Genomic DNA, 57,671 nt, shown 5'->3' with positions numbered 1-57,671 from the left:
TATATAGAAAGAGAAGAAAACGATACTGACATTGTATACTCCTTTATGTGTAAAGATAATGATGGAAGAGAATGCAAACTGTCAATTATAACTCGAAAAAAGCAAGACTTCAGGAAACAGTTATATATTAACTATGATGATCATATTATAGTTTATAATATTATTACAGTATAATAAGGTTCTAAGATACTAAGGTTCTGAGGTTCTGAGGTTCTGAGGTGCTAAGTTTTTATATAGCAAACCCGACAGTTTTTTTAAAACTTGTCGGGTTTATTATTTTATTTGATACTATAAGATTTAGTAACTTAGAACCTTAGTATCTCAGAACCTCAGAAGCTACAAAGATTCAACATCCTTAATAAACTCATCATATTCTAAATAGAACATTTCGAGAGCGTGCATATTTTCGTTGAAAAAATCAAAAATAGTATCCCAAGTGTTTTTATTGCTGAAACCAACGCCAAGTTTTTCAACCCAAATTCTGCTGATGGTTTTACCGCTTTCTAAAGTGTGATTTTTCTCAAAGACTAAATCTTTAATAAATTCTTCCTCTAAAATGTTTTTTAAAGCTTCTAGTTTTTCGAAATACGCAATGCGTTTTTCATCACTTCGCTGTTCAATGTCAATTAAAACTTGAGCCTTTTTGTTGTCAACATAAAACTTAAAAGAAAAGTCTTTGATCTTTGTATCATAAAGTACCCATTTACGAGGATATTTTTCGGCAAAAGCTACCCAAAATTCTCTTTTTATTCTTTGCGATTCTTCTTTGCTGTACATTTTTTTAGGCTTTAATAATAGAAAACTTGTGGTACTGCGTTTTCTGGAGTATATTTATGTTTTATTTGAAAGTACAAAAATAAGCTTTGATTATGAATTTTCAAGACTTTTTGAAATATGTTCCCAATATAATTCCTGTAGAGCTGCCAGCAGTAACCTCACATTTAAAAATGGCTCCCAAAGAACGTATAGAAGGATTAAAAAATCTTGATATCGAAGCGTTGAACGCCAGAATGGCTGGAGTAATGATGCTGTTTTATCCAAAACAGGAAAAAACACATTTGGTGTTGATTGTTAGAAATGCTTATGATGGAGTTCATTCAGCTCAAATTGCCTTTCCAGGTGGAAAGTACGAGAAAGAAGATCTGAATTTTGAAACGACTGCACTTAGAGAAACACATGAAGAGGTTGGAGTTGCAAGGGAAAAAATTGATATCATTAAACCTTTCTCCCCAATGTATATTCCTCCAAGTAACTTTTTAGTGCATCCTTTTTTGGGTATTGCAACAGAAGAGCTTTCTTTTTACCCCGATATAAGAGAGGTAGCTGGAATTATAGAACTGCCTTTGTCTGTTTTTTTAAATGATGATATTATTATCGAAGCCAGATTATCAACTTCTTATGGGGCAAATATTTTAGTTCCAGCCTTTAATATTCAGAACCATATTGTTTGGGGAGCCACAGCGATGATTTTGAGTGAATTGAGAGATGTTTTGCAAGCAGTTATTGCAAAATAAATTTGATAAAGTTTATTTAATGATTTGATATTCATTTGGATAACTCTTAATTGGAGAAATTGTTTTATACTGTTGCTAAAAGAATAATTTTTGTATGTTTGCGACCTAACAAAAAAATAAGATAAATTAGTTATGGGATTGTTTAAGCGAAATCCTTTTGGGCATATATTATTCATCAAGAAATGGTTAATCCGAGTTCTAGGTGCGATGACTCATAAGAGATATAGAGGTTTTAACGAATTGCAGATTGAAGGATCTGAAATTATTAAAACACTTCCAGACACTAATGTTTTATTTATATCCAATCACCAGACTTATTTTGCAGACGTTGTCGCGATGTTTCATGTTTTTAACGCCAGTTTATCTGGGCGTCAGGATACAATTAAAAATATTGGTTATCTGTGGCAGCCTAAAATGAATATTTATTATGTTGCGGCAAAAGAGACTATGCAAGCTGGATTGCTGCCGAGAATTTTGGCTTATGTCGGTGCAATTACCGTTGAACGAACATGGCGCGCAAAAGGTGTTGATGTTACCGAAAAAAGAGAAGTAAATCCAAACGATACTGAAAATATTAGAATTGCGCTTGAAGACGGTTGGGTGATTACTTTTCCTCAAGGAACTACAAAATCATTTAAGCCTGTTCGTAAAGGAACTGCACATATTATTAAACAGCACAAACCGCTTGTTATTCCGATTGTAATTGACGGTTTCCGCAGATCATTCGATAAAAAAGGGCTTCGAATGAAGAAAAAAGGAATTTTACAGTCGTTCATTATCAAAGAACCTCTTGATATTGATTATGAAAATGACACTATCGAACAAATCGTAGAAAAAGTAGAATACGCAATAGAACAGCACCCATCATTTTTAAAAGTTATTCCTGCCGAAGAAATCAAAGCACAAGAAGAATTGAATAAAATGAGGCAATGGGATTATTAAAAGTTGATTATGTTTTGTTTCAAGTTTAAGGTTTCAAGTTGAAAAAACTTAGAATCTTAGTATCTCAGCGTCTTAGAAACTTTTTCAGAAATCTATCTTTTTCAACTCTTTGTAATTTGCGTACAATCTTCTTAGAAGAGTTCCGTAGATAATTCTATAGAAACACCAGAACAATCCGAAGAAACCTAAGATTACTAAGAATAGAATCCCGATTGTTACAAACATTGCTTTTCCGTTCATGGCAAGTTTGTTTCTTAAAAACTCCATGTCTGGATTGTAGACAAAAGCAATAAAGAAGCTCAAAATGGCTGTAATTACAATCATTCCTAAATTGTACCAAACATAATATTGTACTGTTTTACGAGTTCTTAAAATAGCGCTCATTAGAGATTTTGTGGCTATTGTGGTCGAAATGGTTTTATAATTTTTATAGAAAATGTAAACAAAAATTAAAACGACAACATAATTGAAATACGTTAAAAACTCTAAAGCTGTTACAATTTCAGGATGGTTCATTTTGTGCAGTACATCATCTGTATTGATAAAAATGTTTGAAAATGTCCAAAATGAAATCTCCAAAATACTGATAATCAAAATCCATTTTACAATGGAAGATGACTTTCTGTGAATCATCTTGTAGATTTCGTTTTCAGAAATTTGTTGAAAAGAACCTGAGTTCTTTTGCCAGTCTTTTTTTAGTAAATCCAGTTCTTTCATAATAATTTTTAAGGATTTAGTATTTTTTTAAGTTTCCCTTTAATTCTGTTCATTTTCACACGCGCATTCACTTCGCTGATTCCTAAGGTTTCAGCTATTTCTTGATAATCTTTGTCTTCTAAATACATAAAAACTAATGCTTTTTCGATGTCATTTAATTGATAAACTGCCTTGTACATCAGTTTTATCTGTTCCTCTTCTTCATAATTGTAGTCAACATCTTTTACAAAATGCTGATGATTTTCATAATCTACGGTCGATATAGTTCTTTTGGTTTTGCGGTATAAGGTAATCGCTGTGTTCAAGGCAACACGATATGTCCAAGTCGAAAATTTACTGTCGCCTCTAAATTTTGGATAAGCTTTCCAAAGCTGAATGGTAATCTCTTGAAAGAGATCTTTATGAGCATCTTCGCCAGCAGTATATAATCTACAAATCTTGTGGATTATATTCTGATTTGCCTGCAGCTGCGCAACAAATGACTGTTCTAGATTTTCGCTCATAATGTATTAGTAGTTATGAAATCATTTTTGTTACAGTTGAGTTTATTTTTTTTGCCATAGATTGAACAGATTTTAATGATTTCTATTTTTAGACTAAATGATTAAAAGAGATTAGAAATCATCTTCAATCATTTAAACTATGGCAAAAGAAATTATAGTTGCCTTGTTTTATAATAGTTAATCGTCAAATCGATGAACTTACTATAGCTTTTCATTCCGTCTTTTTGGTTATTTGTTTTTAAAAAACTATCCCATAGAAAATGAAAACCTTCGTCTATAAATGTGTCGTATTTTTTCCAGAAATCTTGGTCTTCTTGGTAGTTTTTTAAAATTCCAGTATTTACTTGTTTTTTTAGTATTTCAAAAATTTTCTCGTTTTTAAACTGCCAGATTCCGAGACAATAGCGTAATGCAAAACTATATCCTGCATATTGATAATATAAATTGTCATTTTTGACAGAAGCCAAAAGACCAATAAAATTGCATTCACTTTCACTTGCAAAACCAATCTGATGTGCCATTTCATGAGATGTAGTTAGCGGAAAAGTGTACATTGGCAATAAGTCGTTAATTTGCGCTTCGTTTGTAAATGGATTTAAATAACCGCCAAATCCCATATAAGTTAAAGGAAGGCTAAATAGTGATTTTTTTACGCTTAATGTTTTGTATTTAAAATAGGGATGTTCTTTTGCTAAATTATCATAACCGTTTATAATCATGTTAAATGACTCTTTTTGTGAATATGGAAAGACAATTTTAGAGCTTTTATTTTTTGTGATTTGAAACTGAACTTCATTCGTCTTTGCAATTAATCTTTTAGTGAAAGCCAAAAGATCGGCATCGGTATATTCTCTTTTGATTTCCATTTTTTCAAAAAGAGGTTTGCGATAATAATTGAAAGCCCAAAGCAGATGGAAGAAAAAGTAAAAAATAGAAATTTTGCCTATTATTTTTAAAAGATGATCTTTCCAATTAGTCTTCCATGTTCCCTTTATTTTCCAAAACCAGCTAATTATAGAAATCATCAAAATAGCATAAATTATGTCGCCGACAGAAAACGGAATATTACCTAAAACTGTTCTAGAAAAATGTGAAATCCTGACGAATAAATTTTTACTGTAAAAACCTTCAACAAAATCTGGAAAGTATGGAAGGATTTTATAAAAAATGATTTGAATAATTAGAAATAAAGGTAAAACGTATTTTGATTTCACAAGGTAAATTTTAGATACGTAAATATAAACACAATTATTTATAACTAAAAAAGAATAGTATTTGTGAATTTTGATTTTAAAGTGGATAATTAGTGCTAATTCGTGAAATTTGTGGCGAAAAAAAATATAAACTTTGTAACTTTGAAGCTCTTAATTGTTAAACATCAAACATAATATAATGAGTCAAGAAATTAGAAATCTGGAACCAAAAGCACTTTGGAACAAATTTGCAGATTTAAATGCTGTTCCTCGTCCATCGAAGAAAGAAGAGCGTGTAATTGAGTTTATGAAAAACTTTGGAAACAGCTTAGGTTTAGAAACTTTCGAAGATGAAATCAGAAACGTAATCATTAGAAAACCGGCAACTCCAGGAATGGAAAACCGTAAGCCAATTGTAATGCAAGGACATTTAGATATGGTGCATCAAAAAAATGCAGATACTGTTTTTGATTTTGATACTCAAGGAATCGACATGTATGTGGATGGTGACTGGGTTCGCGCGCGCGGCACAACACTTGGAGCTGATAATGGGTTAGGAGTAGCGACTATTATGGCAATTCTAGAAAGCAAAGATATTCCGCATCCTGCAATTGAAGCTTTATTTACAATTGATGAAGAAACAGGAATGACTGGAGCTTTAAATCTAAAAGGCGGAATTCTGCAAGGTCAGATTTTATTGAATTTGGATACAGAAGAAGATGATGAAATTGATATTGGATGTGCTGGTGGAATTGATGTAACGGCTACAAGAACATATCATGAAGAAGAAGTTCCAGAAGGTTCTGTTGGTTATACTATTACAGTAAAAGGCTTAAACGGGGGGCATTCAGGAATGGATATTCATAAAGGTTTAGGAAATGCCAATAAAATCATGAATCGTTTATTGTTTGATGCATTTGAAAACTTTGGTTTACAGATTGTAGAAATCAACGGTGGAAGTCTTAGAAATGCTATTCCAAGAGAAAGTGTTGCTAAGGTAATTATTTCTCAAATGTTTGATGAGGCTTATGTTTATGATATGCAGGAGATTATTTCTGATATCAAAGCTGAATATAAAACAACTGAACCAAACTTATCAATTGAAATCGTAAAAGGTGATTTACCGGAAAAAGTAATGGAACTTGGTGTTCAAGAAGGAATCATCAGAGCGATTTACGCAGCGCAGAATGGAGTTTATAGAATGAGCGCAGATATGGCCGATTTGGTTGAAACTTCAAATAATATTGCTCGTGTTGTTATTAAAGATGGTGAAATTTTAGTTGGATGTTTAACACGTTCTTCTGTTGAATCTTCAAAATTTGATTTGGCTAATTCGTTACGTTCTGCTTTTGAGTTAGTTGGATGCGAAGTTGAGCTTTCAGGTTCTTATCCAGGTTGGACACCAAACGTAAACTCTGAAATTTTAGAAGTTCTAAAAGAAATCTACGAAAAACAAAACGGAGAACAGCCAAAAGTTGTGGCTTGTCACGCTGGTTTAGAGTGCGGAATTTTAGGAACAAATTATCCTGATATGGATATGATTTCTTTTGGTCCAACAATTCACGGAGCGCATTCTCCAGACGAAAGAGCAAGTGTTTCTTCTGCTCAAAAATACTGGAAATTCGTATTGGAAATCCTTTCAAATATACCAGTTAAATAATATTAGTTTTCAGTCACAGTCTCAGTACTCGGTTTTGTAAAACTGTATACTGGGACTGTAAACTGAGACTAAACTAAAAAGTCCCCGTCTATTATTAGCAATTCGACACCTTTAGTTGTAACAGAGCGATGAGAACTCATATCGTCAGAAACAATATAAGTCATTCCTTTTGTTAATGTCATTTTTTCACCGTTATCTAATTCGCTGATGAAATCTCCTTTCAAGCAATGCACTATGTGTCCTTTTTGGCACCAGTGATCGGCAAGATAATTTTTACTGTAAACGACTTTTCGAACACGTAAACCTCCTAATTGTATGGTCTGCCAATAAGCAGTTCCAGTTTCTCCTGTGTGTTCTATTTTTTCGATTTCACTCCAATCAATCGTCTGAAAAGGTATTGTAGACATTTTTTTTGTGGTTTTGTTGGTTAGTAGTTATATTTAAAACAAAAAAAATCCTCAATTTTAAAAATGAGGATTGATTTTTTATGTTGTGAGTTTAATTTCGTTTCAAAACTTTATACTGTTCGTAACAAGCACTGATTGCATCCATAATCTGAAGATCGTTTGCAGATTGAATGAAAGAATCAGAATAGTTGCAACGGTGCATAATTTCAGGAATTTCATCTTTGCTGATACCTAGTAACACTGCAACCGTTTCGCGATCGTATTTGGACTCTAAAAGCGTTCGTACAGTATCGTCTTTTTTCATTTCCTTTAGCTTCTTGAGTTCCTTACCATTCTTTCCAAAGAAATTATAAAGCATATCGGCGGGGTTAAAAATCGAACCGAGAACCTTTCCAAAAGCATTTGGCGCATATTCTCCCGCTTCATAACCTTGCGTAAGACCAGAAATACTGTAGCGATAGTTTTCTTTAGTTGGAATCAATTTAGAGTCAATTTCAAGATATCCTGTTAGAGAAAAAGGAGCAATAACAACTTCTTCCAAAGCAATTGCTTTTTCAGTAAGTTGAATTCTAGTTACTTTATTTTTTATCCAGTCATTTGTGACCCTGATTCTTAGCGATTGAAATCCTAGAATAGAAAAATGAAGCGTATCATTGACTTGCACATCAATTTCAAAATACCCTTTTTCGTCAGATTTTGCACCACGTACTTTATTGGTGTTAATGATATTTACTCCAGCAAGTGGCTGTTTGCTGTCGTCATTAATAACGTAACCTGAAACTCTTTGTGGAACTGTTGGTTGTGTATCTTGCGCATCTTGTGCAAAACCAATGTGAGCGAGAAGTGTAAAAAAGAAAACTGCGAAATATTTCATATCCTGATTTAAAGCACTAAAAGTAGTAAATCGGGATTAAATATCTCATAGTCTTGGAATTTAATTATAAGAAAATTAACAAAGGCATTGATAAGATTATTAGATATAAGAAAAAATCCCAAATTCCGTATAAAATTGGAATTTGGGATTTTGTATTTTAAGAAATTGAATGATTAATCTCTTCTAGATCTTCTTGGTCTTGAGCTATCGCCGAAGTTTTCTGAACGTCTTGGAGCTCTATCTGAACCACCCTCACTTCTTGGAGCAGAGCTTCTGAAACCACCTTCTCTTCTAGGAGCTGAGTTTCTATCACCTCTAAAACCTCCGTCACGAGATCCGCCTTCGCGTGATCCGCCGTCTCTTGAAGAATTTCTATCGCTTCTGAATCCGCCTTCACGTCTTGGAGCGAAGTTTCCTTCTCTTCTGCCAGAATCACGTCTTCCGCCACGGTTGTTGTGGTCACGTCTTCCGCCACCATCATTTTTAGAAATCTCAACATTGATACGACGACCTTCTAATTGTACGTTGTTTAAAACGTCCATTACTTTGTCTGTATGCTGTGGATCTGTATTGAAGAAAGAGAATCCTTCTTTAACATCTACTTTAAAGATATCATCACGACCTAAATCTAATGTTTCTTTCAAGTAATCTTTTAATGACATCCAGTCGAAGTTGTCTCTAGAACCGATGTTTACAAAATAACGAACTGCTCCGTTATTGCTGAATTCTCTTGGTTCAGAATCACCTCTTTCGCGTCTTTCTCCACCTACAGAAATATCTCTATTTTTCTTGTAATAAGTGATGAAACGGTTAAATTCTACTGAAACCATTTTCTTAATCAATTCTTCTTTAGATAAATCTTCAAGAACATTGTTGATTGCTGGTAAATAGTTGTCAATTTCGTGATCAACCTCAGTATCTTTAATTTTGTTTGCTAAGTGTAATAACTGAATTTCGCAGATTTCGATTCCAGATGGAATAGTTTTTTCTTCGAATTTTTGTTTGATGATTCTCTCGATAGAAGAAATCTTACGTAACTCACTTTTTGTAACAATTACAATAGAAGTACCTAATTTTCCAGCTCTACCAGTACGACCAGAACGGTGGTTGTAAGTTTCGATTTCGTCAGGTAATTGGTAGTTCACAACGTGAGTTACGTTGTCAACGTCAATACCACGTGCAGCAACGTCAGTAGCAACAAGCATCTGAATTTGTCTTCCACGGAACGATTTCATTACACCATCACGTTGTGCTTGAGATAAATCTCCGTGTAACGCAGCGGCGCTATATCCATCTTCAATTAATTTCTCTGCAATAGCTTGCGTGTCTCTTTTTGTACGACAGAAAACTACAGAAAAAATATCAGGATTAGCATCGGCTAAACGTTTCAAAGCTTCGTAACGATCACGAGCATTAACTAAATAAAATTCGTGAGAAACTGTAGATGAACCTGAATTTTTAGTTCCTACAGTAATTTCTAGAGGATCGCTCATGAATTGTTTTGCAATTCTAGCAACCTCTTGTGGCATAGTTGCAGAGAACAACCATGTGCTTTTTTCATCTGGAGTATCTGATAAAATAGATACAATGTCATCATAGAATCCCATGTTTAACATTTCGTCAGCCTCATCCAAAATACAGTAATCTATATTTTTAATGTTTACTAGACCTCTGTTAATCATGTCTTGCATTCTTCCTGGAGTTGCCACAATAATTTGTGCACCTCTCTTTATTTCTCTTGCTTGCTCTGTTATACTAGCTCCTCCGTAAACTGCTACCACATTAATACCTTTTTCGTATTTTGAGTAGTTTTTAAGTTCGTTAGTAATCTGTAAACATAACTCGCGTGTTGGCGATAAAACTAATGCTTGTGTATTTCTGTTGTCGGCATCAATTTTTTGAATTAGCGGAAAACCGAAAGCTGCCGTTTTCCCTGTCCCTGTTTGAGCCAACGCAACCATATCCGTGTCTTTTTCCAATAATAGGGGAATCGCCTTTTCCTGTACCTCTGACGGATTTTCAAATCCTAGATCTAAAATCGCCTTCAGTAACGATTCATTCAATCCTAATTGTTCAAATTTATTCATATGTGTTTTAAAATAGGGTGCAAAATTACTGCTAATTATTCAGATAAACTAATGCAATTTTAAGAATTATGTATTTGTTAAGAATTGATTATCAAAAAGTTACATTTTTGTTGAAATAAATTTTCGTGTTAAATGAAGAAATATGCCAAAAAACACGTCTCAAAATCTAAAATTTAGCTAATAAAATGTTGTATTTTAAACAATTATTTTGTGGTGCTCAGAAAATCAATGAGTTGCTTAACTGCTTTTCCACGATGGCCTATAGTGTTTTTGGTTGTTAAAGGCAATTCTGCAAAGGTCTCATTGAAATTTTCAGGTTTAAAAATAGGATCGTAGCCAAAACCATTTGTACCAGTTTTGGTTAAGGTGATTTCTCCTTTTGCAATCCCGGTAAACAAATATTGCTTTCCATTCAGGTTCAAAGTGATAACGGTCTTGAACTGGGCGCTGCGATTTTCTTCATTTTTTAATGCGTCTAAAAGCTTGTTCATGTTGTCGTCTGCATTTTTTTGTTCACCTGCATATCGCGCAGAATAAACTCCTGGCTCTCCATTTAATGCATTTACTTCTAGACCTGTATCATCTGCAAAACAATCATAACCATATCTTTGAGTTACATAATTTGCTTTTAAAATAGCATTTCCTTCTATGGTGTCAGCTGTTTCTGGAATATCTTCCAAACAATTAATATCTTCTAAACTCAATATTTTTATGCTTTCAGGAAGCATGCTTTGAATTTCGGCGATTTTATTTTTGTTGTTTGAAGCGAAAACGAGTTTCATAAGTATAATGTGTTTAAATGATTTTCAACACAAATTTAGAATTCTTATATTTGATATGTTAGCTAAAATTCAAATAAATGCAATTATCAGTACTTTATAAAAAAATCTTGCCTTTTGTAAAGCCGTATCGAAAAATGGTAATTGCAACTTTACTGCTAACTTTCTTGGGTTCGTTTGCGGCGCAGGTAAATGCTGTAATCTTAAAATATACTGTAGATACTATAAACAATTTAATGGTTGCACACGAACCTTTATCCAAAGGATTTCATTTACTCGGAATCATTAGTATCGTTTTGTTAACTAAAGAGTTGGTTAATTCTGTGGTTCAATTTGGACAGAAATTCTACGGAGAAAAACTCCGTATTTTCATTACGCGTGATATTTCGCAAACTATAGTAGAAAAAATTCTAAGTTACCGAATGGAGTTTTATACTTCTGATGAAAATGAAAGCGGAAAACTGCAGACCAGAATTGATGCTGGAATTAGTAGTTTGACCAGATTGGTTCAAAACTTCTTTATTGATATTCTGCCTTTGTTTGCCAACGCTTTTGTGGCTTTAGTAATTATGTTTTATGCCAATGTTTATGTGGGTTTGGTGAGTTTATGTATTATTCCGATTTATTTTTATATCAGTCAATTGCAGGCAACGAGATTGAGCGGATTTAGACGAAGAATGCGCAATTATCGTGAAACTAAAAACAATGGAATCATCAGTTTAATTGAATCGATAACGGTAATAAAATCTTTTGTACGTGAGTCTACAGAAGCCGATCGACACGAAAAAATTCAGTTTGAAATGACCGAAAATCAGCTGCAGACAAGAAAGACTAGCTTTATTTTTGAAAGCATTAAAAGCTTTGTCGAACAGATAGGAGTGGTAATTATCATTATTCTGACTGCTTATTTTGTTTTGAATAATCAAATGACAATTGGTGCCATAATGTTTCATATAATGCTGTTTAATAATGTTTCGTCGCCAATTAGGCAATTACACCGAATTTATGACGAGGTAAATGACGCTTTGATTTATTCTGAAGGATTCTTCGATATTTTAGAAGCAGAAAAAGAAGTGGAAACAAGCGGTGATTTTATCCCGGAAAAAGTTGTTGGATTGATAGAAGTAAAAAATGTAGATTTTGTATATCCAAACGGAACTCAGGCGCTTTACGATATTAATTTCACTGTAAAACCAAATGAAACAACAGCTTTGGTTGGATTAAGCGGAGCTGGAAAAAGTACGATTATTAATTTATTGGATAAATTTTACTTGCCTTCGTCTGGTCAGATATTTTTGGATGGAGTTGATTTGGTGGAATACAATACAGATTTTTTGCGTAAAAATATTGGTCTAGTACTGCAAAAAAATCATATTTTTAAAGGTACAATTGCAGAGAATATTTTATACGGAAAACCTGAAGCTTCCAAAGAAGAAGTTATAGAAGCGGCAAAACAAGCCTATATTCACGAACAGGTAATTCAGTTGCCAAAAGGATATGATTCTGATGCACATTTGCTTTCAGGCGGCCAGCAACAACGTATTGCAATTGCTAGATTATTTCTCAAAAATCCACCAATCATTTTCCTCGATGAACCAACAGCAAGTTTGGATGCTATTGCAACAGAGCAAATTAAAAAATCGTTAGATGCCATTAAAAAAGATAGAACCGTGATTATTATATCGCACAGTATTTCCCAGATTATTGATGCTTCTAGTATTATAGTTTTAGAAAAGGGAAGATGTGTAGAAAAAGGAACTCATGACGAATTGTATGATAATAAAGGAACATATCATCAGATATTCATGGCAATGGCAAACAGTTTAAATATCGAAAAAATTACACAGACTTTTGATTGAGATAATGCAAGGTAAATTTCTCAGTTATAAAAACCACAAGGGTTCCAAAAGTATAAGCCATGATATCTTCCCAAAGAAATCCCTGACCTAAAACATATCTTCCAAAAAGTGTTTTTCTGAGTTCTATCATCCATTCGCCTTGATACAATTGTAGAAATTCAATTCCGTAACAAATCAATAAAGAAAGCAACGCAATTCCGAAAGCATTTTTAAACGGAAGAAATATCCGAATTAAAAAATAAATCATTATAGCATACAGAAAATCGCCTATCCATAGAGGGATAAAAGAGATTTTTCTGGAAAGGATTCCGAGGAAAATGATACTTAGAAAAACTATCAAATAGTAGATTCTGGTTTTGTTCAAGTTGAGATTGGGTTTTGGTTAAAGCAAATGTATGTAATCAGTTGTAATTTTTCTTTGTCAAAGTTTAAAAACAAGAGTGTAAGAAATGTTTAGTTTTACACAGAATAGCCACGATTTTTGTCATTTCGACGAAGGAGAAATCTTCACAAGTAACTCCGCATCGAAAGTCCAATCTTTGTCGAGCTTCTTACGGAGATTTCTCCTTCGTCGAAATGACAAAAATGCGTAAAAAGCAACTTTATCATTTATTTTTTATTAAAATACCTTATAACTTTAGTCTTAAACTTTGACAAAGAGGAAAGAGGTATAGAACATGAATAAAGCCTAAATAAAATGGTACACCAATAATCCACATTTAGGTAACAAAAAGTACAAAAACTTAAAGGATTCACTTTATTTTATAAATTTATCGATTAAACAAACTATCAACCACATGAAGGCAAAATTTTTTACCCTGATTGCAGCTTTGTTTCTCTTAGGAAATCAAGGTTATTCTCAAAAAGACAAAACGTTTAATATTAAAAAACAGTTAGATTATTGCGCAGAACAAGCTTCTAAAACATTAAAAGTAATTCCAAACGACGGTACTTCTCCGAGAACAGTGCCAAACGGAAGTAAAGAATGGAAATTTGTCGGTTATAAAGACTGGACAAGCGGATTTTGGCCTGGAGAATTGTGGTTTTTATATGAAGCTACAAAAGATAAAAAATGGGAGAAAGACGCCGATAAATTCAGTCGTTTTTTAACGCCTCTATCTGTAAGTAAAGCTGCGGATCATGATTTAGGTTTTCAAATTTTTAATAGTTTTGGAAATGGGTACAGATTGACTAAAAATCCAGAATACAAACAGATTGTTTTAAGAACTGCTGATACATTGGCAACACTTTTCAATCCAAAAGTGGGAACAATCCAATCTTGGCCTCACAATAAAATGGGCGGACACAATACTATTATAGATAATATGATGAATTTGGAGCTTTTGTTTTGGGCTTCAAAAAATGGCGGAAGTAAAAATTTATACGACATAGCTGTAAAGCATGCCGAAACCACAATGGCAAATCATTTTAGACCAGATAATACTTCATATCATGTTGTGATTTATGATTATGAAACTGGAAAAAAGATAAAAGGAAGAACAGCGCAAGGATACAGTGATGATAGTATGTGGGCACGCGGTCAGGCTTGGGCGATTTATGGTTTTACAATGACGTATAGAGAAACAAAAGACGTTAAGTTTTTAGATTTTGCCCATAAATTAGCACGTGTTTATTTGGATAAATTAACTACGGAAGATTTAGTTCCGTATTGGGATTTTAATGCGCCAAATATTCCTAATGAACCTCGAGATGCTTCGGCGGCGGCGATTGTTTCGTCTGCACTTTTAGAATTAAGTTCGTATACAAAAGACAAGAATTTAAAAACTGAATATTTGACAAAAGCTAAAAAGATGATCGTTTCGCTTTCAGATCATTATCAGAGTCATGATGTCAATTCGGCATTTTTATTGCATTCAACAGGACATAAACCAGCAAACAGTGAGGTAGATTGTTCTATAAATTACGCAGATTATTACTATCTTGAGGCATTATTAAGACTTCAAAAACTAAAATAGAATATTATGCTAAAGAAAATAAGCCAGATTGCCTTTGCAATAATGATGGTATTGATGCTTGCAAGCTGTAAAAATACCAAACAGAAACTTCAAGAGTATGTCGTTACGTACAACAAAAACATTGCTCCAAGTTTTAGAGCCGAAAATGTAACGCTTACTACAGCAAGAGGTTACATTAATGATAATAAAATTGAATTGAGATTTGAAACTGGCTTAGACCAAAATGAAGGCAATAAATTAGCTTCTTCTATATCATTTGTAAAGTTAATAAGATCTATGATTGAAAAAGATCAGATTCCAAGACAATTAATAGAAGAGGGGGTACAATTTGATGTTTACTTTTTGGCAAATGATAATACTGTTTTAGATAAAGAGGTGCTTACAGGGGAATCTCTTAAATATATTTTAAAATAATAAATCACATTTTTATAGGAAACGGATCATTTGGATTCTTACATATTAAAAGTCTCTTTAAAGTTTATTTAAAGAGACTTTTTTGTATTTACAGTTAAAAATTAAGTGTAAAGGAAACGTTTTTATTCTTACAAATATTTCCTTTTCACGAGTATAATCAGTTTGAATTCAAAGAATTACAGGTGTTTTTTTGTAAAAGTATATTGGTTTTATGTTATAAATTAATTATGTTTGAGTTAAAAAATAACTATTAAACCAAAAATTTATGAAAAAAATTACCCAAATCGCATTTGCGCTAGCTTTTGCATTATTTTTAATTAGCTGTAAAAACACCAAACAGAAAATTCAGGAACATGTAAGTAATTACAATAATTCATCTTCTATAAAAGGAAGCGGTATTACTAGTACAACAGCAAAAGCTTTTCTAAACGACAATAAAATTGAAATCAGAATTGAAACAAATTTAGAGGAAAACGATGCAAATAAATTAGCCTACAAAGAATCTTTTCCGGGCTTATTAAAAGAGATGATTAAAAACGATCAGATTTCATCTTCTCTTATTGCAGAAGGTGTAAAGTTTGACGTGTATTTCTTAGCTTATAATAATGCTATTTTGGCTCAAGAATTAGTAGATCAAGAAGAATTAGCCGTTTTAGAAGGAAATGCAAGCGCAGGTAAAGAAACAGCAAAATTGTAATTAAAATAGATTTTTAGAAAAAGCCTCTTCAATTTTGAAGAGGCTTTTCTGTTTATGAGAATTGCGTAACGTTTTTCAAATTGTCTGGAAAATAGAGTTCCGATAAATTAGTAAACTCATCTCCACGCATAAATATGTTGATATCAACATCTGCAAATGAGGTTTTTCCGGCAGCAGCTAAAAGTTCGTTTGCCGCATGAAGCGTGTTTTTATGAAAATGATACACTCTTTCAGATTTATCTGTAACAACCAATCCTTTCATCAGCATTTTGTTTTGCGTTGCTACTCCTGTTGGACATTCATTATTATGACAGCGTAAGGCTTGTATACAACCTAAAGAGAACATAAATCCTCTTGCGCTGTTACACATATCTGCACCTAAAGCAATGGCATGTAAAATAGAATAACCAGAAATGATTTTTCCGCTTCCAATAATGCGCATTTTATCACGAATGCCTAAACGTACCAAAGTTTTATTCACAAAAATCAAAGCAGGCTCAAAAGGCATTCCTACACCATCTGCAAATTCAAGCGGAGCAGCTCCAGTTCCACCTTCTGCACCATCAACGGTAATGAAATCTGGATATGTATCTTCATTGATCATCTCTTGGCAGATTGCTTCAAACTCCTCAGTATTACCAATACATAATTTAAATCCGATTGGTTTTCCGTTAGATAACTCGCGTAATTGTTTAATAAATTGAATTAATCCATTGGCATCAGAAAAAGCATGATGGCCTGGAGGAGAAAGAATCATCGTATGTGGCACAACGCCTCTAATTTTAGCAATTTGTTCTGTGTTTTTAGCTGCAGGCAATACACCTCCATGACCTGGTTTTGCACCTTGAGAAATTTTAATCTCGATCATCTTTACATTTGGAAGATTTGCTTTTTCAGAGAAATTTTCAGGACTAAAATTTCCTTCTGCATCACGACAGCCAAAATATCCTGTACCAATCTGCCAGGTAATGTCGCCGCCTCCTGCAAGGTGAAATTCAGTTAGTCCACCTTCTCCTGTGTTTTGATAGAAATTCCCCTTTTTTGCTCCAATATTAATGGCACGAACTGCATGTTCGCTCAACGAACCAAAACTCATTGCCGAAACGTTAAATAAAGAAGCAGAATAAGGCTGTTTGCAATCTTTTCCTCCAACTAATACACGAGGTAATTCTTCGTTTACTTTTGCAGGGAAAATAGAATGCTTTATTCCTTCGTAGTTTTCTGTATTTAAGTTTAATTGTGTTCCAAATGGAGTGCTCGAATCAATATTTTTGGCTCTTTGGTAAACTAACGAACGCTGGTTTCTTGAAAAAGGTTTTCCGTCTGTAGATCTTTCAATAAAATATTGCTGAATCTCAGGTGCAATCATTTCAAATAAATATCTGAAATAACCTAGAACAGGGAAGTTTCTTAAAATAGCATGTTTTTCTTGAGATGCATTATAAACTCCTACGATTAGTAAGATTGGGATAATAAATACGAGTAAATAACCTCGTCCAGTATAGTAATAAATTGCTGCAACAATTAGAAACAATAAGAATCCGTAAATAAAAAATTTTTTTCTCATGATGTATCTTTGTAATATGTGATTTTTTTTAGTTTTTTTCCAAACAGAGAGTTAATTAAGTTTTTAACTTTGAGGTTTGTCTATAAAAAAGAAATCAGATCTAATCTTTAAAATATTCAAAACCAATAGTGTTTATATAGCCCCATTTTCCTTTTAATTTGACTTTCAGCAAATCGTCATAAGAATAATTTAAAAAATCATATTTCGGTTTGATTTCGGTTCCTGTTTCTAAATCAAAATAACCATACTTTCCTTTGTCTTTGATGAAAATATTACGATATCCTAATTTACTGTAATCTTCATAAATTGGTGGTAAAAGGACATTATTATTAAAATCAACAACAGTAATTTTATTGCCATTTTTTGCTAAAAAGAACCTTGGAATCATAGCCGGCTCATCAAAACGAATATCAATTATGGTATCGTATTGAGGTACGATCAATTTTTCTATTTTATATTTCAGCAATTCATCAATTTCAACGAATCCAGATTTGCCATTTTTATAAATTTTAACCAAATTAGAAAATGCTCCCCAGATTTCATAAGGTTTAGTTGAAAAGGAATCTATCTCCGTTTTGTTGTTTTCCAGTATTTGTCGTTTGTTCTGTTTTATATAATCCCATTTTTCGTTTTCCAATTTTTTCAGATCATCCGGAAAATAACCCATCACGTATTCGTGATTTTTCGAATCGTAATCTGTTTTATTTATTTTTTTGACACTAAACTGAGCATCAATGATAAAGTAGTCATTCCCAATTTTTGATAAGTAATAATATTCTTTAGAAGAATTTTTACTGTATTCATAATTTTCAGCAATGCTGTCATAAATCATGGGAACTACAATTTTGTTTTTGCTGTTTATAATACCATATTTGTTTTTGTTTTTAGCAATTAACAAGCCCTTGTGTATCAATTCTAATTTTTCATATTGAGCAGGGATAATTACTTTGTCATCGTTACTTATTAAGCAATATTTTTTATTAATGATATTGATTGCTACATACTTATTGAAAAAATTGTCTTCATTGAAAAAGTTTACAGAATCATATTTCGCGGGTATATATAATTTTCCTTTACTATTTGAGTACCCCCATTTGTCTTTAATTCTATAAGGAACTAGATTTTTTAAATCTATTTTTAATTGTATTTTGTTGAATAATTCGTTCCAGTTTTTATCATCATGTAAACTTTCTAAATCCGTATCTTTTTTTAAATGATCGACATTTGTCCAGCCTCCATCTATTGCTTCGTTTAAATATTTAAATGCTTTACTTGGAATATTTGCCAAAGCAGCGGTACATGCAGCATTGTAAATGTCTACATATTCATCCGTATTTATTTTAAAAGCTTCTTCGTATAATGCTAAAGATTTATTGTAGTCTTTAGACTGATATAAAGAATTGGCTTTTTTTATTGTTTCCGAGTAATTCTGTGCATCTGCTTTATAAAAAGTAAAACAAAAAAGCAGAAGTAAAAGAGGTATTCTCATTTAGTTTCAGTGTATAAATATTAAAAGTTTAATTGAATCTTAAGCGTACATAAACGTGCTTGATTCCTTTTTTGTCTGACTCTCTTTCGTCGATTTCCAGAATATCAGTTAATGATTTAAGCATTGGTGTCAATTTAGAGAAACCATAGTTTCGAGGGTCAAATTCAGGTTTTTTCTTTACGATTAGATTCCCGACATCACCCAAAAATGCCCAACCATCATCATCTTCAATGTCTTCGATAGTAGCTTCAATCAGCTCAATAGTCTGTTTGTCAATTTTATGAAGTGCTTTTTCGGCAGGTTTTTCAATTGGCTTTTTGGTATCAGTAGCGGTTGTTTTAGGCTTTTTCTTTTGAATAGCTCCATCCAAAACCTCAATATAAATAAATCGGTCGCAGGCCACAATAAACGAGTTCGGTGTTTTCTTTTCTCCAATACCAATTACTTTCATACCCGATTCACGAAGTCTCACAGCAAGCCTTGTAAAATCGCTATCGCTGGAAACAATGCAAAAACCATCCAATTTACCAGAGTATAGCAAATCCATTGCATCAATAATTAGAGCAGAATCTGATGAATTTTTTCCAACTGTGTAACTATATTGTTGAATAGGAGTAATAGCATGTTCCAGTAAAACGCCTTTCCATCCATTTGCGTTTGGCTTTGTCCAATCGGCATAAATCCTTTTTGTAGTTGGCGTTCCAAGTTTTGCAATTTCTTCCATCATGCCTTTTACATTGCTATATGGCACATTGTCTGCATCAATAAGGACTGCCAGTTTTAAATCTTTTGAATTGCTTAAAGGCATTTGTTAAATATTTAAAATTTAATACTCTCAAAGTTAAAATTAAAATTGGTTTTTATAAGAATTGAATGATGAATATGTGTAATTGTTGGCACTAATTAGTTTCATTATAAATAATATTTGATCTTTAGAAAAATAATTAAAGATAAGTTTGTCTTTTATTTAAAACCTGTATATCTTTGTGTGGAATTAATTAGAGATGTATGTTTTCAAAAGCGTGTGAGTACGGAATAAGAGCTTCAATATTTATTGCAACCAAATCTTCTAAAGGAATTAGGGTTGGAATAAAAGATGTTGCGAAAGAAATTGATTCGCCGGAACCATTTACAGCCAAGATTATGCAGATTTTAACCAAAAGTGGCATAATTCATTCAACAAAAGGAGTTGGGGGCGGATTTGAAGTTTCGCCCGAAGCATCGAAAACAATAAAATTAATTCAAATTGTAGATGCTATTGACGGAAATAAAATATACAGCGGTTGTGGAATCGGATTGAAAGAATGCTCAGAAGAACATCCTTGTCCCGTTCATCACGAATTTAAGAAAATAAGAGGACTGCTGTTAGAAATGCTTAAAAACACAACTTTAGAACAGTTAGCTTCTGATGTAAAATCGGGAGATTTCTTTCTTAAAGCGACAAATGCGAACAATTAATATTATTAAATATCTTAAAAATGAATACAAAAACCAAAATTTCAGTACTAATCCTAATGGGATTTTTAGCAGTTACTTCTTGTGGTAAAAAAGAAACAACTCCAGCTGAACCGACAGAAACAACCGAAACATCTACTGAAGGAGAACAAGCTCCAACAGTTGCAGCCACAGAGGAAAATGTTTTAGTTATTGAAGGAAATGACCAAATGCAGTTTAATGTAAATGAATTGAAAGCTGTTGCCGGAAAACCAATCAAATTGACTTTGAAACACGTTGGTAAAATCCCGAAAGAAGCAATGGGACACAATTTAGTGATTTTGCGAGAAGGAACAGATCAAGCAGCTTTTGCTTTAAAAGCGAATGATGCTAAAGCAACTGATTATATTCCAGAATCTGAAAAAGCTTCAATCATTGCACACACTAAATTAATTGGTGGTGGAGAAGAAGATACAATCGAGTTTACAATTGATAAAAAAGGATCATATCCATTTATTTGCTCTTTCCCTGGTCACGTGGCCATGATGAAAGGTGTGCTAATTGTTGAGTAAATAAACAAAAGCTCCAAATGCTGTAACTGGCTTTGGAGTTTTTTTAAAAACTAATAAAAGACAAAAATATCTTTTATTGAATAAAAAAAGAATGAAAAGAGAAAAAAAATTATGGCTGGTTTTTGCATTGGTAATGAGTATATCATTTGCAGTGCTGGGTTATTTTGGTTACGAAATCTATCAGCAAGCACCACCAGTCCCAAAAGAAATTGTAACCGATTCTGGTAAAGTTGTTTTTAGCGAAAGCGAAATTAAAGACGGGCAAAATATCTGGCAAAGTATAGGTGGCCAGGAAGTGGGATCTATCTGGGGACACGGCGCTTATGTGGCCCCAGACTGGACCGCAGATTGGTTGCATAGAGAAGCCGTTTTTATCTTGGATATATATGCCAAGAAAGATTTTAATCAAAAATATGATGAATTAGACGCCGAAAAGCAATCGGCTCTTAAGGTCCGTTTGCAGAAAGATTTAAGAACCAATCGATACGATGCTGAGACAGGAGTGCTTACCATTTCTGAAAACCGTTTGGCCGCAATTGAGTATTTAAGCGAATATTATGAAGGGCTTTTTACAAATGATCCTCAATTTGATAAGTTGAGAGAAGAATATGCGATTCCGAAAAATTCGATTAAAGATGTAGAGAGAATGCATAAAATGAATGCCTTTTTCTTCTGGGCAACATGGGCAACAGTCACCAATCGTCCTAATGGAGATATTTCGTATACACACAACTGGCCGTCAGATGAATTGGTTGGAAATACTGCCACAACAGAACTTTTAGCTTGGTCTGGAGTAAGTATAATTTTACTGATTTTGAGTGTTGGAATTTTAGTTTTCTATCATGCAAAATCAGGTGAAGAAGAAGAATTTCCGCTTCCAAAAGAAGATCCGCTTATCAAGCAGGGCAAAACCAAATCTATGGGCTTGGTAACCAAATATTTCTGGATTGTAAGTCTGCTGATGGTTCTGCAGATGGTTTTCGGAATCATAACAGCACATTATGGAGTAGAAGGGCACGGTTTATACGGAATACCGATTGATAAAATTCTGCCTTATGCCGTAACACGTACATGGCACACACAATTGGCAATTTTCTGGATTGCAACAGCTTGGTTGGCAACTGGATTGTACATTGCTCCGGCAGTTTCTGGTAAAGATCCTAAATTTCAATGTTTTGGTATTAATTTTCTCTTTATTGCCTTGTTGATTATTGTTTTAGGATCAATGGCTGGACAATGGTTTGGAGTAATGCAGAAATTAAATTTAGTTCAAAATTTCTGGTTTGGACACCAAGGCTACGAATATGTTGATTTAGGACGTTTTTGGCAGATTTTCCTTTTAGTTGGACTGTTTTTATGGCTGGCTTTAATGATTCGTCCGTTACTTCCAGTTTTAAAGAAAAAAACAGAAGAGAAAAACCTAATCATTTTGTTCTTAGTTTCTTGTACTGCAATTGCTATGTTTTACGGAGCTGGATTAATGTGGGGAAGACAAACCAATTTAGCTATTGCCGAATATTGGAGATGGTGGGTAGTTCATCTTTGGGTTGAAGGTTTCTTTGAAGTGTTTGCAACAGTTGTAATTGCATTCTTGTTTGTTCGTTTGGGATTATTAAAAACTAAAACGGCGACTTTAAATGTGCTTTTTGCAACCATTATTTTCATGTCTGGAGGTATTTTAGGAACATTCCATCACTTGTATTTCTCAGGAACGCCAACAGCAATTATGGCTTTAGGAGCAACATTTAGCGCTTTGGAAGTGGTTCCGCTGACTTTAATAGGTTTTGAAGCGTATCAAAACTATAAAATTTCAAAATCAACACAATGGATTGCAGATTACAAATGGCCGATTTACTTTATGATTTCGGTGGCATTTTGGAATTTCCTTGGAGCAGGTATCTTCGGATTTATAATTAATCCGCCAATTGCCCTGTATTATGTTCAAGGATTAAATACAACGCCTTTACATGGACATACCGCATTGTTCGGAGTATACGGAATGTTAGGAATTGGTCTAGTATTGTTTGTATTAAGAAGTTTGTACCGAAACGTAAGTTGGAACACTAAACTGCTTAAAATCACTTTCTGGTCTTTAAATATTGGTTTATTCCTAATGGCAATCTTGAGTTTGCTTCCAATTGGAGTTTGGCAGGCTGTGGAAAGTATTAATCACGGAATGTGGTATGCTCGTTCATCAGAATTAATGCAGCAGCCAGCAATGATTACTTTAAAATGGCTTCGCGCTATTGGAGATTCAATTTTCGGAATCGGGTTTATAACAATGGCCTGGTTTGTATTTGAACTGACATTAAAAAACAAAAAATAAAAACACACAAAAACAAAATAGATTATCATGGAAAATTTAAAAAACAAAACAATAGGATCATTTGTGGCTGAGGATTTTAGAACCGCTGCAGTTTTTTCAAAATATAGAATAGATTTTTGCTGCAAAGGAAACCGAACAGTTACTGAAGTATGTGAAAAACAAAATATTGATGCAGATGCTTTATTAGAAAGTGTTTCGGAAGTTTTAAAATCAGAAAACAACGGAAGCATTGATTTCAATTCATGGCCATTAGATTTATTGGCAGATTATATTGAGAAAACACATCACCGCTATGTGGAAGAAAAAACGAATGTTTTACTGCCGTTTTTAGATAAATTATGCAAAGTTCATGGAGCAAATCATCCTGAGTTATTCAAAATCAATGAGTTGTTTATTGGCTGTGCAGGAGAATTATCTCAGCACATGAAAAAAGAAGAATTGATTTTATTTCCATTTGTAAAAAGAATGGTGAAAACAAAAGATACAGATGGAGTTTTACATCAGCCATCTTTCGGAACCGTTTCCAATCCGATTGCGATGATGATGCGCGAACACGATAATGAAGGCGAACGTTTTAGAGAAATCGCTGCGTTGACCGATAATTATACTCCGCCAGCAGACGCTTGTACGACTTACAAAGTGACTTTTGCCATGCTGAAAGAGTTTGAGGTAGATTTACACAAGCACATTCATTTGGAAAACAATATTTTATTTCCAAAAGCTGTGATTTTAGAAAAAGACTTTGTTGAAGTAGAATAAAGGTTAATTTTAATAGTTCGAAAACATCGGTAATAATCCTCTAAAATGATAATTATCGGTGTTTTTTTTAACCATATAAGTAACATAAGTTCATTTAAAACAGACTTATAATTTCTTATATTACTCATATGGTTTAATAATTTTATAGGTTTAAAAGTTGCAATATGAATTCTCAAAAAGCTTGGATACTTTGCTGTTTTTTTAATTTTCTGATTACCTGTGTTTTCGGATTATTAATGCGGTTTATGTATCTGTTTCCTTTAGATTTTTTAAACTATCGTTTTCTGCTTCATGCGCATTCGCATGTTGCCATGTTAGGCTGGGTTTATTTGATCGTTTATGTTTTGGTGGTTCATTTTTTTATTCCGAAAGAAAAAAGCCAGAAGCCAATTTATAACCGTCTATTTTGGCTGACAGAATTTTCAGTAATCGGAATGATGATTGCTTTTCCAATTCAAGGATATGCTTTGTTTTCAATTGTATTTTCAACAACACATATTTTATTGAGTTATGTTTTTTGCCGTTTGGTTTGGAAAGATTGTTTAAGAGATAAATCTCCATCGCAAAGACTTTTGTCGGTTTCGATTCTATTTATGGTTTTATCGACTTGTGGAGTTTGGTGTCTTGGTCCAGCCGTGAGTACGCTTGGTAAACAAAGCGCTTTCTATCAGATCGCGATTCAGTTTTTTCTTCATTTTCAGTTTAATGGCTGGTTTATATTGGCAATTTTAGCTTTGTTTTTAAAACAATTTCAAAATAAAATTGATGAGGTAAAGTTTAAGAAGTTTTACTTTTTGATTATTATTTCTACACTGTTAACAGTCGCTTTTCCTGTGAGATGGTTTATGGAAAATGACATTTTTAGTTATGTCAATGCTTTAGGAGTTTTAATTCAACTCGGCGCTTTTGTTTATTTCTATAAAATGTTGCAGCCTGAAATTAGTCATTTTAAAAGCACTTTAGATAAAACGACTAAAATAGTTTATGGTTTGGCATTATGTTCTCTATTTTTGAAAGTGGGGATTCAATTGCTAACTCTTTTCCCTAATCTGGCAGAAGTTTCACATCAAATCAGAAATTTTGTAATTGGCTTTATTCATTTAACCACTTTAGGAATTATAACAGGTTTTTTATTTGGAATTTTATTGCAGAATAAAATGCTTTCTGCTAATTCTCCAATATTGAAAATAGGAGTGAAGAGTTTTATTTTAGGATATATTGCAACCGAAGTTTTATTGTTTCTGCAAGGATGGTTTTTCTTTTTTGGAGAAGGAACAATCCCAGGATATTTTCAAAGTATTTTGATTTTCAGTATTCTTTTGGTTTTGGGATTGGTTTTAATAATGGCATCACTAGTAAATTTTCATTCCAATAATTTCAGCAAATAAATTCCGGAGGAATGATATATTTATAGCAGAGGGACAACATATTGTAAAGCTTCGGAGAAGCGAAATATTTATAGAAAATGTTTGACGAAAATAAAGAGCTCCAGCGGAGCGACATATTTATAGAATCATATTAGAAATATAATTTGTTAACCTGATAAATATTTCGCTCCGCTGGAGCTCTTTATGTAGATGATTTAGATTTTTCTATACATATTTCGCTTCTCCGAAGCTTAACTTGGCTTCTTATATAAATAAAAAACAAGAGTAAATTTATTTCTAAACTTACTCTTGTATCTTACTAATTAACCTATTTAAATATCTATATTTTTGTTGCTTCTTGATTTATGGTTTCAATTGTTTTTTCATTATTTACACCTAAACCTTCTTGCTGAAATACCAATTCTCCTTCTGGATTAAAAACGCTGATAATATTAGAGTGCGAAAAATCTATTGGAGAAATCTGCTTGTAATTGACAGCCAAAACTGCCGCAAACTCTCTTGTATTTTCTTCAGATGAACGAAGGAAAATCCAAGGATCTTGGTTCATTTTATTTTCAATTGCAAACGATTTTAATCTTTCAGGAGTATCTGTTTTCGGATCTATACTGACCAAAATCAATTTGACATGCTGTTTTGTCTTTTTCTCCAGTTTTGATTCAATATCGCGCATATCGGCCACTAATCTAGGGCAGGCTGCTTTACAGCTGGTGTAAATCATTACCATTACAAGAACATTTCCTCTAAGCGATTTTAATTCAATGTCTTTGCCATTTTGCGTTGTCCATTTTGATGGCAGATTATAAATCGATAAATCACTGATTTCCTTATTTGTTTCTGCCTTAACCTCTTTTTTATCTGCTTCTTTACAGCTGTAAAAAGAGAATAGGAGAAGAAAAGCAATTGCTATTTTTTTCATCATAAACTAATTTAAATTAGATTTTTGGTTTTGTTGTGCTGGCACATCGAAAACCAAGATTTCGTGTTGAATATTGCGCTTTCAAGCTTCCTCTGAATGCGTAACGCATAAAAGCGGCATAATCCATTAAATCGGAAGCATTAACTGATCCGCTTCCGCAGAAAAGATTTTTATCGGTGCTTTTGTCTTTTCTAGATTCTCCTGATAAAAAGATGCTGTTGAAATCAGATGTCCATTCCCAAACTAAACCGTGCATGTCGTAAACTCCCCAGTAATTTTTGAAAGTTTTTCCAATTTCATTTTCATACGTTCTCGATTTCTCATACCAAGACAAAATATATTCGTTAAATTCTTTTTTAGTTCTAGCATCAATCTTTTTAGTATCTGCCATTGCTACATATTCCCATTCGTCCATTGTTGCCAAACGTTTTCCTTGACATTCGCAGTATTTTTTAGCTGCAAACCAAGAAACGCTTGTTACAGGTGACTTTGGTTTTGCATTTCCAAAATCAAAATCATTTGTCCAGTAAGAGAGATAGCTTTTATCGGCAAAAAATCCTTTAATTTTTGATTTTTGATAAGAAGGATTCTTTTTGACAAATTCTAAAAACTCACCATTTGTTACAGGATAAATGTCAATATAAAAAGATTTTACCGCAACAGGTTTTTGAGAAACAGCTCCATAAAGAGGGACATAAGATCCCTCTTTTATGAAAGCCATCCCTTTTTCTTGCGCCTTCATGACACTAAACACAAAGAAAAAGATAGTTAGTATGAAAATGTATTTTTTCATGCCGAATGTTTGCTGTTTATCTTAATGCTTTTACCATTTCTGGCGTAACTTCAGTTTTATTATTTCCCCAACTGTTATAAATATAGGTCAGTACATTTGCGATTTCATCGTCAGATAAATTCTGAGCTGGCATTACGTTATTGTATTTTTTACCGTTAACGGTTACTTCTCCAGTTAAACCATGAAGGATTGTTTTAATCGCGCGTTTAGAATCGGCATTTAAATAATCTGATTTAGCCAAAGGAGGGAAGGTGCTTGGAATTCCTTGTCCTTCAGATTGATGGCAGGCAAAACAGGTTGTTCCGAAAATTTCTTTACCAATATTAATTTTCTCAGCAACTGTTCGTTTTGGAATTGCAGTTTTTACAGCAGATCCGCCTGGCATTTTTTGTATAGTTCCACCTTCAGGCAGGTAAATGCCTTCTTGGATTGTTCCAGAATAAATGTTTTTATTTTCTTTACCTTCTACTTTCAACATTCCCAACGCACCTTTATTAAATGCTCTAAAAATAGAGTGGTCAACCAGAATAAAAGTTCCCGGAGTTTCGACTTTAAAATCTACAATAGCAGCTCCACCAGCGGGAATCAAGGTTGTCTGCACATTTTTATTGATTGTACTTCCACCTTCAATATGTACACTATCGAAAATTTCTCCAATAACGTGGAAAGAAGAAACTAAATTTGGTCCGCCATTTCCAACAAACAAGCGAACTGTTTCACCAACTTTTGCTGTTAATTCATTTCCATTGGTTAAAGAGCCTACTTTTCCATTAAATACTACATAATCAGGCGTTTCTTTTACCGCTTTATTCATATCAAACGGCTGAAGACCTTTTGCGCCATATTCGCCTTGAGTGTAAAAATCACCTTGCATTACATAATATTCTTTATCAACAGGAGGAAGTCCGCCTTCTGGTTCAACCAAAATCAATCCATACATACCATTTGCAATGTGCATTCCTACAGGAGCTGTCGCACAGTGATACACATACAATCCAGGATTTATCACTTTAAAGCTGAACACTTTTTCATGTCCTGGCGCTACAAGAGAAGAAGTTGCTCCACCACCTGGCCCCGTTACAGCATGTAAATCGATATTGTGAGGCAGTTTGTTATCAGGGTGGTTTTTTAAGTGAAATTCGACTTCATCACCAACACGAGTTCTAATAAAACTTCCTGGAACAGAGCCTCCAAATGTCCAATAGGTATATTTTACGCCATCAGTCATTGTACCTTCTTGCTCCTTGATTTCCATGTTTAGTTTTAGCTTCATTGCTGTTCTGTCTCCAACAGGTTTGGGCACATGAGGAGGTGCAGTAAGTTCGGCATCCATTTCGCCTTCAGTCATAATATCTGCATAAGCTTTCTCTTCGTTTTTCTTGCAGCTTCCTAAGAGGAGAAGCAAACAAAATAAACCTAAAAGAACACGCAGTTTGCTTAGGGTTTCGTTTTTGTTTTTCATAATCGTCTGATTTTGTATTGGTTATATTCTAATTTAAAAGTACTAAAATTTTATTCAAAAATAAAAGACATATTTGTCTTTTATTATGATAAAAATCATACTTCCTAAAGAATTAGCATATTAAATTAGATTTGCCAATTATTACTTTAAAAACTAACACTGTTAAGAATAATGTTTCGAATATTTTTTAATAAAAATAAATGAGGGTCTGAATTTTAGAAGAATAATGATTATTTTTGCTCGCTGATAAAGTAAAAAAAACTACTACATTATATTATGGTAAAAGATTTATTCGAAAGAATTCAGGACAATAAAGGACCTTTAGGAAAATGGGCTTCTCAAGCAGAAGGCTATTATGTTTTCCCAAAGTTAGAAGGAGAGTTGGGTCCTAGAATGCAATTTCACGGAAAAAATATTTTAAACTGGAGTTTAAATGATTATTTAGGTTTAGCCAATCATCCAGAGGTTCGTCAAGCAGATACAGATGCAGCAATTCAGTTTGGTGCAGCTTATCCGATGGGAGCTCGTATGATGTCTGGACACACTACGTATCACGAACAATTAGAAAATGAATTAGCTGAATTCGTAATGAAAGAATCTGCTTATTTATTGAATTTTGGTTACCAAGGAATGGTGTCTATTATTGATGCTTTGGTTACTAAAAATGATATCATTGTTTATGACGTAGATTCTCATGCTTGTATCATTGATGGGGTTCGTTTACACATGGGTAAGCGTTTCACATACAAACACAATGATCTTGAAAGTATGGAGAAAAACTTACAGCGTGCTACTAAAATGGCAGAAGAAACAGGTGGAGGTATTTTATTTATTACTGAAGGTGTTTTCGGAATGCGTGGACAGCAAGGTAAATTAAAAGAAATTGCTGAATTAAAGAAAAAATACAATTTCAGACTTTTAGTAGATGATGCTCATGGTTTTGGTACTTTGGGTAAAACTGGTGCTGGGGCAGGTGAGGAGCAAGGAGTTCAAGATGAAATCGATGTTTATTTCTCTACTTTTGCAAAATCTATGGCTAATATCGGAGCTTTCGTAGCGGCTGATAAAACGGTTATCGATTATTTGAAATACAACTTGCGTTCTCAAATGTTTGCTAAAGCATTACCAATGATTCAGACAATTGGTTCTTTGAAACGTTTAGAATTATTGCGTAAATCTTCTGCAATTAAAGATAAACTTTGGGAAAACGTAAATGCATTGCAAAACGGTCTTAAAGAAAAAGGATTTAATATTGGAGATACAAATACCTGTATTACACCAGTTTACTTAGAAGGAAGTATTCCTGAGGCAATGGTAATGGTAAACGATTTAAGAGAAAATTATGGTATTTTCCTTTCTATTGTGGTTTATCCAGTTATTCCAAAAGGAATAATCTTATTAAGAATGATCCCGACAGCTTCACACACATTAGAAGATATCCAAGAGACTTTAACAGCTTTCGAGGCAATCCGTGAGAAATTGACTAACGGAACTTATAAAGAAATTGCAGAACGCACAACTGTTGACGTTTCGTAATGACTTAAAAAATAAATTCTCAACATGGGAATTATGTAAAAAAATCCATTCGTTATGCGAATGGATTTTTTTTATTTAAAGTAACTTTATTTCATAATCAACAAAATAAAAAAAGACAAGTATGAAAAAAGTTATAACAATAACAGCTCTAATACTGGTAGTTTTCACGTCTTGTAAAAAAGAAACTACTACTATAGAGCCAGTACAAATTACGCCAAGTCCGCCAAAAGAAGCTGAAATTGTTGAACCAGCTGGAGATCAATGTTATGCTTGGAGATCTAATGGAAGTGTGATAGAAATGAGTTTTAATGTTAATTCTCATCAAGAAGTAAACGGAAAGCTAAGCTATAATTTGGTTGGAAAAGATAAAAACGAAGGAACTTTGATAGGAAACATGAAAGGCGATACATTGATTGCCGATTATACCTTTAATTCAGAAGGAGTATCATCTGTTCGAGAAGTTGCCTTTTTACAAAAAGACGGGGCTTTTATTGAAGGATATGGCGATGTAGTAACGGCCAATGATAAAGTTTCTTTTAAAGATAAATCAAAACTAAAATTTGATGCAAAAAATACTTTGACAAAAGTAGATTGTAAAGTAGAGTAAATGATGTGTTTATGAAGTGAAAAATCCATTCGTTTGGGGGCGAATGGATTTTTTTTATTGTTAATTTTCTAAAACTGAAAATTGCGATTGCGACTGAAAACTAAAATTAAAGATATTTCAAATAAGTCTTTCTTTGGCAGTGAATAATTGGATCAAAGTTTTTCCAAAGCAAATGAATAGCATTATTTTCTAATAGCTCAGGCGTTCTGATGCAATTTCTAATTCCTTTCTCCGAGAAAGTTTTATAATATTCATCAAAAATAAGTGCTGTAACGCCTTTATTTTGATAATCAGGATGAACTCCAATTAAATAGAATACAACATCTTTGCTATGCTTTTTTGCTTTTAGAAGCTCTAAGAAGCCAAATGGAAATAGTTTTCCTTTTATTTTTTGCAATGCTTCCGTAAAACTTGGCATTACAATACTAAAAGCTATTAAATTATCATTTTTGTCAACTACGAACTTGATGTATTCAGGATTAATAAAACTGATATATTTCTTTTTAAAATATTCTTTCTGAACATCAGAAATAGCAACAAACGAAGCTAGTTTTTCATAAGACTCGTTAAACAAATCAAACATTTTGTCAACATGTGGCATAATGTCTTTTGTTTTGGTAAAAGTTAGCGTTTTTAGTTCATAACGCTTTTTAATCAATGCGGTGGCCTTCTGAAAAAATTCAGGTTTTACATTTGAAAAAGGGAAAATACTTTCGATATACTGTTTTTCAACCTGAAAGCCCAATTCTTCAAAATGTCTTACATAATACTCATGATTGTACCATGTAATCATGGTTCCAACTTGATCATAACCTTCAGTCAAGACGCCAACTTTGTCTAAGTTTGAGAATCCCATTGGACCTTCAGCATGTTCTAAGTTATGCTTTCTTCCTAATTCATACACTTTTTCAAGAAGCGCTTTGGTAACTTCAATATCATCAATTACATCAAACCAGCCAAAACGAACTTTTCTTTTATGCTGATTGTTAACCTCAGACCAGTTGATGATGGCAGTAATACGGCCAACAATTTTATTGTCTCTGTAAGCCAGATAAAAATAAGCTTCGGCATTATCAAATGCAGGATTTTTCGTTTTGTCAAAAGATGCCAGTTCATCTGAAATAATAGGCGGTACCCAATACGGATTATCTTTATATAATGAAAAAGGAAATTTAATGTATTCGGTTAATTCTTTCTTGCTTTTGGCTTCTTTAATTGTAATCATTAATATGGTATTGAGAGGCCTAAATTATAAAAAAGGCTCCAGTTATTTACATTTTATTCGTATTTTGCTTTACGCTTTCTTTCTTTTTCTTGATAGTCAACTTTTTTCTCATTATCTGGATTCTTTTTAGCTCTGTCTGCTGCTTTGTTTATTTCTACTTTTTCTTTGTACCATCCGTCATAGCGCCATGATATTCCAACTCCTCCATATAATATAGAAGGTGTGTTTTTAAAGTTTGTGCTTATAGAAGCATCAACCTGCATGTTTGAAGAAAGAAGAAAAGCAGCCCCTCCGCGAAGAATCGAATCGCTGTAAAAGTCGCTTTTATATCCTTGATTTTCGACAAAACCAGACCATCTGTCATTGAATCCGTGCGTCAAAGTTAGTATATATCCGTAAGTTGGATAGTCAGTACTGATATAATCCGCAAAAATATTGGTGACAAAAACCCAAGATCCGCCTCCAAGAAGGTTTTGTGTAATAAGCGAAACTTTTGGAGAAATTTCACCGTTTGGAGAAAAATAGTAGGGATTATCTGCTCCAATAAAATTTGCTCCTGCAAAAACTGAAACAGCTGGGATTAATTCTCGCCATTGAAAATTTCGGTTGGCTCGGTAGCTGTAGATATTCACTTCACGTTTATAATTTTTATATGGATCGTAAACAAGGTATTTGGCTCCTAAAACAGTTTGTCTAAAATTGTTTTTTTTGTAGCTAGTGTAAGGAGTGTCAAAGTTTTCTGATTGATATTGTAAATCAACGATAAATTCTAATTGTTCTAGAAAAGCACCATATCTTAAGGTTAGATCTGTGCCAAAACCGCTGGCATCGTAATCTAATAAGTCGTGTTTTTCTTTAATGCCATAAATACCAAATTCAGCTTGAATTACAGATTTACCAACAGCATAAGCTGACATGGTTTCTCCTGGGCGATTGGAATTAATAACATCAGTATATTGCGCAAAAAACAGTTGTGGAATAAAAAAAAGTACCGGGGCAAGTAAGTTTTTAATTTGGAACATATAATTTTTTTTGGATTAAAAAATAATAACGCATTTCAAATGTACATATTTTATTATTTATTTAAGATTCATATTTTATTTTTAAACAACGGATTTATTAATTTTGGAAAAAAATATATAGTTATGCAAGAAGCGTCATTTTCGGGTTTGTTTAAGACCATCATGTGGGTTATAGCTTTTTATTACATTTTTAAATTTTTAGCTAGAATCTTTTTGCCAGTATTGGTTAAAAAGGCAGTAGAGAATGCCAGTGAAAATTTTCAAAGACAACAACAGCAGTATAATCAGGGCAATACGTATCAGAATAATCGCAATACAAATAATAATGATGAAATAATCATTAATACTGCCAATGCTAAAAACCCGCGCGAAACCAAAAAAGTGGGAGAGTATGTTGATTACGAAGAAATAGATTAGATTTGTGTCCTGAAAATTTAGGATTCATTTTAACCCAAACTAGCCAAAATTGAAAATAGTAAATAAGTTCTATCCGCATGCCCTCGTTATCTTGGGCTTTATTTTTGTTTCGTTAATTTATTTTTATCCAGTTTTACAAGGAAAACAGATCTTCCAGTCTGATATTGCTCAATACACCGGAATGGCAAAAGAGCAAAATGACTTTAGAGCTACAGAAAATGCTGAACCTTATTGGACAAACTCTGCTTTTGGAGGTATGCCAACGTATCAGCTTGGAGCAAATTATCCGAACGATTTTATTGGTAAAGTTGATGACGTATTACGTTTTCTTCCGCGTCCTGCAGATTACTTATTTTTATATTTCCTTGGTTTTTATGGCTTACTATTGGTTTTAAAAACAGATCCGTTGAAAGCCTTTATAGGTTCAATTGCATTTGGTTTTTCAACTTATATGATTATAATTTTAGGAGTTGGACATAATGCCAAAGCGCACGCAATAGCCTATATGCCTTTAGTAATTGCTGGGTTTATACTCGTATTTCAGAAGAAATACATTAAAGGAGGTTTGCTCACTATGTTTGCCGTGGCACTTGAAATTAGTGCCAATCACTTCCAAATGACCTATTATTTATTGATTTTCTTATTGATTCTTTCAGGTTATTATGCTTACAATTTTATCAAAGAAAAAGATTTTAAAGGTCTTTTAATTTCTTGCGGAGTTTTATTGGTTGCGGGAATTTTTGCATTAGGAGCCAATGCTGGTAATTTAATGGCAACAAATGAATATGCTAAATATAGTATTAGAGACAAAAGTGAGCTGACCTTTAATCCAGACGGATCTAAAAATGAGACCACTGCTTCTATGACGACAGATTATATCACAGAATATAGTTATGGTATTGCAGAAAGTTTAAATTTAATTGCTCCAAGAATTTTTGGAGGTTCAAGTCACGAAAATGTGGGTACAGATAGCAGTATGTACGCATTTATGCTTGAACAAGGAGTTCCAGCTTCTCAAGCTCAAGATTTTGTTTCGGGAATGCCAACGTATTGGGGAGATCAGCCAATTGTTTCTGCGCCAGCTTATATTGGAGCTGTAGTTTTCTTTTTGGCTGTTTTAGCTTTATTTATAGACGAAAGAAAAATTAAATATGTTTTCCTTACGGGAGCACTTTTTACTTTGGTGCTTTCATGGGGTAAAAACTTTTCTTTATTGACAGACTTTTTTATTGAATATGTTCCTCTTTATGATAAATTTAGAGCGGTGTCTTCAATTCAGGTTATTTTAGAATTATGTTTCCCTGTTTTAGCTGTTATGGGATTGCAATCATTTTTTAAAGCTAAAGATGAGCCAAAGTTACAGCAGAAAGCATTAATCCAAACAGGAGTTTTTGGCCTAGGAGTACTTGTTATTCTTCTAATAGCAAAAAGTTTCTTCCATTTTACTGGAATGAACGATAATGCTTATTTGGAAAGCTACGGACCAGGTTTCGTTGATGCTTTAAGAGAAGATAGAATGACAATGTATTATGCAGATTTACTAAGATCTGGATTCTTAATTATAATCACGTTTGCTGTTCTTTGGATGTTTCTAAAAAATAAACTTTCTCAGACAACAACTTTAATTATAGTTGGTTTAGTGATGATTTTTGACTTGTTTTTTGTAGACAAGAAATATGTTTCTGCTAAAGACTTTGTAAGCCCGGTTCAGATTGCGGCACCTTTTCAAGAAACACAGGCAGATGCTCAGATATTAAAAGATACTTCAATATACCGTGTATTTGACCTTCAAGGGCAATTGCAAGGAAGATCTTCTTATTTCCATAAAACAATTGGAGGTTATAGTGCTGTAAGACCAAGAAGAATGCAGCAATTGTACGATTATCAGATTGCTAAAAATAATCTAGAGATACTTAATATGTTGAATGTTAAGTATGTAATTCAAGTGGATAAAGACGGAAATCAAATTCCTGCGGTTAATCCAGATGCAAACGGAAATGCTTGGTTTGTAGAGTCGGTAAAACTGGTAAACAAACCAGACGATGTAATGAAAGCTCTGAATACTTTAGATACTAAAAAAGTGGCGGTTTTCAATGTTCACGAACACGAAAGCAAGTTCCAAAATGCGAGATTAAAGAAAGCTTTTGATACAACAGGAACCATTAAAGTTGTTACTTATAAGCCAAATTATATCAAATACAAATCAGAAAGCAATGGAGATGGTTTAGCTGTTTTCTCTGAAATGTATTATAAAAATGGTTGGAATGCTTACATAGATGGAAAACTAACAGATCATTTCCCTGTTGATTATGTTTTAAGAGCAATGGAAATTCCTGCTGGAAAACACACTATTGAATTTAAATTTGAACCTCAGATTATCAAGACTGGAGGAACAATTACTTTGATTAGTTCAATTGGAATGCTGTTGCTTTTAGCTGGAGGAATTTATTTTGAGAAATTCTACCGCAAAGATTCGCAAAAAAGTCACGGAGATACTCAAAATAATTAAAAAAAAATCTTTGCGATACTCAGTGCTGACTTTGTGAATCTCTGTGTAATTTAAATATGGAACAAAAAAAACTCTTAATAATTACCTATTATTTTCCACCTGCGGGAGGACCTGGTGTACAGCGTTGGCTGAAATTTGTAAAATATCTGCCAGAATTTGATGTTCAGCCAATAGTTTATGTTCCAGAAAATCCGACTTATCCAATTGTTGATGAAGGTTTGGTAAGTGAAATATCAGATAAAGTAATTGTTTTAAAGAATAAAATTTGGGAGCCTTATCAATTGGCTTCCATTTTTTCGAAAAACAAAACCAAGAAAATCAGTTCTGGAATTTTTCCGCAAAAGAAAAAGCAGACCTTCTTAGATAAGACTTTTCTTTGGGTTCGAGGAAATCTTTTTATTCCAGATGCCCGTGTTTTTTGGGTAAAGCCATCAGTTTCTTATTTAGAAAAGTACATTCAAGAAAATAATATTGATATCATTGTGACTTCTGGGCCGCCGCACAGTTTGCATTTAATTGGTTTAGAATTACAGCAAAAATTAAAAGTAAAATGGTTTGCCGATTTCCGTGATCCTTGGACAACAATTGGTTATCATAAAGCACTTCGTCTATCTTCTTATGCAGAAAAAAAACATAAGAATTTAGAGCATAAAGTACTTAACTCAGCAGATGAAATCATTGTAACCAGTAAAACCACAAAAGCTGAGTTCGAGGCTATTACCAATAGGCCAATTACGGTAATTACAAATGGTTATGATGTTGAAACTGTAGAAAAACAAACTTTAGATACGAAATTCACTTTAGCTCATATCGGTTCTTTCTTGTCCGATAGAAACCCGCCATTTTTATGGGAAGTTTTAGTTGAACTACTGCAAGAAGTTCCAGAATTTAAATTTCATTTAGAAATTAAATTAATTGGAGCGGTAAGTCAGGAAGTTTTGGATGCTATTCAAGAACATCAATTAAATGATTATTTGAATTTAGTGGGTTACGTTTCTCATAAGGAAGCTGTTGCGCATCAAAGAAAATCTCAAGTGTTACTTTTAATAGAGATTAATTCCAAAGATACAAAGAGCATTATTCCAGGAAAATTATTCGAATACATGGTTTCAAACCGACCGATTATTGCCATTGGACCTCAAGGTTCTGATTTTGCAGACATCGTAACGCAAACCAATACTGGAGTATTTTTTGATTATTCTGAGAAAGCGAAATTAAAAAGTGTAATTTTGGACTTTTTTAATCAGTTTTTGGAAGGGAAGCTGCAATCACATGGCATTGGTTTACAGCAATATTCAAGAAAAAACCTAACCAAACAATTAGCACAGCTGATTAAAGAATAATCAATTAAACATCACATACAATCTAAACTCAAGAAATGGGTATTGTCTTAAATCAGTCTTTTAAAAACACTATAATTACATACATTGGTTTTGGTATCGGAGCCATTAATACATTATATCTTTATCCCGTTTTTCTTGGGGCAACATATTACGCCTTAACAAATTATATTACATCTGCAGCAAACGTAATTATGCCTTTGTTTGCAATTGGAATGCAAAATACACTTGTAAAATTTTATTCGCAATATAAAACAGAAGAAGAAAGAGAGCAGTTTTTGTCTTTTACAGCACTGTTTCCAATTTTAATGTGTATTCCGCTAGGACTTATCGGAATCTTCTTCTACGATGATATAACCGATTTTGTTTCCAAAGAGAATCCAGTCGTTCGTGAGTTTATGCTTCTTATTCCGTTTATCGGAATCTGTATGGCTTACTTTGAGATTTTTTATGCGTGGGCGAGGGTTCACATGCATTCTGTTTTCGGGAACTTTATTAAAGAAGTCGGTTTAAGGCTGCTTTCTACATTTGCTTTAATTGGATTGTATTTCAACTGGATCAGTTTGGTTGAGTTTGTTTACGTAACTGCAGGTATTTATTTTTTGGCTTTCATTGTTACTATGTTTTATGCATTTTACATTAAAAAGCCTAATTTCCAGATTACAATACCAGAAAATGTAAAAAGTGTAATGGAGTATACTTTTTATATTATCTTATCAGGAAGCGTTGCTAATTTACTTCTAGATGGAGATAAGTTGATGCTGAATCAATACATGAAGATTGAAAATATTGCTTATTATTCTGTAGCTACTTATATCGCTTTGGTAATTTCTGTGCCAAGCCGTGCCATGCACCAAATCGTGTATCCGATTACGGCTAAATTAATGCATGAAAACAAGCATGATGAGTTAAATCAGCTGTACAAAAAGACGTCGATTAATTTACAGATTGTCGGCGGATTTGTAATGCTGTGTATTTTTGTGAATATCAGGCAATTGTATGAATTAGTTCCAAAAGACTACAGCGGTGGTATCTCAGTTGTATTTATGATCGGACTTTCTAAATATTTTGATTTGATCTTAGGAAATAACAATGCTATTATTTTCAATACGAAATATTACCGAATGGTATTGTATTTAGGATTAATGCTGGTTGTTTTAACCGTAATTTTAAATATGTTGTTCATTCCTCATTTTGGAATTATGGGTTCAGCGTTTGCTACGCTTTTATCTATTACATTATACAGTTTGGCAAAATTACTTTTTGTAGTTAAGAAGCTTGATTTGTATCCTTTTACCAAACAGACGATTCATTCCATACTGCTAACATTTGTGTTGTTTTTAGTATTTTATTTCTGGGAGTTTCCATTTTTTCAATTAATCAGTATTGCTTTAAAATCGATCTTGGTGACTATTTTATATGTATATCTGAATTATAAATTCAAGATTTCGTCGGATATCAATAATGTTATTGATTCTATTTTTAAAAAGTTAGGTTTTAAAATTTGATCTGATTTTTCTGTAAAAAAGAAAACAATTTAAAAAATCGTAGCTTTTTTGTTTTTATATTTGTTAGAAAGGATAACTAATTTATTTCTAATTGAATATGAGGATAAAAGTACTTAGGTTATTAGCTTTCTTTTTTGTTTTGTTTTCTTTTTCAGTAATTGCCCAGACCAAAAATCTGAAAAGTTCTGAAAAAGAAGCAGTGACAGTGAAATTAAAAGGTTATCCTGTAAAGCCTTTTAACGATACACTTTTTCTAGTATATCATAATGTTGGTTCTTTTTCTGCAAAAGAAAGAGCACAATATATTACCAATAAGATTAAAAGGCTTTACAATGAGTCGTTCTTCGAAAAAGACTCTATAAAAATCATTCCTTCCGATGTTTCTATGGATATTGTGTACCAGAGCGATTTGGTGATAATGTCTGTTTTGGAAGCCGATGCAAAAGCCGAAAACAGCACGGTAAGTGCGATTGCGAATCGTAATTTGGCTAAAATTAAAAGTGCAATAATTTATCAGAATGAAAATTATTCGCAGCTTCCTAAACGAATTGGTTATACAGTATTATTAACCCTTATAATTGGATTAGTCTTATTTTTGATATCGAAAGTTTTCAATTTCATAAAAAGATATATTGTAAAAAATAGAGCTAGGTATTTTAAAGGGGTCAGTTACAATTCAATTAATATACTATCTCCAGACAAGCAATTGTTTTTGTTCCTTCGAATTTTTGGGATTATAAAGATAATTACGCTTATTTTAATAGTATATCTATCGCTTCCTGTTTTGTTCAGTATATTTCCTGCTACAAAAGAGTATACGACAACATTGCTCAAATGGATTTTAACGCCTGCTAAATTGGCTTTTATGGGATTTATCGGCTTTTTGCCAAGCTTGTTTACCATAATTGTTATCATCATCATTTTTAAATATTCACTGAAGGTTATTAAGTTTTTCTTTGATGAAATAAAATCAGAAAAGATTAAAATTGATGGTTTTTATAGCGATTGGGCACTGCCAACATTCAACGTTATCAGGCTTTTAATGTACGCTTTTATGCTAGTCATTATTTTTCCGTATTTGCCAGGTTCAGATTCGCCTATCTTTAAAGGAGTTTCAGTATTTGTCGGAGTTTTGTTTTCGCTTGGTTCTTCAAATGCTATTGCCAATATGGTTGCAGGTTTGGTTATTACATACATGCGTCCGTTTAAAATAGGGGACTTTATTAAAATAGGAGAAGTAAGCGGAGAAGTAATCGAAAAAACCGCCTTAGTTACTCGAATTAGAACACCAAAATTTGAAGACATTACGATTCCAAATGCTACTGTTTTATCAAGCACCTCTACCAATTATTCAGCAAACACAAATCAGTCCACAAACGGATTGTTAATTCATACTACAGTAACAATTGGATATGATGTGCCATGGAAAGATATACATGCAGCCCTGATAGAAGCGGCTCTTAATACTGAAATGATAGAAAAGGAACCAAAACCGTTTGTTTTACAAACTAGTCTTGATGATTTTTACGTTTCGTATCAGATTAATGTTTATACAAAAGAACCCACAAAGCAGCCTCGTATTTATTCGTCGCTTCATCAGAATATTCAAGACTCTTTTAATGCTGCAGGTATTGAAATCATGTCGCCACATTATGGTGCTTTGCGTGATGGTAACACGACAACGATTCCGCCTAACTATTTAAAAGAAGATTATGAATCTCCTGTTTTTACTTTTAAGAAGAAAGGTTAAATAATTGATAACGAGTGATTAAATTTAAAACTTTAACACCTGAATACTTTGTAATTAATTTAATAAAAATTAACTTTATCATGAATGTTTAGCAGTACTTTGCTCAAAACGTAGTTTTTTTTCTAACAAAATGACTAAATGTAGGTATTTTTTTATTTTTTGAAATTAAATACTTTTGCAGGAAATTACAAATAAAAGTGTAACCAGAATTAATTGTAGATTAGAAATTATGAAGTACAATCATCTCAGCCATGAACAAAGCATGCAAGTATTTTCTAATATGATATCAAACAAAGTTCATAATGGATTTACTTTAGAAGAAAGAAATGATGAACTGCTTTTTGCAGTTTTATCTAAAGGTGGAAAAGTGGTTAATCACAGTTTAAATTTTTTGATTTTTTGTTTAACTCTAGGTTTATGGTCATTTGCATGGCTGTATCTTACTTTTGAGGCTTCAAAACAGAAAAAGATTTTAGTGGCTATTGACGAAGATGGTCTTCCTTTTGAGGAAAGATGTCTGGTAGCTTAAGAGCATTAAAAAAGAGAAATAAAATATAAAGCCATAAATACAAATTAATCCTTGTATTTATGGCTTTGTTATTTGAAAGCGGTCACTATTACAATTTATCTTTTAGATAAACTCCCGTTATAGATTCTTTTACTTTTACAATATCTTCTGGAGTCCCAGATGCCAATAAATGACCTCCATTTTCTCCTCCTTCAGGACCTAAATCAAGAATCCAATCAGCGCATTTTATTAAATCAAGATTATGTTCGATTACAATGATCGAATGTCCTTTTTCGATTAAAGCATCAAATGAAGCTAAAAGTTTTTTGATATCATGAAAATGAAGACCCGTAGTAGGTTCATCAAAAACAAATAAGGCTTTGTCTTTTGTAGCGCCTTTTACCAGAAAAGAAGCCAATTTAATACGCTGTGCCTCTCCACCAGAAAGAGTAGAAGAGGATTGTCCTAATTGTACATATCCTAAACCAACATCTTGCAATGGCTGTAACTTTTGAGTAATTTTTGCCTGCTTATTTTTTTCAAAAAAAGCAATCGCATCATCAATGGTCATGGTTAGAATGTCATTGATATTTTGATTGTCAAAAGTAACTTCTAAGATTTCTTTTTTAAATCGTTTTCCACCACAGGTTTCACAAGGTAGCGAAACATCGGCCATGAAAACCATTTCAACATTTATTGAGCCTTCTCCTTTACAAGTTTCGCATCGACCTCCATCGACATTAAAAGAGAAATGTTTAGCCTGATAACCTCTTATTTTTGATAGTTTTTCTTTCGCATATAAATCACGAATATCATCATAAGCTTTGATATAGGTAACAGGATTTGATCTAGAACTTCTTCCAATCGGATTTTGGTCTACATATTCGATATGTTTAATTTGTGAAAACGATCCGGAAATCTCGGTAAATTGTCCTGCTTTTTCAGAAGCACTTTCTAATTTTTTCTGAACGGCAGGAAATAAAATTTTCTTTATTAAAGTACTTTTTCCACTTCCGGAAACACCTGTAACAACCGTTAGAACATCTAAAGGAAAAGTAACATTTATGTTTTTTAAGTTGTTTTCGCGTGCGCCAATAATATCAATATGATTTTTGAATTTTCTTCTTTTTTTCGGAACAGAAATTTCTAAATCACCATTTAAATATTTTGCTGTTAAAGAATCCGATTTTAAAATTTCATCATAAGTTCCTTGTGCAACCAATTTTCCTCCAAAAGTCCCAGCTTCTGGACCAATGTCAATAATCATATCGGCAGCTTTCATAATATCTTCATCATGTTCAACCACAATTACGGTGTTGCCAAGATCACGAAGAGAAAGCAGTACTTTGATCAGTCTTTCAGAATCTTTTGGGTGCAGACCAATACTTGGCTCGTCGAGAATATACATCGATCCAACCAAACTGCTTCCAAGAGAAGTTGCAAGGTTAATTCGCTGAGATTCTCCTCCCGAAAGAGTTGCAGAATTTCTATTTAGAGTAAGATAATCTAATCCCACTTCGGTTAAAAAAGATAAACGATTATTGATTTCGACCATTAAACGTTTAGCAATTTGCTGTTCGTATTGATTTAATTCAATGTTTTTAAAGAAAGTAACCAAATGTTTAATCGGTAAATCGACAAGATCAGAAACCGTTTTTCCATTGATTTTTACGTAAGATGCTTCTTCGCGCAGACGTTTGCCTTTACAGACATGACATTTCGTTTTTCCGCGATAGCGCGAAAGCATTACACGATTTTGGATCTTATAATTTTTTTCTTCTAATTCTCTAAAGAAATCATTTAGCCCTTGAAAATATTGATTTCCAGTCCAGATTAAATCCTTTTGTTCTTCTGTTAATTGAAAATAAGGTTTGTGAATTGGGAAATCAAATTTATATGCATGTTTTACCAATTCATCTTTATACCAGCTCATGCTTTCGCCGCGCCACGGATAAATTGCACTTTCATAAATAGACAATGCTGTGTTTGGAATCACAAGGTCGGCATCAATACCGATTATATTTCCATAGCCTTCACAAACAGGGCAAGCTCCGTAGGGATTGTTAAAACTGAATAAATGAACATTTGGCTCTAGAAAAGTCATTCCGTCAAGTTCAAAATTATTCGAATATGAAAATCTCTTCTCTGCATTTAATTCTTGCAAATAACAGATTCCTTTCCCTTCAAAAAAAGCAGTCTGAACTGCATCTGCCAGACGATTGTAAAATTCTTCTTCTTCCTTTACAACAATACGGTCAATAATTAGTAGTATGTCTTTATTATCGAATTGATGTAAATCTGAAGCCGAAAATTCATCCAAACGAATCATTTCATTATCGACCAAAATACGAGCAAAACCTTGCTGTAAAAGTACTTTTAGTTTGTCTTCGAGCTGTCTTCCTTCTTCAAGATGAATAGGGGCAAGCAACAGCCATCTGCTATCGAGCGGAAGACTTTTAACGTCGGAGATAACATCAGTAACTGTATTTTTTTTGACTTCCTGTCCAGAAATAGGAGAGTAGGTGCGTCCGATTCTAGCAAACAAAAGTTTGATGTAATCGTAAATTTCTGTCGAAGTCCCAACTGTAGAACGGGCATTGGTTGTATTTACTTTTTGCTCAATCGCAATAGCAGGAGCAATACCTTTTATGTATTCTACTTTTGGCTTGTCTAAACGGCCTAAAAACTGACGAGCATAAGACGACAAGCTTTCTACATAACGTCTTTGTCCTTCGGCATATAAAGTATCAAAAGCTAAACTCGATTTTCCTGATCCTGAAAGACCTGTAATAACAACCAGTTTATTTCTAGGAATAACAACATCTACATTTTTCAAGTTATGTACCTGTGCTCCTTTAATTATAATATTTGATTTTGGATCTATTTTAGAAAGGTCAATTTGCATAAAAAAGTCAATTTTTACAAAAGTAAACAATTTTGAATTGGATTTTGTTAAGGATTTAGTTCCAAATCTTAACTATTTTATCATAATTAAAATGCTTTTTGGTCGGCCTATTTCAGTTCAAAGAATTTGATTTTAGTAGACAAAAAGATGCTGTTTAAAGTCTTTTTGAGAAAAATGTCAAATAATTATCAATTTGTTCCGATAAAAATTGTAATTTAAATTTAGATTTAGTGCAATCATTAAGTTTTATCTTGCTAATTGTAAGGAAATTACGTTTTGTTTTTGAACTTTTTTACGAGCTTTTGTTTTACGGATTTTTAGCTCTTTTTAGGTAAAATTTATGTTTATTGTACATTAATAAAAGCTTTACTAATAATAATTAATGATTTTATTTGCTTTTTAAAAGTAAAATTTGTTAAATTTGGTCACAATATTAACATAACCCAAAAAAGCCACGCCTATATAAGAAAACTACTTTTTAGAAAATACTCCAAATTTTAAAACAAAACTAAAAAAGTAGTTATTATGGCTGATCTGCATACTCCAGACGCTCTATTAGTAAAAAATTATGTTGACGGTAGCGAAGCTGCACTGGCAACATTAATAAAAAGGCACGAATCTAAGATATATGGTTTTATATATTCTAAGATTGCTGATAGAGATATTTCAAATGATATTTTTCAAGACACATTTATTAAAGTTATTAAAACTTTAAAAAGCAATTCGTATAATGAAGAAGGTAAATTCTTGCCTTGGGTAATGCGTATTTCTCATAACTTAATCGTAGATCATTTTCGAAAAACAAAGAAAATGCCAATGTATAGAGAAACAGAAGAGTTTTCTATTTTCTCTATTATGTCAGACGATGCATTGACAATAGAAGGCAAAATGATTGTAGATCAAGTCGAGATTGATTTAAAAAAACTGATAGAAGAACTTCCAGAAGATCAAAAAGAAGTACTGGTAATGCGTATGTATCAGGATATGAGTTTTAAAGAAATCTCAGAAGTAACTGGCGTAAGCATCAATACTGCATTAGGGAGAATGCGATACGCGCTAATGAATTTGAGAAAAATAATAGAAAAACATCAAATTATTTTAACCAACTAATACTATTTTGATAATTAGCCCGTTATACTAGTATAAAACATTTTGAATAGTATGGGGAAAATTTACTCAAAAAAAGCACAAGCTTCTAAAAATCTTAAACCTAAAAAAGAAGTCGTTTCTTTTTTATTGAATTATTCTAAAGCCTTGACAGTAGTTAAGATTGACGATAAAAATTTTGAGATTATAGCTAACTAAACAGCCCACTGCTCCTGTCGGATGTTTATTAAAACAAACCAAATGGTCGTTTTGGTTGAAGAACTCACTGTTCGTATATTTCATTATACAAACAGTGAGTTTTTTTGTTTGTCTATATTCATAAATAAAAAATATAAGTATTTTACAGCATTTTTCTTCTGTTTTGTTAAAATTTAATATTATGATGGGAATTAATGTGTTTATTTGTTTTTTAATTCTATTTTAGTTAAAAAACTATTTTTTATTTCGTTTAATGTGCTTTTTATAAGTGTTATTCGTATTGAAAAATTTGTTTGTTTAAAATAATAAACTAAGAATTAAATATTTAACCCCAAAAAACTATTTATGAAAAAAAACTACCCTACTTTATTTCGTTAGGTTTTGATGCTAATTTGATTTTGAGAAAAATATTTGAACCAGCAAATGTTTACTCAAGAAAATAGTAAGGATAATTTTTAAACCAGTTTAATTATCTGTTTTGCTATTTCTTAAAAGAAAATAAGAAAATCATTTAACAACCAAAACTCAACCGCAAAATGAAAGACAATATTAAAGTGCTGTCATGCTTATTGATGATAAGTATTGGCGCATTTGCACAGAAAGACAAAATTAAAGAAGCTCAGTCTTTATTTGATAAAGGAAATAGCCAGGAAGCTTTGGCAATTTTAACTAAAACAGAATATCTTATTCTTAATGCTTCTGATGAAGATAAATCAGATTACTACTTCTTAAAAGGAAACGTTTTAAAAGACTTAGCTGTAAAAAATATTGATGCAGCTAATAATTTTACATTAGCGTCGCAATCGTACCAAGATGTGTTTTTATACGAAAACGAATCAGGAAAATTTAAATGGACAGTTAAAGCAAATATGGCTTTAAAAGATATGAAAGCCAGTCTAGTAAACGGAGCAATGGCCGATTTTAATGCTGGAAAATTTAAAGAGAGTGCAGAAAAAAGTTATAAAGTATATCTGTTTGATAAAAAGGATACCCTGAACTTGTTTAATGCGGCGTCTTCATCTATCAATGCAAAAGATTTTAGTTCGGCAGTTACTTATTATGAACTTCTAAAGAAAATTAATTTTTCAGGAAAAGGGGTTTTGTACTATGCTACAAATAAGAAAACAAAAGAAGAAGATGTCTTTGTTTCGCCAAAAGCTAGAGAATCAGCAATTCAACAAGGATTCTATGAAAAACCAAGAACAGAATCTGTACCGTCTAAAAAAATAGAAGTAAACAATAATCTTGCTTATGCATACCTTGAAAGAAAAGATTATTCTAAAGCCGAAGCGGTATATAATTATGTTTTAGAATTGAATCCAAATTATGTAGATGCCTATATTAATCTGGCTTACTTAAAACTACAAATGAAGAAAGATTTAGCTGATGAAATTTCTTCATTAGGAACTACTCCAGCTGAGATGCAAAAGTACGATAAGCTTAGTGCAAGAAAAGATGATATTACAAGAAGTGCGATTCCGTATCTGAAAAAAGTGCTTACACTAGAGCCTAAGAATTCAGATGCAACAAAAACATTGCTAGGTGTTTATAGATCGCTTGATATGACAGCAGAATATAATGCTTTAAAAGCGGGAATGTAAATAAATTGGATAATTAGAAAATTGGATAATTAGAAAATTTCTACAGATTCCGAACACATTGCCTAATTTTCTAATTGGCACATTAAAGCACAAAGATCTTTAATCTTTGTGCTTTATTTTTTTGAAACTGTTTTTTCAAGTTCTTCAATGAGAGATTTCTTTCCGACAGTTTTGGTGATAATATCTTTTTCAAGATTCCATCCACGTGCTGGAGAATATTCTCGGCCGTACCAAATAATCTGCAAATGCAAGTCGTTCCATAATTCTCTCGGAAATAATCTTTTAGCATCTTTTTCGGTTTGCGCTACATTTTTTCCGTTGGATAAATTCCATCTGTACATTAATCTGTGAATGTGTGTGTCAACAGGAAAAGCTGGAACGCCAAAAGCTTGCGACATTACTACACTTGCTGTTTTATGGCCAACCGCTGGTAAAGCCTCAAGCGCTTCGAAACTCTGCGGAACCTCGCCATTATGTTTTTCAATTAAAATTTCAGATAGACCGTGAATTCCTTTAGATTTCATTGGAGATAAACCACACGGACGAATAATTTCCTTAATTTCCTCCACCGACATTTTAACCATATCATACGGATTATCGGCCTTTGCAAATAATAAAGGTGTAATTTGGTTTACACGAACATCGGTACATTGTGCAGATAGCAAAACCGCAATCAAAAGCGTATAAGGATCTTTATGGTCAAGCGGAACAGGTATAGTAGGGTAGAGTTCTTTTAATTTATCAATAACAAATTGTACACGAGCTTCTTTATTCATTTCCGTATTTTTAATGTTGTAAAAATAGTATAATTTTAATGATGTGCCTAATCCAGCTTTCCGTTTCAACTCCTCATTATGCCAGTAACATTTTTAAGTATTTAAAAGAGCTTCCTTTGGTCGCTTTTTAAATACAAAAAATGTAAACTATCATAATTCCGGGGTTTTCACTGCAATCTGGGGCATGAAAAAAGTTATGAGTTATAAGTTATGAGTTATCTTTGTTAATCTAAAGCCTAAAATCAACAACCTAAAATATAAAAATATGACAACATTAAAAGCAGGAGATAAAGCGCCAAATTTTTCAGGAATAGATCAAGACGGAAAAACACACAAACTGACAGATTACGCAGGGAAAAAATTGGTTGTTTTCTTTTATCCAAAAGCGAGCACTCCAGGCTGTACAGCGGAGGCGTGTGACTTGAGAGATAATTTTCATCGTTTTCAAGCTAATAATTACGAGCTTTTAGGAGTGAGTGCTGACAGTGCAAAAGCACAAATTAAGTTTAAAGATAAATATGAATTGCCTTTCCCATTAATTGCAGACGAAGACAAATCGGTTATTAATGCATTTGGAGTTTGGGGACCAAAGAAATTTATGGGAAGAGAATACGACGGAATCCATAGAACAACTTTTGTAATTGACGAAAAAGGAATTATCGAAGAAGTAATCGAAAAAGTAAAAACAAAAGAACATGCTTCGCAGATTTTGAAATAGAGATTTTTGTTTCAGGTTTTCTTTGTTTCAGGTTTCAAGTTGCTTTACTTAATGTTTAGTTTTAACGCAAAGCACGCTAAGTTTTTTTATGAGCCAAACCTACTAAACTGGCAAAGTTCGCAAAGCTTAATTTACATAAAGCTTTGCGAACTTTGCGTTTTTGGCACAAGCTTAAGTAAAAAAAAACTTAGCGTGCTTTGCGTTAAAAAAATACCCGCTTCAACAGTAGCTTGAAGCCTGAAACAAAAAAAGTCCCAAGGAGGGACTTTTTTATTATTGTTTATTTTGTTCTAATTCTTTCTGCGGATGATATCCAAAAAGATGATGTTCTTTAATGATTTCTGGAATTCCAGGAGGCAGCATTGGTTCCCAGCCCGTTTTACCTTGATTAATCATTTTTAGAATTTCTCTAGAGAAAACATCTAGGATATTTGGATCGTAATCTTCAATGTCTACTACTTTTCCATTGAATTTAAAGAATTTATATAACTCTTTCATTCTAGGATGAACCTTCAAATTGTTTGAATTCATTAATGAGCCATCTTCGTCTAACATTGGATATAAGAATACTTTCATATCGCGATAGAATAATTTTCCGAAAGCTTCTAGAATTCCACCGCTTAAATGGCGGTAGTACTTCTCGTCAAAAATATCAACAAGGTTATTTACCCCCATTGCCAATCCCATACGAGCTTTGGTGTAGTTTGCAAAGTATTCTACAACTTTATAATATTCTTGGAAATTCGAAATCATAACGGTTTGACCAAGAGAACAAAGCAATTCGGCTCTATCCATAAAATCTCTTTCATCAATTTCTCCATCTGATCTTAAATTCGAAAGAGTAATTTCAAAAATTACAAGCGTATTGTTCTTTTCAACCTTATTTTCTTTAAGAAACATTTCTAAAGATTTCTCATACATATCCATGTTTACCTTTGTAACAGGACGAAAACTTCCTCTCAAAGCTAAAAGGTTCTTTTTGTATAAGATAGCTGCTGGTAAAATGTTTTTCCCTTCTGGGTTAAACATTACGGCATCTGTCATTCCGTTTTTAACCAATTGTAAACTCATTAAACGATTGTCTACATCGGCAAAACGAGGCCCAGAAAAGTTGATGGTGTCGATCTCTAATTGATCTTTATCTAAGTGATCGTATAAGTATCTAAGTAATCGTTTTGGATCATTGTATTTGTAAAAAGCACCGTAAATTAAGTTAACTCCTAAAATTCCCAGTGTTTCTTGTTGTAATCTAGCGTCAGTCTCTTTAAAACGAATATGAAGGATAATTTCGTTATAAGCTTCGTCTGGTTCAATTTGGTATCTAATTCCGACCCATCCGTGACCTTTAAATTGTTTGGCAAAATCTATTGTTGCAACGGTGTTGGCGTAACTGAAAAAAAGTTTTGTTGGGTGTTTTTCTCGGCTTAAACGCTCTTCGATGATTTGTCCTTCATGGGTAAGCATTTTTTTTAAACGCTCTTCGGTAACATATCTTCCGTCATTTTCGGCTCCATAAACCGCATCACTAAAATCTTTATCATAGGCAGACATAGCTTTTGCAATAGTTCCCGATGAACCTCCAGATCTGAAAAAGTGTCTAACGGTCTCTTGTCCAGCGCCAATCTCAGCAAATGTTCCGTAAATATTTTCGTTTAAATTAATGCGTAACGCTTTGTCTTTTATAGAAGGAATCTGTTCGATGACCTTGTCACCCTTGAGTTTTATTTCTGTACCCATTTTGTTTTAAATAGATTTGTTACAAAGTTAGTAAATTAGGAGTCTAATGAAAGAGAAATAATCTATTTTTGTAAAAAAATTAAGTTCAATTGAAGGTTTATTTTTTAGGTACAGGCACTTCTCAAGGCATTCCAATTATCGGAATCGATCATCCAGTTTGTAAAAGCACTGATGCTAAGGATAAAAGGCTTCGTGTATCCATTTGGATAACATGGGACGAGCATTCTTATGTTATTGATTGTGGTCCCGATTTCAGGCAGCAAATGCTTTCCTGTGGATGTCGAAAACTCGATGCGATTCTTTTTACCCACGAGCATTCTGACCACACTGCTGGTTTAGACGATATTCGTCCATTTAATTTCAGACAAGGAGAAATTCCGATTTACGGACATAAACGTGTTTTAGATAATCTAAGACGCCGTTTTGATTATGTTTTCGAGACCGTAAATAAATATCCGGGAGCTCCAAGCGTAAAAACAATCGAAGTGCAAAATAATGCGCCTTTTGCCGTTGGAGATAAAATGGCAATTCCGATAAATGCTATGCACGGCGATTTGCAGGTTTTTGGGTACAGAATAGAAGATTTTGCTTATTTAACTGATGTAAAAACAATTGAACAAGCCGAAGTTGAAAAATTGAAAGGTATAAAAGTTCTGGTAGTGAATGCTTTGCGTGTTGAACCTCACGATACTCATTTTAATCTTCAAGAAGCGCTTGATTTTATTGATCTAGTTAAACCTGAAAGAGCCTATTTAACTCATATTAGTCATGTTTTGGGCTTTCATGAAGAAGTCCAACAGAAGCTTCCTGAAAATGTTTTCTTGGCTTACGACAATTTAGAAATTACAATTTAATTATACCACACAATGAAAAAATCCTTAATGCTTTATCTTTTTATTCTTGCCATTTTAATGAACGTTTTCACGTATTCGTTTTATAGCGGAGAAGTGAAATTTGGACAGGAGCGATATGATAAAACAACTAAGAAATTAAGAGACAGCATTAGTCTTATGAAAAATAAATTGGCAGAGGCTGATTATTTTTCTTTAGAACACAACGAAAATGCACAAAATTACTTTGATAATAGTGCTTCAGGAGGAAAAGTGATTTTGTATGAAAAACTAATTCCAGTTGTGACCGAGAAGTTATTAGATCTCAATTCAAATCCAAAAGGGAATCCTTATACAGGACAGGATATGATTGATGGAAAGAAATTCATTATCAATAAGGTAAAAATTTTAAACCACAGATGGATCATTGCAGATTACAGTAATGGTGAATTATGGGGAGAAGTCTTATTAAAGTACTTTGTAGATAACGACGATAATATTACCTTTGAAGTAAATCAAACTTGGTTATATCAAAAATAGGATTTTATAATCCTATTTTTTTTGACCTTAAAAAATTTAGGTTATGAAAAAGATGTTTTTGTTTTTGATTATTGCAAGTTCAATTTCTTGCGGAAAAAAGGTTTCTCAAGAGAATACAAGCACAACTCCGAAAGAGCAACAAAAAGAAGCTGTTGTAGGAGGAGATTCAGATTCTCATGGCTGTAAAGCTTCTGCAGGTTATACCTGGTCAACGCTTAAAAAAGAGTGTATTAGAGTTTTTGAAAATAGCACAAGACTAAATCATGCTGAAGATGGAAAAACGTATTCTACTGTTTCCTATGTAATTTTTGACGGAAATAAAGCAGAACTTTTTCTAGATACTCAAAAAGAATCGATTATTCTAGAAAGAAAATCAGAAGGTGATTCTTGGGTTAATGGCGATTGGCAGTTAATTCCGTGGAAAGGATATGTTCTGAAAAAAGCAGGGAAGATTCTTTATACAGGAGAATAAAGTTTACAGTCACAGTCTCAGTTTTCAGTTAGAACTTTGTCAATTTTTTTTTGCTATTCAAAACTGAAAACTGCGACTGCGACTGAATACTAAATAATCTCTTTAATGAACTCAGAATTTAAAATCTGAGCAAATTCTTCATTTAAACTTGCTAAAGCCGTCTGATGTATTATTTCGGCAGAGAAATCTTCTCCGTTTAAACCTTTTTTATTAAAAGTTGCTGTTGCATCAGAAACTAGGTAAACATTGTAACCAAAGTTTCCTGCCATTCTTGTTGTGGTAGAAACGCAATGATCTGTGGTCAAGCCAACAATTACAAGATTTGTAATTTTAGCATTATCCAAAAGCTCTTTTAAATTCGTTCCAATAAAAGCACTATTGACATTCTTTTTGATTACTGTTTCTCCTTCAAGAGGTTTTACTACATCTTGAAACTCATTTCCAGGATTTGTCTCGTTTAAAATCGAATTTGGATTTGAAGAACAATGCTGAATATGAAAAATAGGCAGTTTTTTGCTTCGCCAGATCTTTAGAAGTTCGCCAGCTTTTTCTTCTGCCTTAACATTATTACGGTCTCCGCCCCAATAAGCAACGTCATGAAAACCTTTTTGAATATCAATTAAAATTAATGCAGGGTTGTTAAGTTTTGAAATGCTCATTTTATAAAGGATTTAGTGGAAACTGCGACTGAGAACTGCGACTGAGAACTGCGACTGAATACTAACTAAGCAGCCAATTCTTAAAATCAAAGAAATTCTGAGGAGCAACTCCATGTCCAACAGGATATTCTTTATAAGTAAGCGGAATATTTAATTTTTCTAAAGCAGCAGGTGTTTTTCTAGCCCATTCAATCGGAATAACTTGATCTACAGTTCCGTGTGAAGCGAAAAACTTTAAGTTTTCGAAATCATTGTTTTCAAAACCTTCTTTGATGATTTCTTCGTTGAAATAACCACTCATTGCCACAACTCTTTGAATTTTTTCTGGATAAGAAAGCGCGGTTGCATAACTTAATATAGATCCTTGGCTGAATCCTATTAAAGTTACATTATTGGCATCAATTGGATAATTTGCTACTAGTTCATCAATAAAAGTTGCAATTAAATCTCTTGAAGTTCTAGCTTGCTCGTTATCTGAAAATTTATTTTGGTCGGCATCAAAATTAATTGCATACCAAGCATAAGCACCATATTGCAAATCGTAAGGGGCTCTGGCAGAAATGATATAATAATTATCAGGAAGTTCAGAAGCAAAAGAGAATAAATCAGATTCGTTGCTGCCATATCCGTGCAATAAAAGCAATAACGGATTTTTATCTAAAATTACTTTTGGTTCTCTTATTTTATATTCTAAAGATAGATTCATTTTTTTTAATTGTAAATTATCAATTGTGAATTGTAAATTTTTAGTCTCAGTCTCAGTCACGGTTTTCAGTTCTTAACTTTGACAAAGTTTTGACGTTTTTTAGTTTGGAATTTGGTACTTAAAAATTGGAATTTTAAAATTTATCCAATTTTCTTAAACCATTTTTGAAATAAATTTCCAACCAAAGGAATTGGTCTCATTTGCCCTTGAATGGCATTAAAAATACCAAAAGTCCAAAGAATTGAGATACAGATCCACATTGGGAAAGTAATGAAAAAACTATCAAAGTTGCTGATAATTGCTCCTAAAGAAATGAAGGTTAAAGACAACCCTAAAGATTGACGGATATGAAAAGAAGCAAAACTATTTTTGTTTTCAGAATTCATACTCATGGCAATTAAAACACCAATGATTAGAATGTAACTCGTAATAGCAATTGGTTTTCCTTCTTCGACTGAATTATTCATTTTATTATTTTGTAACTAATTGATTTTGATTTAAAATTCCATAAACAGAACCTTTAAGTTCAGTTCCTAAGAAAGCAGAATTTTTAGATTTTGAAAGGATATTTTCTTTTGCAAAAGTTGATTTTCCTTCTGTTGTGAACAAAGTTAGGTTTGCTTTTGCTCCTTCTTCAATAACATTGTTTTCTAAACCAAAAACATTTTTAGCAGCAGTTAATTTTGCAACAATCGTTTCAACAGGTAAAACGGTTAACAAAGCCCCGAAAGCGCTTTCTAAACCTATAGTTCCATTTTTAGCTGTATCAAATTCCATTTTTTTGAATTCAATGTCAATTGGGTTGTGGTCTGAAGTAATCATGTCGATTGTTCCGTCAGCAATTCCGTTAAGCAAAGCTTGTCGATCAACTTCTGTGCGTAGGGGTGGAGTAACTTTAAAACGAGTATCAAATCCGTCCAGTTTTTCATCAGTTAAAACCAAATGATGTACAGATGCACTGCAAGTTACGTTTAAACCTTTCGCTTTCGCTTCTCTAATCAATTCAACCGATTTTGCTGTAGAAATTGTCGGAATATGAAGTTTTCCTCCAGTATATTCCAGTAAAAATAAGTTTCTTGAAATTTGCAGCTCTTCAGCTAGGTTTGGAATTCCTTTTAAACCTAATCTTGTAGAAACAATTCCTTCATTAGCAACTCCATTTCCTTTAATGTTTGGGTCTTGAGAGTAGGCAATTACCAATCCGTCAAAATCTTGTACATATTGTAAAGCGATTTTAAGGATATTAGCATTGTCAATACTTTTGTTATAATCTCCAAAAGCGATTGCTCCCGAGTTTTTCATATCAAAAAGCTCTGCCATGTCTTTTCCTTCACTGGCTTTTGTTAAAGCGCCTATTGGGAAAATTTCTGTTGCAAAACCATTTGCTTTACTTTTTACGAAATTTACTTGTGACTGATTGTCAATAATTGGCAACGAATTCGGCTGTAATGCAACTGCTGTAAAACCGCTTTTTGCTGCCACGTTCAGTCCGTTTGCGATTGTTTCTCTGTCTTCATAGCCAGGCTCTCCAAGAGAAACACTGCTGTCAAACCAGCCCTGAGAAACATGAAGGTCATCAAATCGTACCACTTCTGCTTCGTCATTTGGAAGCGAAACGCCTATTTTTTCTATTACACCATCTGCAATTAAAAGATCAACGGTCTGATTGTGAAACGGACTTTTTGAGTCGATAATTTTGGCGCTTTTGATGATTAGTTTCATATGTAGATATTTTTTTGTCGTAAAATGATTTTTGTAAAAAGTAAAATGCCTTTAAAAGAAGCGCAAATTCTATTTCACAAATTTTATAATTGCCATTTCTAATGCTAAAAATAACAGTGCAAAGATAACAAACCATTTCCAAATTTGGCTGTCAGTTCGTTCTGTTTGTAGTGTATTAAAAATAGTTGAAATGGTATCGGCTGTTTTGAAATCAGAAACTGCATTTGTGTTTACTTGACTCAAATCACTTTCGGTTCTTTTGTAATTAAAACTGATGTTTTCAACCCATTCTTTTTTATCGAAAACACTATAATTTCCAGCTGTTTCAGGGAAATCATTAAAGGTTAATTTGACTTTATTATTTAAAATCTGCTGAATCGGAATAAACGAATCGTCAATTCCTTTTACTTCCAAAATAGCATCTTTAGTCAATAAAACGTCAACAAAATAAGGCTGATTATTTCCAATTGTCAAAGCATTTATACCAGTTTTTTGATTGTTTTGAGCGATTTTATAAAATAACGGAACAATTAAAGGCGATTGCTGAAAATTAGAGTTTGCACTATTTATTGGTGCTGTGAAAACCGTTATTCCAGAAACCTGATTCTGAACAGCAGTTACAAAAGCAGTCTGATCTTCAAACGAAAGAACGGCTGGATAAGAACTCGAAACGGCAAATGAACTATTTACTTTAGGATATTGGAAATTCGTTATTTTGTTTTCGAAAACGCCTGAAAACAGCGGATGGTCGAAATTAATTTTAGTGATTAATTTACTATTGGTTTCTAAATTTCCGAACTGAATTTTTCCAAAATTCCCCAATAAAGCATTTAAACTTGAAAGAGAAGTTTTCTCAGACGGAATCACAACTAGATTTCCTCCTTTAGAAACAAAAGCTTTTAAAGTAGTTTGTAATGCTTGTGGAATATCAACCAATTCATTTAGAATAATAGTATTTTGCTTTTCTAAACTATTATAATCTAAAGCACTAATTGAGTAGTTGTTATAATTGAATTCTGCTGAAGTATAAATTCTCGATAAGAAATTGCTTTTTTCAGGTTCGCCAATACTGATAACGTTTGTTTTTTTGTTTTTTGAAATGCTGAAAAATAATTTGTTGTCGTAAGTAAGGCCATTGTCTTCAATTACTACATATCCGTGAAAAGCCTCTTTCGGAATAGTAAAATTGATTTTCTTTTTCTTCGTATCAAAATTGACAATAGTTTTGGCAATCAGTTTGTTTTGATTGTAAAGTGCCGTTGAAACAGGTTTGAAATCTTCGCCATAAGCTGATAAATTGATGCCAATTTCGTAGAAGTTTTCTAAAGTTTGATTAATGTAGACGCTGTCAATTGAAACATTGTTTTTTTGTTCTGCTTCAGGAACGATGAAGTATGGTTTTTCGTCGAAATCTATAGTTTTAATAGCTGCTTCTTTTAAACCAACAGCATCTGTAATAATTACAATGTCTTTTTTATGAGCCGATTTGTGTGCTTTAATTTTGGCTGTAATTGCTGAAAGATCAAAAGGAGAAGCGCTGTATTTTAAGTTTTGTAAAGCGCTCTTAGATGATTTAATATCGGTATTCCAAAAGTTTTCGGTGTTGGTTAAAAGTGAAAACTGAGTGTTTTCTGGAGTGTTTTCAAGTAATTCTTGAACAGCTCTTTTTAGTAATTCTCCCTTTTTGCCTTTTGCCTGCATACTGAAAGAATTATCCAATACAATATACATCTCATTTGAAGCGTTCTTACTGTCGGCAGCTTCAAAAAAAGGCTGTGCAAATGCAATAATGGCGCAGGTAAGCAATAGTAAACGTGTCGCTAATAAAAGACGTTTTTTAATTTTAGAGCTTTTACGAGTCTGAATAGCAAGCTCTTTTAAAAATCGGACGTTGGTGAAATAGGAAGTTTTAAATCGTCTTAATTGAAATAAGTGAACCAAAATTGGAACGATCAATAAAAACAGAAAGTATAGAATTTCGGGATGTTTAAAATGCATTCTGGCTTCGATTTACTTCACTACGTTTTGTTTTTCGCGAAGATGCAGGTCAAAAATACAAATTAAAATTATTTAAACCATATAAGTTCATATAGAGATTATAAGGAAATAGCAAATAAAGACTTACATAACTTATATGAACTTACACGGTTCTAAAAAAATATCAAAAAATGTAACTTTTGTAATTTCTTTGTAACTTAGGAGTTACTTCAAGCAGATATTATTGCTTATTTTAGCTAATTCAAAAAAAATAAAAATAAACTATGAAAAAAATATATCTAGTATTATTTTCAGCTTTATCATTAACTACTGTTAAAGCTCAAAATAAATTCAATTTATTGGTTGGAACTTATACGAATACTTGTCAAAGCAACGGAATTTATGTGTACGATTTTGATGCTTCGACAGGTGATTATAAATTGAAGGGTTCTTCAGAGAATGTTGTAAGTCCGAGTTATTTGTCGGTTTCAGCAGATAATAAATTTATTTATGCCGTAAACGAAAATGGGACTCAAAGTACAGTAAGTGCTTTTTCATATGATTCGCAAGCTGGAAAGATCAATCTCTTGAATAAAAATGATGCTTTAGGGGCAGATCCTTGCCACTTAATAAATGATGATAAAAATGTAATTGCTGCCAATTATTCTGGCGGAAGTATTGCTGTTTTTAAGAAAAATCCAGACGGAAGTATTACAGAAGCTCAGCAGTTGATTCAGCATGAAGGAAAAGGACCAAATGCAGCGCGTCAGGAAAAAGCGCATGTGCACATGGTTATGTTTTCTCCGGACAAAAAGTTTGTATTGTCAAATGATTTAGGTTTAGATAAAGTGTTTATTTACAAATACAATCCAACTGCAAAAAATGAAATTCTGACTTTAAAAGGAAGTGTTGATGTAAAACCGGGAAGCGGACCAAGACACTTAACTTTTAGTAAAGACGGGAAATTTGTGTA

General features: G+C 32.9%; 54 protein-coding genes (2 of these 54 cut by a window edge). 29 read left to right on the top strand and 25 right to left on the bottom strand.

Going from position 1 to position 57,671, the window contains the following annotated elements; translation table 11 throughout:
• Window positions 1-174: the end of a hypothetical protein gene (locus AC5ZCW_RS16655; RefSeq protein ID WP_343542143.1), read on the top strand. The gene continues 237 nt to the left of window position 1, outside the view; 174 of the gene's 411 nt are visible here — the last part of the coding sequence; its start codon lies off the left edge, out of view; it ends in the stop codon at window positions 172-174.
• A gap of 162 nt (window positions 175-336) precedes the next feature.
• Here the strand turns inward: AC5ZCW_RS16655 and AC5ZCW_RS16650 are convergent, their stop codons facing one another.
• The gene (locus tag AC5ZCW_RS16650; protein WP_343542141.1) at window positions 337-777 is read right to left on the bottom strand and encodes a DUF4268 domain-containing protein; all 441 of its coding nucleotides are present in this window, start codon (window positions 775-777) and stop codon (window positions 337-339) included.
• Window positions 778-869: 92 nt separating this feature from the next.
• Here AC5ZCW_RS16650 and AC5ZCW_RS16645 point away from each other — a divergent pair, with 92 nt between their 5' ends.
• Complete coding sequence (locus AC5ZCW_RS16645; protein WP_496120887.1) at window positions 870-1,514, top strand: NUDIX hydrolase; 645 nt, start codon at window positions 870-872, stop codon at window positions 1,512-1,514.
• 132 nt (window positions 1,515-1,646) lie between these two features.
• The gene (locus AC5ZCW_RS16640) at window positions 1,647-2,456 is read left to right on the top strand and encodes a lysophospholipid acyltransferase family protein (RefSeq protein ID WP_274255990.1); all 810 of its coding nucleotides are present in this window, start codon (window positions 1,647-1,649) and stop codon (window positions 2,454-2,456) included.
• Between the two features lie 84 nt (window positions 2,457-2,540).
• On the opposite strand, the gene AC5ZCW_RS16635 is transcribed toward AC5ZCW_RS16640, so the two are convergent.
• The 3 genes from AC5ZCW_RS16635 to AC5ZCW_RS16625 all read right to left on the bottom strand — a co-directional run bounded on the left by AC5ZCW_RS16635 (window position 2,541) and on the right by AC5ZCW_RS16625 (window position 4,890).
• Window positions 2,541-3,173 carry a DUF8845 family protein gene (locus AC5ZCW_RS16635; RefSeq protein WP_177210258.1) on the bottom strand — a complete coding sequence of 211 codons (633 nt, stop codon included), beginning with the start codon at window positions 3,171-3,173 and terminating at the stop codon, window positions 2,541-2,543.
• An 8-nt stretch (window positions 3,174-3,181) separates the two neighbouring features.
• Complete coding sequence (locus AC5ZCW_RS16630; RefSeq protein ID WP_008462500.1) at window positions 3,182-3,676, bottom strand: RNA polymerase sigma factor; 495 nt, start codon at window positions 3,674-3,676, stop codon at window positions 3,182-3,184.
• 152 nt (window positions 3,677-3,828) lie between these two features.
• Window positions 3,829-4,890: a DUF3810 domain-containing protein gene (locus AC5ZCW_RS16625; RefSeq protein WP_496120886.1), complete on the bottom strand. Its 1,062-nt coding sequence runs from the start codon at window positions 4,888-4,890 to the stop codon at window positions 3,829-3,831.
• A gap of 178 nt (window positions 4,891-5,068) precedes the next feature.
• On the opposite strand from AC5ZCW_RS16625, the gene AC5ZCW_RS16620 reads away from it, so the two are divergent.
• Window positions 5,069-6,529 carry an aminoacyl-histidine dipeptidase gene (locus tag AC5ZCW_RS16620; RefSeq protein WP_496120885.1) on the top strand — a complete coding sequence of 487 codons (1,461 nt, stop codon included), beginning with the start codon at window positions 5,069-5,071 and terminating at the stop codon, window positions 6,527-6,529.
• A gap of 68 nt (window positions 6,530-6,597) precedes the next feature.
• Here AC5ZCW_RS16620 and AC5ZCW_RS16615 read toward each other — a convergent pair whose 3' ends face one another.
• From AC5ZCW_RS16615 to AC5ZCW_RS16600, 4 genes are all read right to left on the bottom strand, one after another.
• Window positions 6,598-6,936 carry a DHCW motif cupin fold protein gene (locus AC5ZCW_RS16615; protein WP_496120884.1) on the bottom strand — a complete coding sequence of 113 codons (339 nt, stop codon included), beginning with the start codon at window positions 6,934-6,936 and terminating at the stop codon, window positions 6,598-6,600.
• A 91-nt stretch (window positions 6,937-7,027) separates the two neighbouring features.
• On the bottom strand, window positions 7,028-7,810 hold the full coding sequence (locus tag AC5ZCW_RS16610) for a carboxypeptidase-like regulatory domain-containing protein (RefSeq protein ID WP_496120883.1): 783 nt from the start codon (window positions 7,808-7,810) through the stop codon (window positions 7,028-7,030).
• Window positions 7,811-7,983: 173 nt separating this feature from the next.
• Window positions 7,984-9,897 (bottom strand): DEAD/DEAH box helicase, encoded by a 1,914-nt coding sequence (locus AC5ZCW_RS16605; protein ID WP_343542128.1) that lies wholly within the window; start codon window positions 9,895-9,897, stop codon window positions 7,984-7,986.
• Window positions 9,898-10,100: 203 nt separating this feature from the next.
• Window positions 10,101-10,679 (bottom strand): non-canonical purine NTP diphosphatase, encoded by a 579-nt coding sequence (locus tag AC5ZCW_RS16600; RefSeq protein ID WP_496120882.1) that lies wholly within the window; start codon window positions 10,677-10,679, stop codon window positions 10,101-10,103.
• Window positions 10,680-10,756: 77 nt separating this feature from the next.
• On the opposite strand from AC5ZCW_RS16600, the gene AC5ZCW_RS16595 reads away from it, so the two are divergent.
• Window positions 10,757-12,535, top strand: coding sequence for an ABC transporter ATP-binding protein (locus AC5ZCW_RS16595; protein WP_496120881.1), 1,779 nt, complete (start codon window positions 10,757-10,759; stop codon window positions 12,533-12,535).
• On the opposite strand, the gene AC5ZCW_RS16590 is transcribed toward AC5ZCW_RS16595, so the two are convergent.
• Window positions 12,516-12,899, bottom strand: coding sequence for a ribosomal maturation YjgA family protein (locus AC5ZCW_RS16590; RefSeq protein ID WP_496120880.1), 384 nt, complete (start codon window positions 12,897-12,899; stop codon window positions 12,516-12,518). The two genes, AC5ZCW_RS16595 and AC5ZCW_RS16590, sit on opposite strands and share 20 nt — an antisense overlap.
• A gap of 433 nt (window positions 12,900-13,332) precedes the next feature.
• On the opposite strand from AC5ZCW_RS16590, the gene AC5ZCW_RS16585 reads away from it, so the two are divergent.
• From AC5ZCW_RS16585 to AC5ZCW_RS16575, 3 genes are all read left to right on the top strand, one after another.
• On the top strand, window positions 13,333-14,511 hold the full coding sequence (locus AC5ZCW_RS16585) for a glycoside hydrolase family 88 protein (RefSeq protein ID WP_496120879.1): 1,179 nt from the start codon (window positions 13,333-13,335) through the stop codon (window positions 14,509-14,511).
• 6 nt (window positions 14,512-14,517) lie between these two features.
• Window positions 14,518-14,925: a hypothetical protein gene (locus AC5ZCW_RS16580; protein ID WP_343542120.1), complete on the top strand. Its 408-nt coding sequence runs from the start codon at window positions 14,518-14,520 to the stop codon at window positions 14,923-14,925.
• A gap of 265 nt (window positions 14,926-15,190) precedes the next feature.
• Window positions 15,191-15,622: a hypothetical protein gene (locus AC5ZCW_RS16575; RefSeq protein WP_496120878.1), complete on the top strand. Its 432-nt coding sequence runs from the start codon at window positions 15,191-15,193 to the stop codon at window positions 15,620-15,622.
• Between the two features lie 52 nt (window positions 15,623-15,674).
• Here AC5ZCW_RS16575 and AC5ZCW_RS16570 read toward each other — a convergent pair whose 3' ends face one another.
• The 3 genes from AC5ZCW_RS16570 to AC5ZCW_RS16560 form a co-directional block, all read right to left on the bottom strand.
• Entirely contained in the window at window positions 15,675-17,189 is a 1,515-nt protein-coding gene (locus AC5ZCW_RS16570) for an FMN-binding glutamate synthase family protein (protein ID WP_177210246.1), read from the bottom strand.
• 100 nt (window positions 17,190-17,289) lie between these two features.
• Window positions 17,290-18,678: a WG repeat-containing protein gene (locus tag AC5ZCW_RS16565; protein ID WP_343542117.1), complete on the bottom strand. Its 1,389-nt coding sequence runs from the start codon at window positions 18,676-18,678 to the stop codon at window positions 17,290-17,292.
• A gap of 28 nt (window positions 18,679-18,706) precedes the next feature.
• Entirely contained in the window at window positions 18,707-19,486 is a 780-nt protein-coding gene (locus tag AC5ZCW_RS16560; RefSeq protein WP_281631935.1) for an NYN domain-containing protein, read from the bottom strand.
• A gap of 200 nt (window positions 19,487-19,686) precedes the next feature.
• Here AC5ZCW_RS16560 and AC5ZCW_RS16555 point away from each other — a divergent pair, with 200 nt between their 5' ends.
• The 5 genes from AC5ZCW_RS16555 to AC5ZCW_RS16535 all read left to right on the top strand — a co-directional run bounded on the left by AC5ZCW_RS16555 (window position 19,687) and on the right by AC5ZCW_RS16535 (window position 25,157).
• Entirely contained in the window at window positions 19,687-20,136 is a 450-nt protein-coding gene (locus tag AC5ZCW_RS16555; RefSeq protein ID WP_343542115.1) for an RrF2 family transcriptional regulator, read from the top strand.
• Between the two features lie 20 nt (window positions 20,137-20,156).
• On the top strand, window positions 20,157-20,684 hold the full coding sequence (gene azu / locus AC5ZCW_RS16550; RefSeq protein ID WP_496120877.1) for an azurin: 528 nt from the start codon (window positions 20,157-20,159) through the stop codon (window positions 20,682-20,684).
• Between the two features lie 91 nt (window positions 20,685-20,775).
• Entirely contained in the window at window positions 20,776-23,010 is a 2,235-nt protein-coding gene (locus tag AC5ZCW_RS16545; protein ID WP_496120876.1) for a nitric-oxide reductase large subunit, read from the top strand.
• A 27-nt stretch (window positions 23,011-23,037) separates the two neighbouring features.
• Window positions 23,038-23,769: an iron-sulfur cluster repair di-iron protein gene (ric, locus tag AC5ZCW_RS16540; protein ID WP_496120875.1), complete on the top strand. Its 732-nt coding sequence runs from the start codon at window positions 23,038-23,040 to the stop codon at window positions 23,767-23,769.
• 164 nt (window positions 23,770-23,933) lie between these two features.
• The gene (locus tag AC5ZCW_RS16535) at window positions 23,934-25,157 is read left to right on the top strand and encodes a hypothetical protein (protein WP_496120874.1); all 1,224 of its coding nucleotides are present in this window, start codon (window positions 23,934-23,936) and stop codon (window positions 25,155-25,157) included.
• Between the two features lie 319 nt (window positions 25,158-25,476).
• Here the strand turns inward: AC5ZCW_RS16535 and AC5ZCW_RS16530 are convergent, their stop codons facing one another.
• Genes AC5ZCW_RS16530 through nirK form a run of 3 tightly spaced genes read right to left on the bottom strand, consistent with a single transcriptional unit; the run spans window position 25,477 to window position 28,328 of the window.
• Window positions 25,477-26,073, bottom strand: coding sequence for an SCO family protein (locus AC5ZCW_RS16530; protein WP_496120939.1), 597 nt, complete (start codon window positions 26,071-26,073; stop codon window positions 25,477-25,479).
• Between the two features lie 16 nt (window positions 26,074-26,089).
• Window positions 26,090-26,866, bottom strand: a complete 777-nt coding sequence (locus tag AC5ZCW_RS16525) for a formylglycine-generating enzyme family protein (RefSeq protein ID WP_496120873.1) — start codon at window positions 26,864-26,866, stop codon at window positions 26,090-26,092.
• A gap of 16 nt (window positions 26,867-26,882) precedes the next feature.
• The gene (nirK, locus tag AC5ZCW_RS16520) at window positions 26,883-28,328 is read right to left on the bottom strand and encodes a copper-containing nitrite reductase (RefSeq protein WP_343542102.1); all 1,446 of its coding nucleotides are present in this window, start codon (window positions 28,326-28,328) and stop codon (window positions 26,883-26,885) included.
• A gap of 276 nt (window positions 28,329-28,604) precedes the next feature.
• On the opposite strand from nirK, the gene capB reads away from it, so the two are divergent.
• Together capB and AC5ZCW_RS16510 are read left to right on the top strand one after the other, a co-directional pair.
• The gene (gene capB, locus AC5ZCW_RS16515; protein ID WP_496120872.1) at window positions 28,605-29,864 is read left to right on the top strand and encodes a cysteate-C-fatty acyltransferase; all 1,260 of its coding nucleotides are present in this window, start codon (window positions 28,605-28,607) and stop codon (window positions 29,862-29,864) included.
• Between the two features lie 121 nt (window positions 29,865-29,985).
• The gene (locus AC5ZCW_RS16510; RefSeq protein WP_343542098.1) at window positions 29,986-30,471 is read left to right on the top strand and encodes a hypothetical protein; all 486 of its coding nucleotides are present in this window, start codon (window positions 29,986-29,988) and stop codon (window positions 30,469-30,471) included.
• Window positions 30,472-30,577: 106 nt separating this feature from the next.
• On the opposite strand, the gene AC5ZCW_RS16505 is transcribed toward AC5ZCW_RS16510, so the two are convergent.
• Both AC5ZCW_RS16505 and AC5ZCW_RS16500 read right to left on the bottom strand, forming a co-directional pair.
• A complete protein-coding gene (locus AC5ZCW_RS16505) occupies window positions 30,578-31,696 on the bottom strand; it encodes a GTP cyclohydrolase (protein ID WP_281631944.1) in 1,119 nt (372 codons plus the stop codon).
• Window positions 31,697-31,749: 53 nt separating this feature from the next.
• Entirely contained in the window at window positions 31,750-32,718 is a 969-nt protein-coding gene (locus tag AC5ZCW_RS16500; protein ID WP_281631945.1) for a transporter, read from the bottom strand.
• 123 nt (window positions 32,719-32,841) lie between these two features.
• On the opposite strand from AC5ZCW_RS16500, the gene AC5ZCW_RS16495 reads away from it, so the two are divergent.
• From AC5ZCW_RS16495 to AC5ZCW_RS16470, 6 genes are all read left to right on the top strand, one after another.
• The gene (locus tag AC5ZCW_RS16495; RefSeq protein WP_111378714.1) at window positions 32,842-33,135 is read left to right on the top strand and encodes a DUF4834 family protein; all 294 of its coding nucleotides are present in this window, start codon (window positions 32,842-32,844) and stop codon (window positions 33,133-33,135) included.
• Window positions 33,136-33,184: 49 nt separating this feature from the next.
• Window positions 33,185-35,644 carry a YfhO family protein gene (locus AC5ZCW_RS16490; protein WP_496120871.1) on the top strand — a complete coding sequence of 820 codons (2,460 nt, stop codon included), beginning with the start codon at window positions 33,185-33,187 and terminating at the stop codon, window positions 35,642-35,644.
• Window positions 35,645-35,700: 56 nt separating this feature from the next.
• Window positions 35,701-36,987, top strand: a complete 1,287-nt coding sequence (locus tag AC5ZCW_RS16485) for a glycosyltransferase family 4 protein (RefSeq protein WP_496120870.1) — start codon at window positions 35,701-35,703, stop codon at window positions 36,985-36,987.
• Between the two features lie 35 nt (window positions 36,988-37,022).
• Window positions 37,023-38,492 (top strand): oligosaccharide flippase family protein, encoded by a 1,470-nt coding sequence (locus AC5ZCW_RS16480; protein WP_496120869.1) that lies wholly within the window; start codon window positions 37,023-37,025, stop codon window positions 38,490-38,492.
• Window positions 38,493-38,589: 97 nt separating this feature from the next.
• Window positions 38,590-40,242 (top strand): mechanosensitive ion channel family protein, encoded by a 1,653-nt coding sequence (locus AC5ZCW_RS16475; protein ID WP_496120868.1) that lies wholly within the window; start codon window positions 38,590-38,592, stop codon window positions 40,240-40,242.
• A 229-nt stretch (window positions 40,243-40,471) separates the two neighbouring features.
• Entirely contained in the window at window positions 40,472-40,771 is a 300-nt protein-coding gene (locus tag AC5ZCW_RS16470; protein ID WP_165352478.1) for a DUF8108 domain-containing protein, read from the top strand.
• A gap of 88 nt (window positions 40,772-40,859) precedes the next feature.
• Here the strand turns inward: AC5ZCW_RS16470 and uvrA are convergent, their stop codons facing one another.
• Entirely contained in the window at window positions 40,860-43,655 is a 2,796-nt protein-coding gene (gene uvrA / locus AC5ZCW_RS16465) for an excinuclease ABC subunit UvrA (RefSeq protein WP_496120867.1), read from the bottom strand.
• Between the two features lie 525 nt (window positions 43,656-44,180).
• Here uvrA and AC5ZCW_RS16460 point away from each other — a divergent pair.
• From AC5ZCW_RS16460 to AC5ZCW_RS16450, 3 genes are all read left to right on the top strand, one after another.
• Entirely contained in the window at window positions 44,181-44,765 is a 585-nt protein-coding gene (locus AC5ZCW_RS16460) for an RNA polymerase sigma factor (RefSeq protein ID WP_281631951.1), read from the top strand.
• 51 nt (window positions 44,766-44,816) lie between these two features.
• Window positions 44,817-44,960 (top strand): hypothetical protein, encoded by a 144-nt coding sequence (locus tag AC5ZCW_RS16455; RefSeq protein WP_167511684.1) that lies wholly within the window; start codon window positions 44,817-44,819, stop codon window positions 44,958-44,960.
• A gap of 536 nt (window positions 44,961-45,496) precedes the next feature.
• Complete coding sequence (locus AC5ZCW_RS16450) at window positions 45,497-46,561, top strand: tetratricopeptide repeat protein (protein WP_281631952.1); 1,065 nt, start codon at window positions 45,497-45,499, stop codon at window positions 46,559-46,561.
• A 113-nt stretch (window positions 46,562-46,674) separates the two neighbouring features.
• Here the strand turns inward: AC5ZCW_RS16450 and AC5ZCW_RS16445 are convergent, their stop codons facing one another.
• On the bottom strand, window positions 46,675-47,337 hold the full coding sequence (locus AC5ZCW_RS16445) for an endonuclease III domain-containing protein (RefSeq protein ID WP_177210224.1): 663 nt from the start codon (window positions 47,335-47,337) through the stop codon (window positions 46,675-46,677).
• Between the two features lie 265 nt (window positions 47,338-47,602).
• Here AC5ZCW_RS16445 and bcp point away from each other — a divergent pair, with 265 nt between their 5' ends.
• Complete coding sequence (gene bcp, locus AC5ZCW_RS16440; RefSeq protein ID WP_496120866.1) at window positions 47,603-48,055, top strand: thioredoxin-dependent thiol peroxidase; 453 nt, start codon at window positions 47,603-47,605, stop codon at window positions 48,053-48,055.
• A 273-nt stretch (window positions 48,056-48,328) separates the two neighbouring features.
• Here bcp and AC5ZCW_RS16435 read toward each other — a convergent pair whose 3' ends face one another.
• A complete protein-coding gene (locus AC5ZCW_RS16435; RefSeq protein ID WP_343542079.1) occupies window positions 48,329-49,792 on the bottom strand; it encodes a TonB-dependent receptor in 1,464 nt (487 codons plus the stop codon).
• A gap of 89 nt (window positions 49,793-49,881) precedes the next feature.
• Between AC5ZCW_RS16435 and AC5ZCW_RS16430 the strand changes: the two genes are divergently transcribed.
• The 3 genes from AC5ZCW_RS16430 to AC5ZCW_RS16420 are packed head-to-tail and all read left to right on the top strand — an operon-like array spanning window position 49,882 to window position 51,634.
• A complete protein-coding gene (locus AC5ZCW_RS16430; RefSeq protein ID WP_274256025.1) occupies window positions 49,882-50,646 on the top strand; it encodes an MBL fold metallo-hydrolase in 765 nt (254 codons plus the stop codon).
• 12 nt (window positions 50,647-50,658) lie between these two features.
• Window positions 50,659-51,162 (top strand): hypothetical protein, encoded by a 504-nt coding sequence (locus tag AC5ZCW_RS16425; protein ID WP_496120865.1) that lies wholly within the window; start codon window positions 50,659-50,661, stop codon window positions 51,160-51,162.
• A 43-nt stretch (window positions 51,163-51,205) separates the two neighbouring features.
• Window positions 51,206-51,634: a hypothetical protein gene (locus tag AC5ZCW_RS16420; RefSeq protein WP_496120864.1), complete on the top strand. Its 429-nt coding sequence runs from the start codon at window positions 51,206-51,208 to the stop codon at window positions 51,632-51,634.
• An 89-nt stretch (window positions 51,635-51,723) separates the two neighbouring features.
• Here AC5ZCW_RS16420 and AC5ZCW_RS16415 read toward each other — a convergent pair whose 3' ends face one another.
• The 5 genes from AC5ZCW_RS16415 to AC5ZCW_RS16395 all read right to left on the bottom strand — a co-directional run bounded on the left by AC5ZCW_RS16415 (window position 51,724) and on the right by AC5ZCW_RS16395 (window position 56,719).
• Window positions 51,724-52,293 carry a cysteine hydrolase family protein gene (locus AC5ZCW_RS16415; RefSeq protein WP_496120863.1) on the bottom strand — a complete coding sequence of 190 codons (570 nt, stop codon included), beginning with the start codon at window positions 52,291-52,293 and terminating at the stop codon, window positions 51,724-51,726.
• A 61-nt stretch (window positions 52,294-52,354) separates the two neighbouring features.
• A complete protein-coding gene (locus tag AC5ZCW_RS16410; RefSeq protein ID WP_496120862.1) occupies window positions 52,355-52,999 on the bottom strand; it encodes an alpha/beta hydrolase in 645 nt (214 codons plus the stop codon).
• A gap of 140 nt (window positions 53,000-53,139) precedes the next feature.
• Window positions 53,140-53,466 (bottom strand): membrane protein, encoded by a 327-nt coding sequence (locus AC5ZCW_RS16405; RefSeq protein ID WP_008462543.1) that lies wholly within the window; start codon window positions 53,464-53,466, stop codon window positions 53,140-53,142.
• Between the two features lie 4 nt (window positions 53,467-53,470).
• Entirely contained in the window at window positions 53,471-54,721 is a 1,251-nt protein-coding gene (locus tag AC5ZCW_RS16400) for a dihydroorotase (RefSeq protein ID WP_496120861.1), read from the bottom strand.
• Window positions 54,722-54,790: 69 nt separating this feature from the next.
• Window positions 54,791-56,719: a BatA domain-containing protein gene (locus AC5ZCW_RS16395; protein ID WP_496120860.1), complete on the bottom strand. Its 1,929-nt coding sequence runs from the start codon at window positions 56,717-56,719 to the stop codon at window positions 54,791-54,793.
• Window positions 56,720-56,982: 263 nt separating this feature from the next.
• Between AC5ZCW_RS16395 and AC5ZCW_RS16390 the strand changes: the two genes are divergently transcribed.
• Window positions 56,983-57,671: the 5' portion of a lactonase family protein gene (locus AC5ZCW_RS16390; RefSeq protein ID WP_496120859.1), read on the top strand. The gene runs 424 nt beyond the window's last position; only the first 689 of its 1,113 coding nucleotides appear in the window; it begins with the start codon at window positions 56,983-56,985; the stop codon falls past the right edge of the window.

This window comes from Flavobacterium sp. PLA-DH12, from assembly GCF_059511845.1.
This window is presented reverse-complemented; position numbering and strand designations above follow the sequence as displayed.

What these genes read in the sequence shown, in the direction of transcription:
- AC5ZCW_RS16650 (WP_343542141.1), bottom strand. Translation starts at nt 777, where the DNA reads ATGTACAGCAAAGAAGAATCGCAAAGAATAAAAAGAGAATTTTGGGTA.
- AC5ZCW_RS16645 (WP_496120887.1), top strand. Translation starts at nt 870, where the DNA reads ATGAATTTTCAAGACTTTTTGAAATATGTTCCCAATATAATTCCTGTA.
- AC5ZCW_RS16640 (WP_274255990.1), top strand. Translation starts at nt 1,647, where the DNA reads ATGGGATTGTTTAAGCGAAATCCTTTTGGGCATATATTATTCATCAAG.
- AC5ZCW_RS16635 (WP_177210258.1), bottom strand. Translation starts at nt 3,173, where the DNA reads ATGAAAGAACTGGATTTACTAAAAAAAGACTGGCAAAAGAACTCAGGT.
- AC5ZCW_RS16630 (WP_008462500.1), bottom strand. Translation starts at nt 3,676, where the DNA reads ATGAGCGAAAATCTAGAACAGTCATTTGTTGCGCAGCTGCAGGCAAAT.
- AC5ZCW_RS16620 (WP_496120885.1), top strand. Translation starts at nt 5,069, where the DNA reads ATGAGTCAAGAAATTAGAAATCTGGAACCAAAAGCACTTTGGAACAAA.
- AC5ZCW_RS16615 (WP_496120884.1), bottom strand. Translation starts at nt 6,936, where the DNA reads ATGTCTACAATACCTTTTCAGACGATTGATTGGAGTGAAATCGAAAAA.
- AC5ZCW_RS16610 (WP_496120883.1), bottom strand. Translation starts at nt 7,810, where the DNA reads ATGAAATATTTCGCAGTTTTCTTTTTTACACTTCTCGCTCACATTGGT.
- AC5ZCW_RS16605 (WP_343542128.1), bottom strand. Translation starts at nt 9,897, where the DNA reads ATGAATAAATTTGAACAATTAGGATTGAATGAATCGTTACTGAAGGCG.
- AC5ZCW_RS16600 (WP_496120882.1), bottom strand. Translation starts at nt 10,679, where the DNA reads ATGAAACTCGTTTTCGCTTCAAACAACAAAAATAAAATCGCCGAAATT.
- AC5ZCW_RS16595 (WP_496120881.1), top strand. Translation starts at nt 10,757, where the DNA reads ATGCAATTATCAGTACTTTATAAAAAAATCTTGCCTTTTGTAAAGCCG.
- AC5ZCW_RS16585 (WP_496120879.1), top strand. Translation starts at nt 13,333, where the DNA reads ATGAAGGCAAAATTTTTTACCCTGATTGCAGCTTTGTTTCTCTTAGGA.
- AC5ZCW_RS16580 (WP_343542120.1), top strand. Translation starts at nt 14,518, where the DNA reads ATGCTAAAGAAAATAAGCCAGATTGCCTTTGCAATAATGATGGTATTG.
- AC5ZCW_RS16575 (WP_496120878.1), top strand. Translation starts at nt 15,191, where the DNA reads ATGAAAAAAATTACCCAAATCGCATTTGCGCTAGCTTTTGCATTATTT.
- AC5ZCW_RS16570 (WP_177210246.1), bottom strand. Translation starts at nt 17,189, where the DNA reads ATGAGAAAAAAATTTTTTATTTACGGATTCTTATTGTTTCTAATTGTT.
- AC5ZCW_RS16565 (WP_343542117.1), bottom strand. Translation starts at nt 18,678, where the DNA reads ATGAGAATACCTCTTTTACTTCTGCTTTTTTGTTTTACTTTTTATAAA.
- AC5ZCW_RS16560 (WP_281631935.1), bottom strand. Translation starts at nt 19,486, where the DNA reads ATGCCTTTAAGCAATTCAAAAGATTTAAAACTGGCAGTCCTTATTGAT.
- AC5ZCW_RS16555 (WP_343542115.1), top strand. Translation starts at nt 19,687, where the DNA reads ATGTTTTCAAAAGCGTGTGAGTACGGAATAAGAGCTTCAATATTTATT.
- azu (WP_496120877.1), top strand. Translation starts at nt 20,157, where the DNA reads ATGAATACAAAAACCAAAATTTCAGTACTAATCCTAATGGGATTTTTA.
- AC5ZCW_RS16545 (WP_496120876.1), top strand. Translation starts at nt 20,776, where the DNA reads ATGAAAAGAGAAAAAAAATTATGGCTGGTTTTTGCATTGGTAATGAGT.
- ric (WP_496120875.1), top strand. Translation starts at nt 23,038, where the DNA reads ATGGAAAATTTAAAAAACAAAACAATAGGATCATTTGTGGCTGAGGAT.
- AC5ZCW_RS16535 (WP_496120874.1), top strand. Translation starts at nt 23,934, where the DNA reads ATGAATTCTCAAAAAGCTTGGATACTTTGCTGTTTTTTTAATTTTCTG.
- AC5ZCW_RS16530 (WP_496120939.1), bottom strand. Translation starts at nt 26,073, where the DNA reads ATGAAAAAAATAGCAATTGCTTTTCTTCTCCTATTCTCTTTTTACAGC.
- AC5ZCW_RS16525 (WP_496120873.1), bottom strand. Translation starts at nt 26,866, where the DNA reads ATGAAAAAATACATTTTCATACTAACTATCTTTTTCTTTGTGTTTAGT.
- nirK (WP_343542102.1), bottom strand. Translation starts at nt 28,328, where the DNA reads ATGAAAAACAAAAACGAAACCCTAAGCAAACTGCGTGTTCTTTTAGGT.
- capB (WP_496120872.1), top strand. Translation starts at nt 28,605, where the DNA reads ATGGTAAAAGATTTATTCGAAAGAATTCAGGACAATAAAGGACCTTTA.
- AC5ZCW_RS16510 (WP_343542098.1), top strand. Translation starts at nt 29,986, where the DNA reads ATGAAAAAAGTTATAACAATAACAGCTCTAATACTGGTAGTTTTCACG.
- AC5ZCW_RS16505 (WP_281631944.1), bottom strand. Translation starts at nt 31,696, where the DNA reads ATGATTACAATTAAAGAAGCCAAAAGCAAGAAAGAATTAACCGAATAC.
- AC5ZCW_RS16500 (WP_281631945.1), bottom strand. Translation starts at nt 32,718, where the DNA reads ATGTTCCAAATTAAAAACTTACTTGCCCCGGTACTTTTTTTTATTCCA.
- AC5ZCW_RS16495 (WP_111378714.1), top strand. Translation starts at nt 32,842, where the DNA reads ATGCAAGAAGCGTCATTTTCGGGTTTGTTTAAGACCATCATGTGGGTT.
- AC5ZCW_RS16485 (WP_496120870.1), top strand. Translation starts at nt 35,701, where the DNA reads ATGGAACAAAAAAAACTCTTAATAATTACCTATTATTTTCCACCTGCG.
- AC5ZCW_RS16480 (WP_496120869.1), top strand. Translation starts at nt 37,023, where the DNA reads ATGGGTATTGTCTTAAATCAGTCTTTTAAAAACACTATAATTACATAC.
- AC5ZCW_RS16475 (WP_496120868.1), top strand. Translation starts at nt 38,590, where the DNA reads ATGAGGATAAAAGTACTTAGGTTATTAGCTTTCTTTTTTGTTTTGTTT.
- AC5ZCW_RS16470 (WP_165352478.1), top strand. Translation starts at nt 40,472, where the DNA reads ATGAAGTACAATCATCTCAGCCATGAACAAAGCATGCAAGTATTTTCT.
- uvrA (WP_496120867.1), bottom strand. Translation starts at nt 43,655, where the DNA reads ATGCAAATTGACCTTTCTAAAATAGATCCAAAATCAAATATTATAATT.
- AC5ZCW_RS16460 (WP_281631951.1), top strand. Translation starts at nt 44,181, where the DNA reads ATGGCTGATCTGCATACTCCAGACGCTCTATTAGTAAAAAATTATGTT.
- AC5ZCW_RS16455 (WP_167511684.1), top strand. Translation starts at nt 44,817, where the DNA reads ATGGGGAAAATTTACTCAAAAAAAGCACAAGCTTCTAAAAATCTTAAA.
- AC5ZCW_RS16450 (WP_281631952.1), top strand. Translation starts at nt 45,497, where the DNA reads ATGAAAGACAATATTAAAGTGCTGTCATGCTTATTGATGATAAGTATT.
- AC5ZCW_RS16445 (WP_177210224.1), bottom strand. Translation starts at nt 47,337, where the DNA reads ATGAATAAAGAAGCTCGTGTACAATTTGTTATTGATAAATTAAAAGAA.
- bcp (WP_496120866.1), top strand. Translation starts at nt 47,603, where the DNA reads ATGACAACATTAAAAGCAGGAGATAAAGCGCCAAATTTTTCAGGAATA.
- AC5ZCW_RS16435 (WP_343542079.1), bottom strand. Translation starts at nt 49,792, where the DNA reads ATGGGTACAGAAATAAAACTCAAGGGTGACAAGGTCATCGAACAGATT.
- AC5ZCW_RS16425 (WP_496120865.1), top strand. Translation starts at nt 50,659, where the DNA reads ATGAAAAAATCCTTAATGCTTTATCTTTTTATTCTTGCCATTTTAATG.
- AC5ZCW_RS16420 (WP_496120864.1), top strand. Translation starts at nt 51,206, where the DNA reads ATGAAAAAGATGTTTTTGTTTTTGATTATTGCAAGTTCAATTTCTTGC.
- AC5ZCW_RS16415 (WP_496120863.1), bottom strand. Translation starts at nt 52,293, where the DNA reads ATGAGCATTTCAAAACTTAACAACCCTGCATTAATTTTAATTGATATT.
- AC5ZCW_RS16410 (WP_496120862.1), bottom strand. Translation starts at nt 52,999, where the DNA reads ATGAATCTATCTTTAGAATATAAAATAAGAGAACCAAAAGTAATTTTA.
- AC5ZCW_RS16405 (WP_008462543.1), bottom strand. Translation starts at nt 53,466, where the DNA reads ATGAATAATTCAGTCGAAGAAGGAAAACCAATTGCTATTACGAGTTAC.
- AC5ZCW_RS16400 (WP_496120861.1), bottom strand. Translation starts at nt 54,721, where the DNA reads ATGAAACTAATCATCAAAAGCGCCAAAATTATCGACTCAAAAAGTCCG.
- AC5ZCW_RS16395 (WP_496120860.1), bottom strand. Translation starts at nt 56,719, where the DNA reads ATGCATTTTAAACATCCCGAAATTCTATACTTTCTGTTTTTATTGATC.